Annotated in this window: 44 protein-coding genes (2 of these 44 cut by a window edge); 11 read left to right on the forward strand and 33 right to left on the reverse strand. The window is 64.5% G+C overall.

Going from position 1 to position 57,671, the window contains the following annotated elements:
• Both HNP98_RS16365 and uxuA read right to left on the reverse strand, forming a co-directional pair.
• Positions 1–365, reverse strand: the 5' portion of a protein-coding gene (locus tag HNP98_RS16365; protein WP_173811245.1) for a xylulokinase. Its footprint begins 1,108 nt before the window's first position; 365 of the gene's 1,473 nt are visible here — the first part of the coding sequence; it begins with the start codon at positions 363–365; its stop codon lies beyond the left edge, outside the window.
• 88 nt (positions 366–453) lie between these two features.
• Positions 454–1,668, reverse strand: a complete 1,215-nt coding sequence (uxuA, locus tag HNP98_RS16370; protein WP_173811246.1) for a mannonate dehydratase — start codon at positions 1,666–1,668, stop codon at positions 454–456.
• A 358-nt stretch (positions 1,669–2,026) separates the two neighbouring features.
• Between uxuA and HNP98_RS16375 the strand changes: the two genes are divergently transcribed.
• The gene (locus HNP98_RS16375) at positions 2,027–2,878 is read left to right on the forward strand and encodes a hypothetical protein (protein ID WP_173811247.1); all 852 of its coding nucleotides are present in this window, start codon (positions 2,027–2,029) and stop codon (positions 2,876–2,878) included.
• A gap of 170 nt (positions 2,879–3,048) precedes the next feature.
• Here the strand turns inward: HNP98_RS16375 and HNP98_RS16380 are convergent, their stop codons facing one another.
• Positions 3,049–3,279 carry a hypothetical protein gene (locus HNP98_RS16380; RefSeq protein WP_173811248.1) on the reverse strand — a complete coding sequence of 77 codons (231 nt, stop codon included), beginning with the start codon at positions 3,277–3,279 and terminating at the stop codon, positions 3,049–3,051.
• Positions 3,280–3,458: 179 nt separating this feature from the next.
• On the opposite strand from HNP98_RS16380, the gene HNP98_RS16385 reads away from it, so the two are divergent.
• A complete protein-coding gene (locus tag HNP98_RS16385) occupies positions 3,459–6,203 on the forward strand; it encodes an alpha-L-rhamnosidase-related protein (protein WP_173811249.1) in 2,745 nt (914 codons plus the stop codon).
• 637 nt (positions 6,204–6,840) lie between these two features.
• Here HNP98_RS16385 and HNP98_RS22380 read toward each other — a convergent pair.
• The 7 genes from HNP98_RS22380 to HNP98_RS16420 form a co-directional block, all read right to left on the reverse strand.
• Positions 6,841–8,469 (reverse strand): OmpA family protein, encoded by a 1,629-nt coding sequence (locus HNP98_RS22380; protein WP_173811250.1) that lies wholly within the window; start codon positions 8,467–8,469, stop codon positions 6,841–6,843.
• Positions 8,470–8,825: 356 nt separating this feature from the next.
• On the reverse strand, positions 8,826–10,784 hold the full coding sequence (locus tag HNP98_RS16395; RefSeq protein ID WP_173811251.1) for a CocE/NonD family hydrolase: 1,959 nt from the start codon (positions 10,782–10,784) through the stop codon (positions 8,826–8,828).
• Positions 10,785–11,029: 245 nt separating this feature from the next.
• On the reverse strand, positions 11,030–11,731 hold the full coding sequence (locus HNP98_RS16400) for a hypothetical protein (protein WP_173811252.1): 702 nt from the start codon (positions 11,729–11,731) through the stop codon (positions 11,030–11,032).
• Between the two features lie 97 nt (positions 11,732–11,828).
• Entirely contained in the window at positions 11,829–15,125 is a 3,297-nt protein-coding gene (locus HNP98_RS16405; protein ID WP_173811253.1) for an AsmA-like C-terminal region-containing protein, read from the reverse strand.
• 165 nt (positions 15,126–15,290) lie between these two features.
• A complete protein-coding gene (locus HNP98_RS16410) occupies positions 15,291–16,160 on the reverse strand; it encodes a hypothetical protein (RefSeq protein WP_173811254.1) in 870 nt (289 codons plus the stop codon).
• A gap of 198 nt (positions 16,161–16,358) precedes the next feature.
• Positions 16,359–17,042: a 4'-phosphopantetheinyl transferase family protein gene (locus tag HNP98_RS16415; RefSeq protein ID WP_173811255.1), complete on the reverse strand. Its 684-nt coding sequence runs from the start codon at positions 17,040–17,042 to the stop codon at positions 16,359–16,361.
• A gap of 242 nt (positions 17,043–17,284) precedes the next feature.
• Positions 17,285–17,716: a hypothetical protein gene (locus HNP98_RS16420; RefSeq protein ID WP_173811256.1), complete on the reverse strand. Its 432-nt coding sequence runs from the start codon at positions 17,714–17,716 to the stop codon at positions 17,285–17,287.
• A gap of 674 nt (positions 17,717–18,390) precedes the next feature.
• On the opposite strand from HNP98_RS16420, the gene HNP98_RS16425 reads away from it, so the two are divergent.
• Positions 18,391–18,969, forward strand: coding sequence for a hypothetical protein (locus HNP98_RS16425; RefSeq protein WP_173811257.1), 579 nt, complete (start codon positions 18,391–18,393; stop codon positions 18,967–18,969).
• On the opposite strand, the gene HNP98_RS16430 is transcribed toward HNP98_RS16425, so the two are convergent.
• Positions 18,966–19,550, reverse strand: coding sequence for a hypothetical protein (locus HNP98_RS16430; RefSeq protein WP_173811258.1), 585 nt, complete (start codon positions 19,548–19,550; stop codon positions 18,966–18,968). The genes HNP98_RS16425 and HNP98_RS16430 overlap by 4 nt on opposite strands.
• Positions 19,551–19,950: 400 nt before the next feature.
• Complete coding sequence (locus HNP98_RS16435; RefSeq protein WP_173811259.1) at positions 19,951–24,465, reverse strand: Pls/PosA family non-ribosomal peptide synthetase; 4,515 nt, start codon at positions 24,463–24,465, stop codon at positions 19,951–19,953.
• Between the two features lie 633 nt (positions 24,466–25,098).
• Between HNP98_RS16435 and HNP98_RS16440 the strand changes: the two genes are divergently transcribed.
• The 5 genes from HNP98_RS16440 to HNP98_RS16460 all read left to right on the forward strand — a co-directional run bounded on the left by HNP98_RS16440 (position 25,099) and on the right by HNP98_RS16460 (position 30,255).
• Positions 25,099–26,265, forward strand: a complete 1,167-nt coding sequence (locus HNP98_RS16440) for a sensor histidine kinase (RefSeq protein WP_173811260.1) — start codon at positions 25,099–25,101, stop codon at positions 26,263–26,265.
• Positions 26,266–26,425: 160 nt separating this feature from the next.
• Positions 26,426–27,166: a LytR/AlgR family response regulator transcription factor gene (locus tag HNP98_RS16445; RefSeq protein ID WP_173811261.1), complete on the forward strand. Its 741-nt coding sequence runs from the start codon at positions 26,426–26,428 to the stop codon at positions 27,164–27,166.
• A gap of 152 nt (positions 27,167–27,318) precedes the next feature.
• Positions 27,319–27,753, forward strand: a complete 435-nt coding sequence (locus HNP98_RS16450) for a hypothetical protein (RefSeq protein ID WP_173811262.1) — start codon at positions 27,319–27,321, stop codon at positions 27,751–27,753.
• A 116-nt stretch (positions 27,754–27,869) separates the two neighbouring features.
• A complete protein-coding gene (locus tag HNP98_RS16455; RefSeq protein ID WP_173811263.1) occupies positions 27,870–28,904 on the forward strand; it encodes a Kelch repeat-containing protein in 1,035 nt (344 codons plus the stop codon).
• Positions 28,888–30,255 carry a DUF4270 family protein gene (locus tag HNP98_RS16460; RefSeq protein ID WP_173811264.1) on the forward strand — a complete coding sequence of 456 codons (1,368 nt, stop codon included), beginning with the start codon at positions 28,888–28,890 and terminating at the stop codon, positions 30,253–30,255. The genes HNP98_RS16455 and HNP98_RS16460 overlap by 17 nt, the downstream gene beginning before the upstream one ends.
• A gap of 278 nt (positions 30,256–30,533) precedes the next feature.
• Here HNP98_RS16460 and HNP98_RS16465 read toward each other — a convergent pair whose 3' ends face one another.
• The 5 genes from HNP98_RS16465 to HNP98_RS16485 all read right to left on the reverse strand — a co-directional run bounded on the left by HNP98_RS16465 (position 30,534) and on the right by HNP98_RS16485 (position 38,014).
• Positions 30,534–31,994 carry a sensor histidine kinase gene (locus tag HNP98_RS16465; RefSeq protein ID WP_173811265.1) on the reverse strand — a complete coding sequence of 487 codons (1,461 nt, stop codon included), beginning with the start codon at positions 31,992–31,994 and terminating at the stop codon, positions 30,534–30,536.
• Positions 31,995–32,213: 219 nt separating this feature from the next.
• A complete protein-coding gene (locus HNP98_RS16470; protein WP_173811266.1) occupies positions 32,214–33,566 on the reverse strand; it encodes a sigma-54-dependent transcriptional regulator in 1,353 nt (450 codons plus the stop codon).
• A gap of 26 nt (positions 33,567–33,592) precedes the next feature.
• On the reverse strand, positions 33,593–34,735 hold the full coding sequence (locus HNP98_RS16475; RefSeq protein ID WP_173811267.1) for a hypothetical protein: 1,143 nt from the start codon (positions 34,733–34,735) through the stop codon (positions 33,593–33,595).
• A 343-nt stretch (positions 34,736–35,078) separates the two neighbouring features.
• Complete coding sequence (locus HNP98_RS16480) at positions 35,079–36,857, reverse strand: OmpA family protein (protein WP_173811268.1); 1,779 nt, start codon at positions 36,855–36,857, stop codon at positions 35,079–35,081.
• A gap of 164 nt (positions 36,858–37,021) precedes the next feature.
• The gene (locus HNP98_RS16485) at positions 37,022–38,014 is read right to left on the reverse strand and encodes a PspA/IM30 family protein (RefSeq protein WP_173811269.1); all 993 of its coding nucleotides are present in this window, start codon (positions 38,012–38,014) and stop codon (positions 37,022–37,024) included.
• A 418-nt stretch (positions 38,015–38,432) separates the two neighbouring features.
• Between HNP98_RS16485 and HNP98_RS16490 the strand changes: the two genes are divergently transcribed.
• Positions 38,433–39,290, forward strand: coding sequence for an urease accessory protein UreD (locus tag HNP98_RS16490; RefSeq protein WP_173811270.1), 858 nt, complete (start codon positions 38,433–38,435; stop codon positions 39,288–39,290).
• A 33-nt stretch (positions 39,291–39,323) separates the two neighbouring features.
• Here the strand turns inward: HNP98_RS16490 and ureG are convergent, their stop codons facing one another.
• The 10 genes from ureG to HNP98_RS22045 form a co-directional block, all read right to left on the reverse strand.
• Positions 39,324–40,073 (reverse strand): urease accessory protein UreG, encoded by a 750-nt coding sequence (gene ureG, locus HNP98_RS16495; RefSeq protein WP_173811271.1) that lies wholly within the window; start codon positions 40,071–40,073, stop codon positions 39,324–39,326.
• A gap of 194 nt (positions 40,074–40,267) precedes the next feature.
• A complete protein-coding gene (locus tag HNP98_RS16500) occupies positions 40,268–40,942 on the reverse strand; it encodes an urease accessory protein UreF (protein ID WP_173811272.1) in 675 nt (224 codons plus the stop codon).
• Positions 40,943–41,129: 187 nt separating this feature from the next.
• On the reverse strand, positions 41,130–42,845 hold the full coding sequence (gene ureC / locus HNP98_RS16505) for an urease subunit alpha (protein ID WP_173811273.1): 1,716 nt from the start codon (positions 42,843–42,845) through the stop codon (positions 41,130–41,132).
• A 17-nt stretch (positions 42,846–42,862) separates the two neighbouring features.
• Positions 42,863–43,948, reverse strand: a complete 1,086-nt coding sequence (locus HNP98_RS16510; protein WP_173811274.1) for a RelA/SpoT domain-containing protein — start codon at positions 43,946–43,948, stop codon at positions 42,863–42,865.
• A 28-nt stretch (positions 43,949–43,976) separates the two neighbouring features.
• On the reverse strand, positions 43,977–44,129 hold the full coding sequence (locus HNP98_RS16515) for an urease subunit beta (RefSeq protein ID WP_217425807.1): 153 nt from the start codon (positions 44,127–44,129) through the stop codon (positions 43,977–43,979).
• A complete protein-coding gene (locus tag HNP98_RS16520) occupies positions 44,119–44,499 on the reverse strand; it encodes a helix-turn-helix domain-containing protein (RefSeq protein ID WP_173811275.1) in 381 nt (126 codons plus the stop codon). The genes HNP98_RS16515 and HNP98_RS16520 overlap by 11 nt, the downstream gene beginning before the upstream one ends.
• A gap of 96 nt (positions 44,500–44,595) precedes the next feature.
• Positions 44,596–44,931, reverse strand: coding sequence for a hypothetical protein (locus HNP98_RS16525; RefSeq protein ID WP_173811276.1), 336 nt, complete (start codon positions 44,929–44,931; stop codon positions 44,596–44,598).
• Between the two features lie 91 nt (positions 44,932–45,022).
• Positions 45,023–45,760: an urease subunit beta gene (locus HNP98_RS16530; RefSeq protein WP_173811277.1), complete on the reverse strand. Its 738-nt coding sequence runs from the start codon at positions 45,758–45,760 to the stop codon at positions 45,023–45,025.
• A gap of 228 nt (positions 45,761–45,988) precedes the next feature.
• Positions 45,989–46,588, reverse strand: a complete 600-nt coding sequence (locus HNP98_RS16535) for an urease accessory protein (RefSeq protein WP_173811278.1) — start codon at positions 46,586–46,588, stop codon at positions 45,989–45,991.
• 162 nt (positions 46,589–46,750) lie between these two features.
• Complete coding sequence (locus HNP98_RS22045; protein ID WP_246275173.1) at positions 46,751–47,230, reverse strand: DUF983 domain-containing protein; 480 nt, start codon at positions 47,228–47,230, stop codon at positions 46,751–46,753.
• Between HNP98_RS22045 and HNP98_RS16545 the strand changes: the two genes are divergently transcribed.
• Together HNP98_RS16545 and HNP98_RS16550 are read left to right on the forward strand one after the other, a co-directional pair.
• Positions 47,229–48,266 carry a Gfo/Idh/MocA family oxidoreductase gene (locus HNP98_RS16545; RefSeq protein ID WP_246275174.1) on the forward strand — a complete coding sequence of 346 codons (1,038 nt, stop codon included), beginning with the start codon at positions 47,229–47,231 and terminating at the stop codon, positions 48,264–48,266. The genes HNP98_RS22045 and HNP98_RS16545 overlap by 2 nt on opposite strands.
• A gap of 368 nt (positions 48,267–48,634) precedes the next feature.
• Positions 48,635–49,888, forward strand: coding sequence for a tetratricopeptide repeat protein (locus tag HNP98_RS16550; RefSeq protein ID WP_173811279.1), 1,254 nt, complete (start codon positions 48,635–48,637; stop codon positions 49,886–49,888).
• Between the two features lie 36 nt (positions 49,889–49,924).
• Here the strand turns inward: HNP98_RS16550 and HNP98_RS16555 are convergent, their stop codons facing one another.
• From HNP98_RS16555 to HNP98_RS16580, 6 genes are all read right to left on the reverse strand, one after another.
• Positions 49,925–51,295 carry an MFS transporter gene (locus HNP98_RS16555; RefSeq protein ID WP_173811280.1) on the reverse strand — a complete coding sequence of 457 codons (1,371 nt, stop codon included), beginning with the start codon at positions 51,293–51,295 and terminating at the stop codon, positions 49,925–49,927.
• A gap of 257 nt (positions 51,296–51,552) precedes the next feature.
• Positions 51,553–52,206: a beta/alpha barrel domain-containing protein gene (locus tag HNP98_RS16560; RefSeq protein ID WP_173811281.1), complete on the reverse strand. Its 654-nt coding sequence runs from the start codon at positions 52,204–52,206 to the stop codon at positions 51,553–51,555.
• Between the two features lie 127 nt (positions 52,207–52,333).
• The gene (locus HNP98_RS16565) at positions 52,334–53,350 is read right to left on the reverse strand and encodes a sugar kinase (protein WP_217425808.1); all 1,017 of its coding nucleotides are present in this window, start codon (positions 53,348–53,350) and stop codon (positions 52,334–52,336) included.
• A 196-nt stretch (positions 53,351–53,546) separates the two neighbouring features.
• Positions 53,547–54,995, reverse strand: a complete 1,449-nt coding sequence (gene uxaC / locus HNP98_RS16570; RefSeq protein WP_173811282.1) for a glucuronate isomerase — start codon at positions 54,993–54,995, stop codon at positions 53,547–53,549.
• Positions 54,996–55,196: 201 nt separating this feature from the next.
• On the reverse strand, positions 55,197–56,849 hold the full coding sequence (locus HNP98_RS16575) for a UxaA family hydrolase (protein ID WP_173811283.1): 1,653 nt from the start codon (positions 56,847–56,849) through the stop codon (positions 55,197–55,199).
• Between the two features lie 36 nt (positions 56,850–56,885).
• On the reverse strand, positions 56,886–57,671 hold the 3' portion of the coding sequence (locus HNP98_RS16580) for a tagaturonate reductase (protein WP_173811284.1). The gene runs 762 nt beyond the window's last position; the window shows 786 of its 1,548 coding nt (coding positions 763–1,548); the start codon falls outside the window, past its right edge; the stop codon is at positions 56,886–56,888.

Consider the following 57,671-nt stretch of genomic DNA (forward strand, 5'->3'; position numbering starts at 1 on the left):
TCGCCCAGCCCTTCAAACGCCTGGTTGCCAATATCGACGGCCCGGCTGTCGCACCAGATGATGGCCGGGCGCAGCACGCGCCCTTCTTTGTCCAGCAGCACCAGCCCGTGCATCTGGTAGGCGATGCCGATGCCGGCCAGCAGCGCGGCGTCGAACGGGTAGGCGGCCCGGAGCTGGGCGGTGGCGTTCACCACTTCCTGCCACCAGCGCCCGGGGTCCTGCTCGGCCCAGCCGGGGTGGGGCACGGCGATTTCCATCTCCTGCGCGGGCGAGGTGGCGGCCGCTACGCAGCGGCCGGTGGCCACGTCGAGCAGCGCGGCTTTGATGGACGAGCTGCCGAGGTCGTAGCCAAGGAGGTATTTCATGGGAATCGATGGGCGAATAGTACGTTGGCGAGGGGCGCTGGGGCCAACAGCTGCGCTGGGTGTAGGGGGCGTCCGCCGCGCCCCGGCGCTAACTGGGCGGGCCCTCGGCCAGGGCCCGGCGGATGCCGTATTCCAGGCCGCGCAGCTCGGCCAGGCCGCGCAGCCGGCCGATGGCCGAGTAGCCGGGGTTGGCCCCCGGCTGGTGCAGGTCGTTGAGCATCTGGTGGCCGTGGTCGGGGCGCATGGGCAGGGCGGGGGCGGCCGCACTGGTGGCCCGGCGGCGCTCTTCCTCGCGCACCAGGGCCCCCACCACGGCGTACATGTCCACGTCGCCGGCCAGGTGGTCGGCCTCGTGGAAGGTGCGCGGGTCGGCCTCGCGCCGGGTGGCCCGCAGGTGCACGAAGTGGATGCGGGGCCCGAAGCGCCGGGCCATGCCGGCGAGGTCGTTGTCGGGGCGCACGCCCAGCGAGCCGGTGCAGAAGGTGAGGCCGTTGGCCGGCACGTCGCAGGCGGCCAGCAGGCCGGCCAGGTCGGCCTCGGTGCTCACCACGCGCGGCAGGCCCAGCAGCGGGAAGGGCGGGTCGTCGGGGTGGATGGCCAGGCCCATGCCCAGCGCCTGCGCCACCGGGGCCACGGCCCGCAGGAAGTAGTGCAGGTGCTCGCGCAGCGCGGCCGCGTCCACGGCCGCGTATTCGTCGAGCAGGGCCTGGAAGCCGGTCAGCGCGAAGCTTTCTTCCGCGCCGGGCAGGCCCCGCAGCACGGTGCGGGCCAGCTGGGCGGCCGCGTCGGCGCTCATGCCGGCAAACTGCCGGCGGGCGGCGGCGGCCACGGCGGGGGTGTAGTCGGCCGCCGCGCCGGGGCGCTGGAGCAGGCAAAGGTCGAACATTGCCAGGTCCTGCCACACGAAGCGCAGGGCCCGCGAGCCGTCGGGCAGCGCGTAGGCCAGGTCCGTGCGCGACCAGTCGAGCATGGGCATGAAGTTGTAGCACACCGTGCGCACGCCGCAGGCCGCCAGGTGGCGCAGCGACTGCTGGTAGGCCTCAATATAGGCGTCGCGAGCGGGCAGGCCTTTTTTGATGGCCTCGTGCACGGGCAGGCTTTCTACCACGGCCCAGTGCAGGGGCGCGTGGGTGGCGTTGTCGGCCTCGATGAGCCGCTGCCGGGCCCGGATGTCGGCTTCGGGCCACACCGCGCCCACCGGCAGCTGGTGCAGGGCCGTCACCACGCCGGCGCAGCCCGCCTGGCGGAGGTCGAACAACGAAACGGGGTCCTGGGGACCAAACCAACGCATGGTGTGCAGCATGGGGGCGGGGGCGGGGCAAAACGGGCCGGGGCGGCCGCCCAAATGTAGCGGGCCCGGCCGGCCCGCCCGCCCCTCCACCGCCGGCCCCGCGGCCCCGAAACCGGCCCGGCGCCGCGCGGCCGGCGCGGCACCTCACGCCGCCTAGTGGCAGGCGGAAGCCCACGCCCAGCGCGATTTGCGAAGCTTGGTAAATAATAATATTCGGTGTTATTAAGCTAAAATAGCCGGAAAAAATAAAATTTTTGCCAGAATCTGGCTTCCGGATGAACTTTTAAAAAAAGTTGGTTAAACTTAGCTGTGCCAGCGTACTCCAACCGCCAAATTACTTCACCCCATCCCCTTATTATTACCGATAGCCATGCACCTTTTTTCCTTCCGCTCCCTTGCGCTGGCCGGCCTGGCCAGCGGCCTGCTCCTGGCCACCGGCTGCAAGCGCCAAGCCGATATGGTGACGCCCGACCAGGACGTGACCACCGCCGAAGACAGCAGCGACGCCGAGCGCGAAACCGCGCTGAGCACCGACGTGCTGGTGGCCGCCGCGCCCCAGGACGAAACCCAGAACGGCTCGCCCGCCCTGGCCGGCCTCGCCGATTTAATCCGCGTGTACGGCACCTGCGCCACCCGTACTTACGTGGCCGCTACCCGCACGCTCACCATCGATTTCGGGGCCACCAACTGCCTGTGCCCCGACGGGCGCTACCGCCGCGGCCAGATTGTGGTGCGCTTCACCGGCCTCGATCTTAAGCGCCACTCGGGGGCCGTGGTCACGCGCGAGAACTACTTCGTGAACGACAACCAGCACACGGCTACCCGCACCTTCACCGACCTGGGCAACGGCTCGTATTCGGTGGACGTGACCAACGGCAGCGTAATTTTTGCCAACAACGGCGGCACCCACTCCTGGACGGCCCACCGCGACTACGCCCGCACCGCCGGCTTCGGCACGCCCCAGGTATCGGACGATGTGTACAGCGTAACCGGCCAGTCGGCGGGCACCAACCGCAAGGGCGTCAACTACACGGCCACCATCACCAAGCCGCTCATCAAGCGCGGCGACTGCTACAAGTACTACGTGGCCGGCGTGGTGACCCTGGCCAACGACAAGGGCAATACCCTGGTGCTCGACTACGACCCCAGCGGCTCGCAGGCCTGCGACAACACCGCCAGCGTAACGGCCAACGGCTGGACGAAAATAATTACCCTCCGCTAGCGACCAGCCACAAACGCCTGCCTCGTCGTTCGCTTGTTATCCACGGTGTGGAAGCGCAAGGAGGCGTTTCTACACCGTGCGCAGGCCAATAACTGCCAACGGGCAACTTCCTGCCTTGGTTTACACCGCATAAAAAAAGCCCGGCCACATCGGCCGGGCTTTTTTGTGGGCTAGCGGGTGCCGCGGCTGTGGTGCGGGGCGGTTTTGGTGCCGCCTTTGTGCCGCCGGAACAGGTCGAGGAGGCTGCGCTTGTGGTGGGTGCGGCTCGAGCCGTGGTAGTAGGTGTACACCGGGCGGTGGTTGCCGGGGGCGGGGAAGCGGCGGGCGGGCGCGGCCGAGGCCGGCGCGGTGGCCAGCCAGGCGCCCGAAATGCAGACCAGCAGCAGAAGAAAATGACGCATGGGGGAGCAGAAAAAAGGTTGGAAGATGAGAGGCAGCGGGCCGGAAGCACGGGCCGCCAGCCAGCCCGTAAACCGCGCACCGGGAGAAAATATTGCCTATCGTAGGTAAACCGGTTAAAATACCGTGCCAAAACCAGCTTCTGCGGGCCGGCAGGTCGGTTTTGGCTTTCTTTGCGGGCATGAGATACCAAGTGCTTTCGGCCGCCGTGGCCGGTAACCTACTGGTGATGGCCTGCCAAACGCAAAAACCCGTGACTTCTGCCACCCCCGCGCCGGCCCCCGCCCCCGGTGCCGTGTGGCATTCTGACGCCTACACCGTGCTGCGCGACGGCGTGGTGCAGGGCCCCTACCGGGCCACGGCCGCGTCGGCCACCGCGCTGGCCTCGAACTACCACCCCCCGGCCCGGGCCCTGAGCCCAAGCATCGCCTTCAAGTTCAGCCTCAACGGCAAGGACAACGAGCTGGCCCCCGGCCAGAACCACAGCTTCGTGGCCCTGCGGGGGGCCGGCGCGGGGGCGGGGCCCCTCGAAACGCCCGCCATCCCCTTTGGCCAGCCGCCGGCCGTGGCCGTGCCGGGGCCCGACGGGGCCGCGCTGGCCCCGGGCACGGCCGTGAAGTTCCGGCTCGACCTGCGGCCCGTGCTGGCGGCGTTTGCGAAGGACGGGTTTTACACCACGTTCCGAGGGGAGAAAATTTACCGGGCCGACTTCAAGCACGTGTACGTGGCCGGCGACGTGGCCCCGCTGAGCTGGGACTTCGACAACCTCGGGCACAAGCCCGAGCTGGAGCTGAAGGACGGCGACGGCGACGGCATCTACGAAACCACGCTGGTGCTGGCGCCGCAGGACGCCAAAACCACCGCCCAGGAGTGGCACCAAACCCTTAACACCGACGATTTCCCGCAGTACAAGTCCGGCTACCCGCTGGCCGACGCCCTCTACAACCTGGCCCTGGAGGAGGCCCGCCGCGCCGTGGAGCCCGACAGCACCTTCCGCACCGGCAAGGAGTGGGCGGGCGTGTGGACGCGCGACGTCAGCTACTCCATCCTCCTGGCCCAGGCCACGCTGCAGCCCCAATCGGCCATGAAAAGCCTGCTGCGCAAGGTGGGCCCCACGGGCCGCATCGTGCAGGATACGGGCACCGGCGGGGCCTACCCGTGCTCGACGGACCGGATGATTTGGGCGGTGGCGGCCTGGGAAATTTACCTCGTAACCGGCGACGAGGCCTGGCTGCGCCGGGTGTACCCCATTGTGAAGCAGTCGATTGACGACGACCTCCAGAACGCTTATGACCCCGTGACGGGCCTGGTGCGCGGCGAGTCGTCGTTTCTGGACTGGCGCGAGCAAACCTACCCGCGCTGGATGCAGCCGGCCGACATTTACCAGAGCGAGGCCCTGGGCACCAACGCCGTGCACTGCCAGGCCAACCGCGTGCTGGCCCAAATGGCCCGCCAGCTGGGCCACGCCGATGTGGCCGCCGACCACGAGCGGCTCGTCAACCAGATCAGCCACGGCGTGAACCAGTACCTGTGGCTCGACAAGGCTGGCTACTACGGCCAGTACCGCTACGGGCGCGGGTTTGGCAGCGTGTCGCCGCGCGCGGAGGCCCTGGGCGAGGCCCTGAGCGTGTGTTTCGGCCTGGCCGACGACGCGCGGGCCAAAACGGTGGTGGCGCGCACGCCCACCGTGCTCTTCGGCATCCCCTGCATCTACCCCCAGATTCCGGGCATCCCGCCCTACCACAACGACGCCGTGTGGCCCTTCGTGCAGAGCTTCTGGGCCCTGGCCGCCGCCAAAACCGGCAACGAGGCCTCGCTCACCGAGAGCATGGCGGCCATCTACCGCCCGGCCGCGCTGTTCCTGACCAACAAGGAAAACTTCGTGGCCGGCACCGGCGACTTCGCGGGCACCCAAATCAACTCCAGCAACATGCTCTGGAGCCTTTCGGGCAGCCTGGGCCTGGTGTACAAGGTGCTGTTTGGGCTGACGTACCAGGTGGACCGGCTGGATTTCCGGCCCTTCGTGCCGCAGGCCTTCGCGGGGCCCCGCACGCTCACCAACTTCAAGTACCGCCGGGCGGTGCTCGACATTGAGCTGAACGGCTTCGGCAACGAAATTGCCGCCATCACCCTCGACGGCCAGCCGCTGCCCGGGGCGGCGGTGCCGGCCGCCCTCACCGGCCGCCACGCCCTGCGCATCGAGCTGAAAAACCAGGCCCCGGCCCCCGCGCCGGTCAACCGCGTGGCCAACGCGTTTTCGCCCGAAACCCCGCAGGTCGCCTACGCCAAAAACCACCTTAGCTGGGCCCCGGTGGCCGGCGCAAAGGCCTACAAAGTGCTGAAAAACGCGCAGCTGCTCACCGCCAACGCCAGCGCTGCCACCGGCTGGCCGGTGCCCACCGCCGCCTACGCCGAGTACCAGGTAATTGCCGTGGACGGCCAGGGCCTGGAGTCGTTCGCCAGCGAGCCCATCGCCGTAACAGGCGAGGGCACGGCGGCCCAGCAGGTGCAGCTCGAAACGCTGGCCCCCAAAGCCAAGCTGCCGTACCAGGGCTTCACGGGCGGGGGCTTCGTGGAAACCAGCCTTGCCAAAAACCCGGTCCTCGCCATCCCCGTCACGGTGCCGGAGGCCGGCCTTTACGCCCTCGATTTCCGCTACGCCAACGGCAACGGCCCCGTGAACACCGAAAACAAGTGCGCCCTCCGCACGCTGCGCACCGGCGCGGGGGCCCTGCTGGGCACCGTGGTGCTGCCGCAGCGCGGCGCGGCCGAATGGTCGAACTGGGGCTTCTCCAACCCGCTGCTCGTGCGCCTCGAAAAAGGCAAAAACGAGCTGCGCCTGGCCCTGGAGCCCGCCAACGCCAACATGAACGGCCCGGTGAACCAGGCCATGCTGGACTACCTGCGGGTGCAGCGGGTGCAGTGATGAGCCAGTGATTCTAAGCTCACGAAGCGGTTAAACCTGTTCCTGAACAAGAAAATAGCAAAACGTCCTGCCGAGCGTAGCTCAGCGGGACGTTTTGCTATTTTAGACGATTATTGTTTGGAAACAACGCTGTTCAACAATTCAATTTTGGCCGTCCTGCCGAGCGCAGCCGGGGCAGTCCGCGGGCAGCCGTAAACAGCACCCTGCAAGGAGGCCCGCGAGCTGCCTCGACGCTGTTCGGCACGATGCGCAGATGGAACGGCCTTCGGTACCCCACGGCCGTTTTGGCGTCGGCAACCAGTAGCGCGAAATTAGAGCGGTTTTCAAATCAGTGTACCGGGCCCTGTAAAACGGAGTGGTACTCCGTTGCCGTGCGAACGTCAAACGGAGTGCCACTCCGTTCTACAACCACGCGAGAAGCAGCTGTACATTGACTTGGAAACCGCTCTAGGTGACAGGAACGGTCCCTGACCGGGTGGGTTCATAGGTTGGTTGAACGCGCAGGGGCCCGCTCCGCAGCGGGCCGGTGGCATGAACCCTGGCGCGACCGTTGCCCTGGCTGCTCCAAAAAAGGCCAACAAAAAAGGCCCGCTGTGCAGCGGGCCTTTCTTGTCGTCAGCGCCTGAGCGCGTTGCGCTTACTTGCGCGTGGCCGCTTTTTTAGCGGGAGCCTTCTTGGCCGGGGCCTTCTTACGGGCCGGAGCGGCGCCTTTGGGGGCGGTTTTGCCCTTGGCCTTCAGCTCGGCTACCGTGGGGGCGGGGCCGTACTTGGCCTCCGCCGGGTTGGCTTCGCCCGTCAGGTAGGGGTCCATCTCCACGCGGCGGTTCAGGGCCTGGCCGGCCTTGGTCTTGTTGGAGGCAATGGGCTTGAGCTTGCCGTAGCCGCGGGCCTCGATGCGGGTGGCGACGATGCCCTTGGCGATGAGGTAGGCCCGGACGGCCTCGGCGCGGTCATAAGAGAGGCGCAGGTTGAAGGCTTCGTTGCCCACGTCGTCGGTGTGGCCCGACATGCCCAGGCTGTAGTCCGGGTAGTTGTTGAGCACGCTTACGATTTGGTCGAGGCGCTTGTAGGACACCGGCAGCAAGGTCGCCTTGTTGTAGGCGAACTGGATGTACTTGGTGGCCTCGTTGAGCACCTTCTTGTCCTCGGCCTTCATTTCGGGGCAGCCCTGGTTGCTGGCGGGGCCGGCGCGGTCGGGGCACTTGTCCTGGTAGTCGGGCACGCCGTCGCCGTCGGTATCCACGGGGCAGCCCGTGGCGTCCACTTTCACGCCAGCCGGCGTGTTGGGGCACTTGTCGAGGTAATCCGGCACTTTGTCGCCGTCCGTGTCCACGGGGCAGCCCGTGGCGTCCACTTTCACGCCGGCCGGCGTATTGGGGCACTTGTCGTCGGCGTCGGCCACGCCGTCGCCGTCGGCGTCGGGGCAGCCCTGCAGGGCGGCCAGGCCCTTCACGTCGGGGCACTTGTCCTGGTAGTCGGCCACGCCGTCGCCGTCCGTGTCGAGCGGGCAGCCGGTGGCGTCCACTTTCACGCCCGCGGGCGTGTCGGGGCACTTGTCTTTGCGGTCGGCCACGCCGTCGCCGTCTGTGTCCTTGGCCTTGCCAAGGTTAAACGTGAGGCCGGCCGAAAACTGGAGGTAGCGGTCGTACTTGTTCAGGATGGTGACGCTGTTGCTGCTCACCCCGTCGAGGCGGGCATCATCGGGGGTGATGATGAAGTGCTGGCCGGCCTGTAGGAACAGGCTGGCCCCCGGCGACAGGCGGAAGTCCAGGCCCAGCGCACCTTGGGCGTCAAACGCGCCATAGGTGTGATTGCTGATGACCGTGGGCCGGGCCCCGTTCACGTAGTCCGAGTTCACCCAGGTGAAGCCCGGCTGCACCAGGATGTAGGGGTGCACAAAGAACTCATCCTTGATGGGGAGCTTAAACTTAAAGCCCAGGCCGTACGACAACAGCTTCGCGTCGAAGCGCGTGCCACTGTTGTTGCCGCCCGTGTAGCCCGTGCCCGTGGGGTAGCGCAGCTTGGTGTAGTTGGCCGACAGGTTGAGGTCGAACCCCTTGCTAATGTAGCGGCTCAGGGTGATGCCCCCGCCAAACGGCGAATCCTGGGTGTTCCAGAACTGCGTGCCCAGGTCGCCCCGGTACTGCAGCGTGGTGCCGTAGAGGCTAATTGCCGTCTTGTGGTCGGCGTTCTGGGCCTGGCTGCGCGGGGCCGCCGCTAGCACGGTTAGCCCCAGCAGGGCCGCCCTATAGAAATGGTGTGCCATATGCTAAAAAATGAATTGTTATGCGCCTATTACGGTTCCGTGTCGAGAAGCGTTGAATTTATATTCAACAATGGTGTTTTGTTGCGTGGCCAGGCGTTCCGGAGCGGGCCAAAAAAGCGCTGCGGGGCAGTAAGTACGGGGGGCTTCCGGTTGGAATCGGCAACGCATTTTAGGCCTTTAATGAGAAGCAGAGGCCTTTTTGGGCGTTAAAAACTACGGTTGTACTGCTCGGGCATCCGTGCCCGGGAAGCGCGACTGTTGTTTGAAATTTCCTGCACTTTTTTTCCGGCGTCCCAGGCCGGGGGCCTGTTTCGGGCTGTTTGCCGCCGCGCAAGCCCGCCCCCGCACGCCGCCGGCTAGGGCGCTAGCACGGGCAGCGTCAGCCCCGACGGGTGCGCCGCGTCGTGGTAGAGGCGGATGGTGGCCTTCTGGAAATCCTCTGCTTTGGCGTTGGGGATGCTGAGGAACTGCTGCGGGTTGCGGTCCACGAGCGGGAACCAGGTGCTTTGCACCTGCACCAGCAGCCGGTGGCCTTTGCGGAAGGTGTGGAGCACGTCGGGCAGCTCGTATTTCACCTCGGTGGGCTGGTTGGGCACGAAGGCGCTGGGGTGCTCGAAGCTCTGGCGGAAGCGGCCCCGCATCACCTCGGCCCGCACCAGGCGCTGGGTGCCGCCCCGGGGCGGGCCCTCGGGGTCGGGCGCAGCCCCCGCCGCGTCGGCCGGCAGCACGTCGATGAGCTTCACGATGAAGTCGGCGTCGGTGCCGGAGGTGCTCACCCACAGGTCGGCGGCCAGGGGCCCGGCCACGGTGAGGTCTTCGGCCAGCGGCGCGGTCTGGAACACCAGCACGTCGGGGCGCTGGGCGGCGAAGCGCTGGTCTTCCACCACATACTCGTTGTTGCGCCCGGTGCCAACGCCGGCGGTGTAGGGCACGGGCCGGGCCGGGTCGCTCACGTATTCGTCGGCTTTTTCACCGGCGGCAGGGGCCGCGAAGGCCAGGCGGCCGGTCGCGCCGAAGTAGGCTATGCGGCCCGTGGCGGCGGCCGGGGGCCAGGCGGCGTAGCTTTTCCACTCGTTGGTGCCGGTGTCGAACACCGTGGCCTCGGCGGCGTTGAAGCCGCCCTTGTCCTTGAGGTAGTGGTTGAAAAACGGCGTTTCCAGCGTCTGGCGGTAGTACTGGGCGGTGTTGGCCCCGAAGCTCAGGGGCCCGAAGGTGCTCCAGTCGGGGCGGGCCCAGGCCCCGTGGGTCCAGGGGCCCATCACGAGGCGGTTGGTGGTGCCGGGGTTTTGCTTTTCGATGGCTTTGTACGTGTGCAGGGCCCCGAACAGGTCTTCGGCGTCGAACCAGCCGCCCACCACCAGCACGGCGGGCCGCACGCCGGTGAGGCGCGGGCGGATGTTGCGGGCCTGCCAGTAGGCGTCGTAGGTGTCGTGCTGCAAGTACTCGTTCCAGATGCGGGCCCGGCCGTTGAAGTACTGCGGGCCGTTGGCGTTTTTAATGGGCCCCAGGTCCAGGAAAAACTGGTAGGCGTCGGCCGGCTCGGCCTTGAACAAGGCCTCGTATTTCGCCAGCGGCTGGGGCCGGGGCACGTCGAAAAAGTTGGTGAACTCGAAGTTGTCGAGCAGGAAAAACGCCCCGTTGTGCCGGGCGTCGTCGCCCATGAACTCGTCCGTGACCGGGGCCTGGGGCGACACGGCTTTCAGGGCCGGGTGGGCGGTGGGCAGGCTGGCCGTGGCGTAGAAGCCGGGGTACGAGATGCCCATGATGCCCACGCGCCCGTTGTTGTCCGGCACGTGCTTCAGCAGCCACTCGATGGTGTCGTAGGCGTCGGTGCTCTCGTCGTGGGGCAGGGGCTGGCCTTTGGGGCCCCGGCGGCGGGCTTTATCGGTGGCGGCGGTGGGCAGGGCGGGCGTCATCTCCTCAAACTGCCCCTCGCTCTGGTAGCGCCCCCGCACGTCCTGGTACACGAAGATGTACCCTTCCTCCGACAGCTCGCGGCTGGGCCCGGGGCCCCGCAGGCGGTAGCTGCTTTCGCCGTAGGGCCCCGCCGAGTAGGGCGTGCGCGTCATCAGAAACGGGTAGCGGCGGCCGGGCGCGGCGTCGAGCGGCACGTAGAGCACCGTGTACAGCTTCACGCCGTCGCGCATCACGATTTGGCGGTCGAGCTTGCGGTAGTGCTGGCGCACGAAGGCCGAATCCTGGGCGCGGGAAGGGGCCGGTCGGGCCGGACCGGGTGCGGGCACCGGCGTCTGGGCCCGGGCCGAACCAGCCGCGGCCGCCAGCAAGAGGGCCGCCGCGAAAGCAAAACGAGTCATGCGGAGAAGTAAAAAGCGAATGAGCCCCCAAGTACGGCCCTGGCGGCTGTTGGCCCCATGAAACGCGCACGCCGCCGCGCGTGTTAGGCCAGCATGTGTGACCACCAAAAGCCCGCCGCCAACCTCAAGCGCTTCCTCGTGTACCTCGCCATCGGCGTAGTGGTGCTGCTGCTCGGCTATGGGCAAGCCGCGGCTGGGGCCTAGCGGGTGCTTTCGAGGCAGATAAAGTTACCTAACGGCCCGCGCTATTCCGCCGCCTCAGCCGTGGCCGCGTCGACGTGCGTGGGGGCCTCGTAGGTGTCGGCATACTTGAAGTCTTCGAGCCAATAGTCGGAGCTGATGACGTCGAACACCACGCTGGTGGCAGTTTTGTCGCTGGGCGTGATTTGCCAGAGGATGGCCGGGGCCTCGGCGAAGGTGGTGCCGGCCAGCTGGTCGCCGAAGAGGCGGTGCAGCAGGGCGCTGTCGGACAGGCCGGGGGCCAGCAGGCGCAGCAGCGGGGCCGCCGGGCTGTCGTCGAACACGGCCAGGTCGGCCGCGTCGGCGGCGGTCACTTTCACCTTGAACTCGACCGCCTGCGGGTGCGGGAATTTGCCGTTGTAGGCTTCGTAGAGCAGCTGCGTGGCGTTGAAAAAGCCTTCGTGCAACTCCAGGCGCGGGTTTTCTTCCCACAGCTTTTCGGTTTGGAGCTGGTGAGCCAGCTGGTCAATCTGGCCTTCCTTCAACTCGTCGGCAAACAGGTAGTCGAGCACGAGCTTGGCGGCGTCGGCGGGCTCCAGGTCGGTGAGCGACATCTGGCACATGGCCTTCAGCTCGGCGGGGGCGATTTCTTCGGGGTTGTCGTAGTCCATCTTGGCCAGCAGGGCCTTGTAGTCGGCGTTGTCCCAGGCGGTGGGCAGCGCGGCCAGGTGCTGGAAGGAAAGGCGTTCGACGGTGAAATTTGGCATCGGAAAATAAGAAAAGTGAAGAGAGCCGCCCGGGCCGTTTACGGGCAAAGCCGGGCAACAACCGAAACTGTGCGCTTTTTGCCGCCCTCACCGGCCTTCAGCGCAGCAGGTGCAGGGTGGTGTCGAGGCGCTGGGTGACGAGGAACTGGCGGGCCTGGAGGCGCAGCTGGGTTTGCTGCTGGCGCTGCTCGTCCTTCTTGAACAGGCGCACCTGGTACTTGGCGTCGGCGCTGGCGCGGCGCAGGTTCATGTAGGCGAGGCCGGGGTGGGGGCGCGGGGCCAGGGGCACGCCGGTCTGGATGCGCTCGATGCGCTTGCGGTTGTCGCCGAAAAGGGCCTGGATGGGGTTGGCCCCGATGTAGAGGTTGGCGCGGCCGTCGAGGCCGTAGGTGCCGCTCACGGCCAGGTTGGCGAGGTTGCTGTTGAGCACCAGGTCGGGAATCAGCACCTCGCCCCGGTCCAGCACCAGCTGCGTGCGCACGGGCTCGAAGTACAGGTGGCCGCTGCGCTCCTTGCGAATCATTTTCAGGCCCTCCGTCAGGGCTTCCACGCCAATCAGCTCCAGGTTGCGGATATCGGCCTGGAGGTAGGCCCGCGTCTGGGCGAAGCTGGGCAGAAAGGTGGCGTCGAGGTCGGTGTGCAGGTCACCGGCCAGGCGCACCGTGCCCCGGATGTTTTCGCCGCCCAGCACCCGCAGGTGCATGGCCCGGGCCACGTCGAAGAACTCCGACAGCTGGATGTTGTCGAGCCGCGTTTGCACGTGCAGGGCGTGGTGCTCGCGGCCCTCGTTGGTTTGCAGCACGCCGCGCAGCCGCACCTGGCCCCCGAAGGCATCGGCCGCTACGCTGTCGAGGTGGGCCGCGCCGTCGCGCAGGTGGGCCGCCAGCTGGAACTGGCGGCCGCGCACCGCCGCGTAGCGCACCTGGTCGGCCCGCACGGTGAGGGTGGCGGCCAGCACGCCGTTGGCCAGCATCGAGGCCCGGGGCGGGCCCACCAGGCGGGCGCGGCGGGCGGTGCGGCGCGTGCGGGCCACCTGCCGGGCCACGCGCCGGGCGGGCGTCACGAGGCTATCGGGCGGGTTCAGCACGGCCAGCAGCTTCAGCAGCTGCTGCACGTCGAGGGTGGCGTAGCGCAGGCTCACGTCGGCGGCGGCGGCCGTCAGGCGCAGGCCGTCCACGATGGCCGAGGCCGTGGCGCGGCCCTGCCCGCCCTGGGGCATGGTGGCGGTGAGGTAGGGCATATCAAGCAGCGAGTCTTCCTTCACTAGGCGCAGGCGCAGGGCCCGCAGCAGCTCGCCGTTGGGCAGGCGCACGGTGTCGATGGCGCAGTCGAGCTGGCCGTCGGAGGCCAGCAGCAGCTCGCGCAGGGCGGGCAGCGCCGCGCGTTTACGGAAGCCCGGGCTGCCCGGCGCGGCACGGGGCACGGGGGCCAGCCGGGCCAGCAGCTGGCGGTAGGGCAGCGTGCCGAAATGCACGGCCAGCTGAAAGCTGACGGGGGCCACGTCGGTGGCCGCCGCGTCGGTGGGCCAGGCCAGGTTGCCCTGCACCTCGCCGCCGTAGAGGCGGCCCGTGAGGCCCCGCAGCTGCACCCGGTGGCCGTCGTGGTACACCCGCACGAACAGGTTGGTGAGCGTGTCGGCGGGCAGCAGCAGCCGCCGGCAGTGCAGGGCCACGCTCAGGCGCAGGCCCGGCGGAATGAGGCCGGTGCCCAGCGTGGCCGTGAGGGCGGCGCGGGCCTGGGCGCGGCGGGCGGTGCGGGCCGCGCTGGGCCGCGCGGGGCCCCCGGCCGGGGGCCGCAGCAGCTCCCGCAGGCGGGCCACGTTCAGCTCGTCCACCGCAAAATCGCCCTGGATGGTGGTGGTGGCCGCCTGCCCCGTGAGGTAGCCCAGCAGGTGGGTGGTGGTGGCCGAGGCCCGGAAGCGCATCCCGTCGAGCACGCCCGACGCGTCCGACAGCCGCCAGCTGCTGTCTTCGATGCCGATGCGCACGTTCAGGCCCGTGAGGCGGGCGTGGCGGGCGGGCAGCAGCAGCTCGGCGTCGCGCAGCACCACTAGGCCGCGCACGTCGAGGTTGCGCTGCAAGGCGGCCAGCCGGGTGCGGTTGGGCGGCGGCCGCAGCAGCCCCCGAAAGCGCACGTCGAGGGCGGCCGTGCCGCGGCGGGCCTGCCACAGGCCCCGGGGCGTGAGCAGGGCGGCCAGCTCGGGCAGCTCGGTGCGCCCGCTCAGGCGGCCGCTCACGTAGGGCTGGCGGAAGTTGCGCAGCACCAGGGCGATGTCGAGCTGCCCGGCCGGCGTGTAGATGCGCGAACGCTCTAAGGTGAGGGTGGTGGTTTCGGGCCGGTGCCCGGGGCCGTTGTCGTAGGTGGCGGCCAGGTCCCAGTGGCTGATGCGGCGCGACGAGTCGGGCCAGGCCAGGTTGGCGTCGCGCAGGGCGAAGGCGAGCAGCGTGCGCGGCCGCACGGTGGGCCCGCTCGCCCCCACGATGCGGTAGGTGATGTGCGCCTTGCTCGGGCTCACGGCCCCGGCCAGGTAGGGGCGCAGGCGCGGCGGCAGGGCCGTGCCCAGCACCGCCAGCAGGGGCTGGTTGCCCTCAAAGCGCAAATCGAGCTGGGTGCCGGTGGGCCGGGAGGGGTCCACGGTGTGGGTGCCGCGCAGGCGCACGGTGTCGCCGCGCAGCGTGAAGCGGGCGTCGTCGAAGGTGCCCTGGCGGGCGGCGAAGGCGTAGTGGTAGCGCACCCGGGCCTGCACCGGCTCGTGCAAAAACAGCGTGCCGATGGGGTTGCGCACGGAGTCCAGCTCGCCCGCCAGCGTGCCCTGCACCCGCAGCACGCCGCCCGCCAGCCGCGCCGCCAGCCGCGCCGTGCGCACCCGGGCCCCGATGGCGCTGTGGGCGAAGCCGTTGGTGGAAACGATGCTGAAGTTGTTGATAATCAGCGAATCCAGGTCCAGGGCCAGGGCCGGGGCCTTGCCGGGGCCGGGGCGGCGCTTGCCCCGCAGCCCCCAGCTGTGGCCCAGCGAATCGACCTGCTCGCGCAGGGCCACGTCGCTCAGCACCACGCGGCTCACCTCCACGCGGCCGTGCAGCAGGGGCCACAGCTCGAGGCGGGCGTCGGCGCGGCCCAGGCGCAGCACCGGCACGGCGCGGCCGTGGGCGGTGTCGGTCAGGGCCAGGTGGCGCAGCGAGGCCGTGAGGTGCGGGAAGTCGCGCCAGGGCGAAAACTCCACCTCGAACGGCCCCAGCACCAGCTCCGAGCCCCGGGCCAATTCCTGGCGCACGCGGGCCGCGATTTTCTGGCGGCCGTAGCTACTGCCCAGCAGCCACGCCCCCCCGGCCGCTGCCAGCAGCACCAGCAGCACGCCGGCCAGCAACACGTGGCGCAGGGGGAATTTTTTCATGAGCACGGGCACGGGCCGGTAGGGCCCACATACGAAAATCAGCCGGCCACCGGCTTACAGTCAGCCAGTAGCTTTTAGCGGCTAGCTATTGGCTTTCGTTCGATAAATCAATTACTTACACAATTTTCACCGGCTAATTAAATTTAAACGACTACTTGCGCGGCACTACCTAAACGTAAAGTCTACCCGAAAGCTTGCGTAGGCGGCCGGGCGCAGCACCTCGGCGGCGGCATCGGTGCCGGTGCGCACGGGCAGCACGTAGTGGCCCGTCACGGCGTAGGCCCACGGGTAGCGCGTGTAGGCGAGGGGCAGCGTCAGCTCGTAGCCCATCAGGCGGGGGCGGGCCGTTTCGTCGGGCACGGTGCTGGCGTTGTTTGCGCGGCGGCGGCGCGTCGGGGCCGCCGCCACGGCCCCCGGGGCCACGTAGGTGCCGCCGTAGCGCAGCAGGGCCAGCGGCGAGCCGTAGTACACCTCGGCCCCGGGCGTCAGGCGCACGTCGTCGGCCCCCAGCCAGTGAGCCTTTTTCACGGTGCCGCTCAGCAGCACCGACACGGTTTGGGCCTTTTGCTGCTGGAAGAAGAAGTTGTAGTCCACGGCCAGGCTCAGCGGGCCCAGGGCGTAGGCGGTGTTGGCCTCGAAGCCGTTATTGATGCGGGGCTCGTCGCTGCCCAGTTTCTGGGTGTAGAACACCCGGTCGAGCGACACGGAGTACGTCCAGGCCGGCATGAATTCGTTGGCAAAGCCCACCTCCACGTCCGTAAACGAGTAGCGCGGCGGGGCGCTCTGCCGGAAATAATAGCCGGCTATCTGCCCGTAAAACCCGCTCGGGTGGCTGTACATCACGCTCGGCGTCAGGGCCAGGGCGTGGTCGCCGTACTCGCGGCCCAGGTAGTAGGTACGCTGGTCGGCGTCGAGGGCCACGGTCCACTCGGCGGTGTCGGGGGCGGCCATCGGGCTGGGAGAGCCCTTGCTCTGGGCCCGCAGCTGGTGGGGAAGGGATAGCAAGGGAATAATTAACAGAAGCAGGTATTTCATGCGGGCAAATAATTAGCAGATAATAGCTGTATTTAGGTTGTTTTCACCGCAGAAGACGCAGAAGGCTTCGCGGAGGAATCGCAGAAAAACAACTTCTGCGATTCCTCCGCGAAGCCTTCTGCGTCTTCTGCGGTGAAAACACCTGTGCTGAAATCCGCCGCAAGCTCAGCACAACTTTCAATTTTGCGTGGAATCAATTCATAGGTCTGCCGGATAATTAAAATGCGCGGGCTCCAACCCCGCCGGGGCCCCCAGCGCGGCCAGCGCCCCTTGGTGGCCGGGCCCAGCCGCGAAGCTGGCTAAATACGCGCCCGCCGGGGCCACCAGCCGCCCGGCCTCCGCTTCCAGCACCGAAAACCCTGCGAACGGCAGCGATAACCCCATGCCCAGCGCCTTGGCATAAGCCTCCTTGCGCGTCCAGATGGTGTAGAACAGAGCCTCCCAGGCCGCCCCGGACGCGGTGGCCCGCAGGGCGGCTTGCTCGGGCCCCGAAAACAGGTCCTGTACCAGGGCCAGCGCGTCGGTCATGGGCAGCAGGGTTTCCACGTCGGCCCCCACGGCGCAGCAGTTGGCCACGGCCAGCAGGGCCCGCCCGGCCCGGTACGACAGGTTAAAGTCGAGCCCGGCAGACAGCGGCAGCGCGGGCTTGCTGCGCGGGGCCCCCGCCGCGAAGGCCACCGCGGCCGCGGCCGTATCTAAATATCGCCCCAACACCGCCCGCAAAAAGCCGTGGGCCCGCCCGTAGGTCTGACGCAGCGCCCCGGTGCGGAACCGCGCCTGCCGCGCCCGCTCGGCTTCGGATAGGGATGCTTCGGCCGGGCCCCAGGCGGGGTATTCGGCGGCCAGGTCGGCGTGCCAGCAATGCAAGAACGGGGCGGGCATGTAGCGGGTGACGGGGATACGGATGGACTACTAGCGCAGGGTTTAAGCAATAGGATCTTTTAGATTTGCTCACTCCTCATAAATCAAGTGAAGCAGCTTGCGAGCATTCGACATCTGCTTTTGACCGGCTCAATCATAGGGGAAGCATACACTACCATCTCTAGCATAAAGAAACATGATACATTGAAAAAAAATTTAAAATTGTGAAGCATAAATGATCGAGTAAATCCTATAATTATTAATTATTTTTTCCGCTTCCTGATTTCGGTTCTGCGTAAAATAATTTCAAAATCATCTGAATTAATTATCTTTTCGACATTAGTGCCTCTGTTGATGCAATGTAAAGACATTCTATATTTGGAAAAACCGTCAGTGTAATACCTGGGTAAAATTTTGGTATTATATGAAATAGAAGTTTTCTCACCAGGTTTTAAGGTTTGTATCTTATAAGTAGCTACCATTTCTCTAGTTGGGTTCATTATGTCTGTATCTGCCGCTCCCCAAAAACCATCAACAAAAACATCTAAATCTATGTAGTAATTTATTGCGTCTAATGTATTATTATCAAAGATAATATTAACCGTGTCTCCATAATTAACACGAGATTTATCCAATTTAATAATTAGGCTATCTTGCGCGAACATCATGATAAAAATAATGGATAAGTATTTCATTGTATTAGTTTAAATAAAATAAATAAATTTGAATAAGATGCCGTAATTAACTAAAAAACTTTTAATATTTGTCCAAGCGGTAGATATTTCATCCTTCCATTGGTTTGGAGGCGCGTAGAATTGCTATTCTCTTTGTATAAACCTCCCCGAATTAAGAGATAGTAAAAAATAGAGTCAAGTTGATTATTATTGAACCATGAATTTTAGTGAGCGTCCAATCCTAGTTCTTGCCAACTTAATTTAAGCGGATTAATTTAAGCGGAAAACTGACGCGCTAACCAAAACGCACCACTATCACCCAACATCCCTCATCACCCCCCGGGAATAAACGCGCACGGGATGCCCTGCCAGCGGGTGTTGGCTGGCAGGGTTTCGCCCTTCATCAGCAGCGAGAGGCTTTTGAGGACGGCTCCGGGCCCGATTACCGAGTCGTAGAGCGGAAACAGGTAGATTTATGAATAGCAATAAGTAAAACAACCTGTTCATAGCTCGATATTATTTAGGTTATGAGGTTGCTAGCATGAATTGCCTTCTTTTGCAATCAATTGTAGCATCATTTAAAATAATGCATAGAATAGCAATATTGTCAACGAAATTTCACTGTAATAAATTACTACAATGAAAATATAAAATTCAATTAATAAATCCTTTATCAATAACTTAAAAGTAAAAAAATGGTGTTTGATATCTCATATAATAGCTTCAGCGGAGATACTACCATTAGCAGCAACGGATCGATTATCTTTGCTGGCAGCAGTAAGAAACATTGGTTTGCAGAAAAATGGATGTTTTATGAAAAAGATAAACTTAAAGACAAGCTAGTTGCTGTAGTTCGATTATATAGTAAATGGTTTTCACAATCAGCCATGTTAAAAGTTGCAGTGGATTACCATGACCTTAATGATTTAATCGATATATATTATCGTAGCCATTTCTTATTTTCTTATTCGATTGATACTTTTTGGGGTAATAAGAAATACATTGTTTACCCGCACAATGACGACAAATTTTCTATTTTTGTTGATGAAATTCAAATAGCTTCATTGAGAAAATTGAACCTCAATAAATTTTTCACGAGTGATTGGCAATTAAAAATCACTGACAAAGCTGATTTTCGCGCGGTTATTTTATTAGCTTACGCGTCATTTATATTAGGAGACAAGCGCTTTGATAGATTTGGAGATTATTCCGATGTTAATTGGGTTAAAGAATCAAAAAAATTCGACAATAACTGGGACCCTAATAACTCTTAATTTTCCACGATCAACGTTTCATACATTTTTTGAAAGACATTCCTGTTGGAGGCATATTCCCCTTCTGGTTCATTCAAGGCAATATAATCCAGAGATATGACTTCGTCATTGTGTATGAGAAGCATGATACTCGTACCCAAATTTGTTGAGTGTGTGTAAACTATGCAATCAAGTATTGCAACAGAGTCCCCTGAGATTGTGCCGGTCGATCGAGAAATTATTCGTGCTTTGAGGTAATCTCGTTCTACAGAAGCTAAAACAGATTCCGAAATTTGCTTAAGTGAGTATTTATTGCGTGCTGTAAATTTTAAAACTGCATTACTGCGAAACTTTGAACTTGAATCGCCATTTTCCTTGAAAGAGGTGGCGTCTTTGGATAAGACACTGGTAGTCCAGTTAGTTGGTATTTCCATACGCATTTTTGTGCCTTCGTGCTCGATGCGAGCTGTTTTATATTCTTTTGTGCGAATAACTTTGCCATGATCACGGCTAACAACTTCATTCGCGTCTTTGCGGTCGCTCTGACAACTAATTGTCCACATTGCGACCAGCGCACAGACAAGATTGACTTCCAATTTCATATGATTTCTCTTATAAACGATTTATCTTGAATAGCCAATTTTAACTTGTATGTCTGCACCTAAAACTAATTACCCACCGCCCCCCAATGTTACTACATAAAAGGGTTTTTCACTAAGAGGTGTTCCATTCAATTTCCCCAAAATCACTGGAAGCCTCCCTGGGAAAAATGTCGGACCTTCCGCTTTTTTAGAATTCTTCATGCCTATTATTAAATCCCAATGGTGTAAACTTACCCGAATTAAGAGCCAGTCAAGAGTAGATTCAAGCTGATTGCTATTGAATCTTGAATCTTAATATGCACCTACTTAATATGTACCTAACCCTAATTATCACCAACTCATTTGAGCGAAAAACTGACGTGCTTCCTAAGCTATACCACATCCACCCCAACCCCACCCATCACCCTCCGGGAATGAAGGCGCACGGGATGCCCTGCCAGCGGGTGTTGGCGGGCAGGGTCTCGCCCTTCATCAGCAGCGAGAGGCTTTTGAGGACGGCCCCGGGCCCAATCACGGAGTCGTAGAGTACCACCGACGAGGTGCCCACCGTGGCGTAGCGCCCAATGCGCAGGGTGGACATCTTCATCACGCGGTCCTCGAACAGGTGGGTTTGGATGGTGCAGCCGTTGTTGAGCACGGCGTGGTCGGCCACCCAGGCCAGGTCGAACTCGGTGATTTCCGTCGTGTCGAGGTACACCGAGTGGCCGATGCGGCTGCCCATGAGCTGGAAGAACGAGGTGGCAAACGGCGTGCCCAGCAGCGGGGCCACCCAGTACAGGAACACGTAGCTCTCGCACAGGGAGTTAATCAGCTCGTCGCGCCACACGTAGCTCGACCACAGCGGCTTCTCCGCCGGCCGGTAGCGGCCGATGAGGGCCCACTTGAGGGCGGCCGTGAGCAGCGAAAACCCCAGGATGGTGCCGAACAGCACCGCCGTGCCCAGCAACGCGCTGATCCAGAACGGGTAGCCGTTGCGCAGGTGCCAGGAGCAGTAGTGGTACACCACGGCGAACGTGGCCGAGACGAACGCAAATGGCAGCGTGATTTTGAAGAACTCCATCGCGCCCCGCGCCCAGACCAGCCGCGTGGGCGGGTCGAAGGTCAGCCCAGCGTCGAACGACTGCGACACTGGCCGGTTGGGCAGCAGGAACGCGGGCGAGCCCACCCACGAGGTGTTGGCTGGGGCCCCGGCGGGCGGGGCCGTTGACAGGGCCCCCACCAGCTGGCCGGGGCCCAGCACGGTTCCCCCGGCCAGCACGGCGCTGTTGCCGATGAAGGTGCGGGCCCCCACCACGGTGGCCGCCACCGCCACCACGCCCCGCTGCACGCGCGGGGCCCCCACGCTCACCGAATCGGCCAGGAAGGCCCCGGCTTCCACCGTGAGGTGGTCGGCCGAGATGTGGTTGAGAGTAGATATTTCGGCCCGGCGGCCTACCCGGGCCCCCAGCAGCCGCAGCCACAGCGGCGCGTAGATGGTGGCGTACAGGGGCTTGAGGACGCTCAGGCTCTGGGCCAGCACGGCATCGGCCAGCCAGTGGCGCACGTAGGCCGGGCTGTAGAGCGGCAGGGTGCCCGCCCGCTGCCGGCCCGCCACAAAGCGCTTGGTGCCGGCCAGCAGGGCCCCCAGCACCAGCACGTAGCCCGCCGAGAGCGGCACCAGCGTGAGAAAAGCCGGCACCAACCCCCAGCGCTCCACGGCGTCGTAAAAAAACCGGAACACCGGCAGCGAGGCCGCCGTGGGCAGCAGCAGGGTCAGGGCAATGGCCAGGGTCTGGATGGCCATATACCCGGCCCCGGCCCGCACCGGCGCGGCCGGCTGGCCGTCCAGCCCGCGCACGCGCTGCGCGGGCGAGCCCTGCCAGGCCTCGCGGGCCGCGATGCGCTGGCCGGCGGCCACCACCGAGAGGTCGTCCAGCTCCGATTCGTCGCCCAGCGCGGTGTCGGTTTCGAGGATGGCGCGCAGGCCCACGTAGGCGTCGCGCCCCACCCGGATGGGCCCCAGGATGAGGCGGTCGCGCTCGACGCGGTAGCCCAGCAGGCCGGCCTCGCGGGCAATGCTGGCCCCGTCGGCGAGCGTGAGCAGGTCGAAGGTCATCAGGCGCGTCGAGCCGATGTACACGCCGTGGCCGATGCGGGCCCCCAGCAGGCGGTAGAACACGTTGAGGTAGGGCGTGGCCGAGAGCAGCTGCAACGGGGCCGCCTCCACCAGCTTTTTCACCAGCCAGAACCGGAAGTAGTAGAAGCCCCACAGCGGGTACTCGCCGGCCCGAAACTTGCCGATAACCAGCCACTTGAGGATGATGACCAGCCCGCAGGCCAGCGGCACGTAGGCCAGCACCGCCGCCGCCACCAGGGCCACGATGGCCGCGTCGGGCTGCCGCTCCAGCCAGGGCCGCACCAGGATGGAGCCGTTGAGGGTGAGCACCGGCACCAGGTAGAACAGGAACACCGACGCCGCCTGGAGCGCCGCCGTGCCCACGCGCACGGCGTGCGAGGCCAGTCGGGGCGGAGCCAGGGGCGCGGCGGCCGCCGCGGGGCCCGCCCCGGCCGCCGCCGCGTCCACGGCCTGGGCCAGGGCTTCCACGGTGCGGCGGGTGTACATCTCCTTCACCGAGAGGCCCACGAACTGGGGCTGCTGGCGCAGCTCGGAAATGATGAGCGAGGCCAGCAGCGAGTTGCCGCCCATCTCGAAAAAGTCGTCGGTGACGGACAGGTCGGCCGTGTCGAAGCGCTTCTGCCAGGCGGCGTAGATGGCGGCTTCGGTGGGCGTGCGGGGCAGGGCCAGCTCGCGGCTCGGGGAGGCGTCGCCGCTCGTCGGCACCGGGTAGGGCAGGGCCTTGCGGTCGACCTTGCCGCTGGTGAGCAGCGGGAACGTGGCCAGCGGCACCAGCGCGGCGGGCAGCATGTAGGGGGCCAGCCGCTCGCGCAGGTAGGCCCGCACGGCCTTGGTGTCGAGCAGCGGGTGGTCGGGGTCGAGGATGAGGTAGGCGATGAGCGACTGCACGCCGTCGCCGCTTTCCTTCAGGGCCACGGCGGCGTTGCGGACGCCGGGCCACTGCAACAGCAGCGACTCAATCTCGGCCAGCTCCACCCGGAAGCCCCGGATTTTCACCTGCGTGTCGATGCGGCCCAGAAAGTCGATGTTGCCGTCGGGCTCGAAGCGGGCCAAATCGCCGGTGCGGTACAGGCGGCCGCTGAAGCCGGTGGCCAGCCCGGCCACGGTGTTGAACTTGGCGGCCGTCAGCTCGGGGCGGTTGAGGTAGCCGGCGGCCAGCGCGGGGCCCCCGATGCACAGCTCGCCGGCCCCGCCCAGCGGCACGAGCTGCCCCAGCTGGTCGAGCAGCAGGGCCTCGTAGCCGGCAATGGGCCGGCCGATGGTGAGCTTCTGGCCGGGCACGAAGTCGGCGGCGGTGGCCACCACGGTGGCTTCGGTGGGCCCGTAGGTGTTCACGACGCGGCACTGGCGGGTGGCCCACTTGGCCAGCAGCTCGGGCGGGCACACCTCGCCGCCGAGGATGAGCAGGCGCAGGCTGGGCACGGCGGCGGCCAGCAGCGAGAGCAGCGTGGGCACCGTGGAAAACACCGTTACCTGGTTGTCCGACAGGAAAGCGGGCAGCGCGTCGGGGGCTTTCATGGTGTCTTCGGGCACGGGCACCAGGGCGGCCCCGGCGGCCCAGGCCAGCCACAGCTCCTCCAGCGAGGCATCGAAGGCCACCGAAAAACCCTGCACCACCCGGTCCTGCGGCGTGGCCTGGAACAGCACCTGCTCGGCCCGCACCAGGTGGCAGATGCTGCGGTGCGGGATGAGTACGCCCTTGGGCAGCCCCGTGGTGCCGGACGTGTAAATGATGTAGGCAATCGACTCGGGCCCGATGGCCACGGGGCCCAGCGGCGCGGGGGCCCCGGCCGGTGCGGCGGCCAGGTTCAGCACCTGGCCGGGCCAGGCGGCGAGGTAGGCGGGGGGCGCGTCGTTCACGAGCAGGGCCCGGGCCCCGCAGTCGTTGAGGATGAACGTGACCCGGTCGGCGGGGTACGACAGGTCCAGGGGCACGTAAGCGGCCCCGGCCTTGAGCACGGCCAGCATGCCGGCGTACAACTCCACCGATTTGTGCATGAGCAGGCCCACGAAGTCGCCGGCCTGCACGCCGGCCGCTTGCAGGCGGCCGGCCAGCGCGTCGGCCAGCGCGTTCAACTCGTGGTAAGGCACGGCGCGGCCCTCCCACAGCACGGCGGGGTGGTTGGGGTAGGTGCGGGCGGTGTCCTCGAAGAGGTGGTGCAGCTGCTGGGCCCCGCCCTTGCCCACGCGCTGCGGGCTGGCGGCGAACTGCCGCAGCTGGGCCACCTCCTCGGGGGCCAGGAAAAACACGTGGCCCACGGTGGCCCCGGGCCCGGTGGCCAGCTGCCCGAACACGCTCTGCACGTGGGCGGGCAAGTAGGGCTCGACGCGCAAGCCATCGGCGGCCTCGGTGCAGCTGAAGCTAATGGCCACGGCCTCGGGCGGCCCGAAGGCCAGCGTCACGCACCAGGTCTGGTCGGGGCTGCGGGCCTCGGGGGCGGGGAAGGAGATGCGGCCGCGCACGATGCCCGCGCCCAGCTCCTCGGCCACGCCGGCCAGGGCCAGGGCCAGCTGGGCGGCGGCCTCGGCCTCGGCTTCGGCCAGCGTGAGGCCGTCGTGCAGGCCCAGCGTGACGGTGGCGGCGGGGAAGGCCAGCGACTCGTTTTCGATGTGCAGCGTGGCCTGGAGCTGGGCGGGGGCCCGCTCGGCCTGGTGGCGGTAGTACACCACGGCGAAGGCGGCGAGGTAGCCGGCCAGCAGCCGCTCCTTTTGCTGGAAAAGCAGCTCGAATTCGGGGGCGTTGCTGGTCGGCTCGGCCGGCGGCAGCGGCGAAACCAGCGGTTCGTTGAGGTCAAGCATGGGGCACGGGGCCGGGGGTGGGCCGGGGCGGCCGGGCCCCGCGGCCGGAAGGGAAAGCGCGGTAAAGTACGCCGCCAGGCCCCGGCAGCGGAACCAAAGCTAACGTGCGTAAGGGTGGTTTTCTATGAAGCAGCCCGCCCGCCAGCGGGGCCGGCCGCGGGCCCGTTCCGTTGCAAGGATTGCGCCAAAGCCCCGGGGCGGGGCCGTTTCCTACGGCGGGCGCGGCGGCGGGTTGTGGGCCCGGCGCGGGCCCCGCGGCCCGGCCCGCCGACGAAAGCCGGGGCGCGGTCGGCACATTCGGCCTCCTGGTCGGGGCGGGGGCCGGGCGGGCGGGCGGGCGGGGTAGCTTTGGGCATTCGCCCAACAGTTGGTTGCTGGTTGCTAGTTGTCCGTTGCTAGTTATTGGGTGCTGTTACGCAGTAGGCAGTAGCGCGAACTTTGTAGTTCGCGCTACTGCCTACTGCGGCGCTTCAATGAAGGTACCGCGTAACAAGATTTATTAAATGCCCGCTTCTATTGTTAAAATAATTCTGAGCAGGTATTTAGTGCGCTGATTGATAGCGGACGCAACGGATTATCAGCTTAACTACCAACTATAGAGCAACTAACAACTAACAACTAACAACAACTCTCATGGCCGCTTTTTCCTCCCGCGGGGCCCTCACGCCGCTGATTCACGTGCTGGTGTGGGGGCTGTTCGGGCTCACGTTCCTGCTGTTTCACCCGCTCACGGGCCGCATCGCCATGCCGCCGCAGTTCTGGGTGAAGCAGGGCGTGATGCTGGCCGTGTGGGTGGGGGCCTTCTACCTCACGGCCCAGGTGAGCGTGCCGGGGCTGCTGCTGCGCGGGCACGCGGGCTGGTTTGCGGGGGCCCTGGCGGCCACGGCGGCCGCGCTGCTGCTCGTCAACTACGGCCTGGAGAAGCAGCTGCACCTGCGCGAGCTGATGGACCACGCCTTCCACGCCGCCATGCAGCCCGAGGGGCCCCCGCAGCCGGCCGCGGCCGAGCCCCTGGCCAGCCGCCTGGGCCCGCGCAACCCCTTCCGCTTCGACGCCATGGGGGCCCTCATCACGCTGCTCGTGCTGGGCATCAGCACCAGCGTGGCGGTGGTGCAGCGCTGGCAGCAGGAGGCCCAGGGCCGCGCCGCGCTCGAGCAGCAGCGCATCAGCTCGGAGCTGGCTTCGCTCAAGGCCCAAATCAACCCGCACTTCTTCTTTAATACGCTCAACAACATCTACGCCCTCACGCTGCTCGACGGCGAAGAGGCCCGCGCGGCCATCCACCGGCTCTCGCGCATGATGCGCTACGTGCTCTACGAAACCGCCGCCGGGCCCACGCTGCTCAGCCAGGAAGTAGCTTTCCTCCAGGACTACATCACCCTGATGCAGCTGCGCCTCACCGACAAGGTGCGCGTGGATTTTGACGTGCCCGCGCCGCTGCACGACGTGCCCCTGGCCCCCATGCTGCTGCTGCCCTTCGTCGAAAACGCCTTTAAGCACGGCGCGGCGGCCTCGCACACCAGCCGCATCGCCGTGGCCCTGCGCCAGCCCACGCCCCGGCAGCTGGTGCTGGAGGTGCGCAACACGCGCCTGCCCACGCCCACCACCGACCTCGCCGGCAGCAACGGCATCGGCATGGCCAACACCCGCCGCCGCCTCGAGCTCCTCTACCCCGGCCGCTACACCCTGCACGTAACCGAGCGCACCCCCGACGACGAATTCCTGGTGGTGCTGAGCTTGTCGATTGACAACGAGCAGGTAACGGTTAACAAGGAGCAATTGACGATGAGCAATGCGTAGGCGGGTTTTTCCTTTTGCACTTGCTGAGCTTGTTCCACCCTCCAAAAAAACGCCTCGAAAAGGCCGTCAGCCCGAACGCAGCCGAGGCATGACGGTCGGGGGGCCAGGGTTCACAACCCAGAATTCATAACTCATAATTCAGAACTCATAATTAAAAAAGATGTCCCTCGTCCTCAAGTGCATTGCCGTGGATGACGAGCCGCTGGCCTTGGGGCTGGTGTGCGCGTTCATCGAGAAAACGCCGTTTCTGGAGCTGGTGGGCCGCTACAACAGCGGCGTGGACGCCCTCAAGGGGCTGCACGCGCTGCCCCCAGGCGGGGTCGACGTGGCGTTTCTCGACATCCAGATGCAGGAGCTGAACGGCCTGGAGCTGGCCCGCGTGCTGGCGCAGGCCGGGGGCCCCCGGGTCGTGTTCACCACCGCCTTCAGCCAGTACGCCGTGGAGGGCTACCGCGTCGATGCCCTCGATTACCTAATGAAACCCTTCAACTACGAAGAGTTTTTGCGGGCCGCCGGCAAGGCCCGCGCCTACGCCGAGCGGGCCCAGGCCCTGGCCGCGCCGCACGCCCCGCCGGCCGAGGAAGATTGCATTTTTCTAAAGGTGGAGTACCAGCTCGTGCGCGTGCTGCTGAACGACATCCTGTACGTGGAAGGGCTGAAAGACTACGTGAAGGTGCACCTCAAAAGCGCCCCCCGGGCCCTGCTCTCGCTGATGAGCCTGCGGGCGATGGAGGAGAAGCTGCCCGCCCGGCGCTTCCTGCGCATTCACCGCTCGTTCATCGTGGCCCTGGACAAAATCGAGGCCGTACGCCGCCTCACCGTGCAGATTGGCGACGCCACGCTGCCCGTGGGCGACCAGTACAAGGAGGCGTTCGGGCAGTTTCTGAGCCGCTGGGTGTGAGGCCCGCCCCGGCCCCGGCGATGGAACCGCCCGGTTGGTCTGGAAAGCGCGGCCGCCGGGCGAAGCCGTGCGGGCCCCGGCCCGGCCCCGGCCACCTTTGCGGGGCGAACGGGCGCGCCGACACCTGTTCGCGTCGCCTTACCGCCTTGGCCATGAACCCCAACCCCGCTGCCCGGCCCCAACCGGCCGCCGACGATTTCCTGCACCTGGCTTACCGGCCCGACCTGCACCTGCTGGTGGGCCGCTGGCGGCGGCCGGTGTCGGGGGCCGAGCTGCGGCGCGGCTACCGCGCCCTGCTGGCCGCCGCCGAAGCCGCCGCCTGCCCCCGCTGGCTGGTGGACGTGCGCGGCCGCGGGCCCCTCGACGCGGACGCGGCCCGCTGGCTGCTGGGCGAGTTCCTGCCGCGGCTGCCCGCGTGCCTGCCGGGCCCCGTGTGCCTGGGCTATCTGGTATCGCCGCGCCAACGGGCCCCGGCGGGGCCGGTCGGGCCCGCGCCGGCGGGCACCCAAGTAGAATTTTTTGAAGATGAAGGGGCCCTGAACCACTGGCTGGCGCCGCGCCGCGCCGCGCCCGGCGGAGCCGCCTGATGCGGCGCAACGCGGCGAAAACCCGAAACTAGTTGCGGGGGCAAGCAACCATCGGATTGGTTTCAGGTATCTTTGCGGCATAAAACATAAATCTTGCTTACCCTATTTTTCTTTTCATGAAGAAGATTTTTTCAGTCGTTTTGCTCGCGCTGGCGACGTTGGGCCTCGGCTCTTGCAAAAAAAGTGATGACACCGCCGCGGTGACCGGCGTGTGGACCCGGCAGGCGTATTTCAGCGGCCTGGCGCGGAGCGGCGCGGTGGCTTTCACCATCAACGGCAAGGCCTACGCGGGCCTGGGCCAGAACGGCATCGACACCCTGGGCGCGTTCAAAGACTTCTACACCTTCAACCCGGCCGTGAACAGCTGGACGCCAGTGGCCCGCTTCCCCGGCAAGGGGCGCTACTTCGCCACCGCTTTTTCCGACAGCCAGTACGGCTACGTGGGCACGGGCTACGACGGGCTGAACTACCTGGCCGACTTCTGGCGCTACGACCCCGCCGCGAACAAATGGACCCGTATTGCCGACTTCCCCGCGGCGCGGTACGGGGCCGTGGCCTTCACCGCTAAAAACACCGGCTACGTGGGCACGGGCTACAACGGCAGCGCCCAGAACGACTTCTACCAGTACAACGCCACCGCCAACACCTGGACGTCGATTGGCTACCCTGGGGCCAAGCGCCAGGGTGCTTCGGCGTTCACCATCAACGACATCGGGTACGTGATGCTGGGCACCGCGAATGCTGCTTACCCGGTGGATGTGTATTCGTACGACCCCGCGGCCAACAAGTGGACGCAGCACCGCGACCTCATCCTGCATTCGGCCAGCTCGACCGACGGCCTCGACTACGACTACCACTTGGTGCCGCGTACCAACGCATCTACTTTCACGGTGGGCGCGATGGGCTACATTGCCCTGGGCAGCAACGGCGCGGTGGAAACCGATTGCTGGGCCTACGACCCCTCGGTGGATACCTGGACGGTGAAAACGGCGTTCACGGCGGCCACCACCTCGGGCGGCTCGGGCGGTGCGGCCCGCACCAACGGCATCGGCTTCGGCATCGGCAGCCTCGGCTACGTGGGCCTGGGCACCAACGGTACCACCCGCATCGACGATTTGTACCAGTTCGACCCCAATGCGGTTATTCAATAAGGCTGCCTGGTGGGGGGGCTGGTTCCGTCCCAGGACCGGCCTGCTGGGGCTGCTGGCCGCGGCGCTGCTGCTGGCGGCGTGCAGCAAAACCACCAGCAACCTGAACGACGACCTGCCCACGCCGGCCATCGTCAACCGGCTGGCCTTCTACACCGACACCGTGACCGTGCGCACCAGCACGGTGCTGCTCGACTCCGTCAACTCGTCGTCGAACTCGTACCTGCTCGTGGGGCGCTACGTGGACCCCCAGCTGGGCACCGTGCTGGCCCGGAGCTACGCCGAGCAGACCCTCGACGCGCCCCTGGTGCCCGACGCCACCCAGGTGTACGACTCGTTGGTGCTGGTGCTTACGCCCACCGCCGGGGCGTTTAATGCCATGACGGGCGCGGGTGCCTACAGCTACGGCGACACCACCCGCGTGCAGCAGGTGGAGGTGCACCAACTGACCAACGCGCTGCGCATTGACAAGCCCTACTACACCAAGGACGACGTGCCCTACGGTAGTACTGTGCTGGGGCAGCGCTCGTACCGGGCCACCCGCACCGCGAAAACCATCCGGGTGAAGCTGAGCAACGCGCTGGGCAACACCCTGTGGGCGGCCGGCCAGGCCGGCCTGATTACCGACCAGGACCAGTTCCACAACTACCTGCACGGGCTGGTGCTGACGCCGGGGGCCGCCAACGATGCCGCCGTCCTGCGCCTGACCGCCGCCCCGGCGCTCATGCTCTACCACCACGCGGCCAACGACCCGGCCACGCCGCTGGCGTATTCGTTCACGACGGGCTCGGCCAACCCGCGCTTCTTCCACCTCGAAGCCGACCGGTCGCGCACCGCCCTGGCGGCCCTGAAAACGCCGGGCCAGGTCCTCAGCAGCACGGCCACCGGCAACCGCAGCTTCGTGGAGGCCGGCCTGGGCATTTGCACCAAGCTCCAGTTTCCCTACCTGCGCTCCTTCAGCCAGTACGGCACCACGCTAGTGCTCAATTCGGCGCTGTTGCAGGTGTCGGTGCCCACCAGCACCGAAAACGCGTTGCTGCCGCTGCCCACGCTCACGCCCCAGCTCGTGGACCGGGCCAATCACCCTTCCACAACCGTGGCTGCTAACAGCGCCGCCGCCCGCGCCGTGAACACCCGCACTAACCTGGAGCAGTACACCTACACGGTGGATTTGCTGACCTACGTGCAAGGCATACTGGCCAATACCATCAGCTACGACAACGACGGCATCCTGCTGAACCCGGGCCTCTCGGCCGCGTCCCCGGGCACTATCAACCGCGCCGTGCTGGGCAGCATGGCCAGCCCCGACGCCCAGCTACAGCTCCGGGTTTACTACACCCGCGTGGTGCAGTAAGCGTTGCCGGCCATTGAAAAAGAGCCGCCGGTTCGCAGCAGTCGCTGCGGGCCGGCGGCTCTGGCGTTTGTCACCAGTCAATGCGCAGCCAGCCGCCGTAGAGACGCGACACTTCGCGTCTCAATCGCTGCCCGGTTGCGGTGCAGCCGCTGTTCGGTTGCGGCCTCAATCGCTGCCCGGTTGCGGCTCAGCACTCCTCGTTTAGCACTCATCGTTCAACGGCCGAGACGCGAAGTGTCGCGTCTCTACGGTGGCCGGCACTGCCCCGGTCGCTTTCTTCAGCCCGCTACGGGCAGCGTGAAGAGGAAGCAGCTGCCGGCTGGCGGCTGGCTTTCCACCCACAGCTGCCCGCCCTGCGCGGCGATGAACTCGCGCGAGATGCTGAGCCCCAGGCCCGAGCTGCCCGCGTGGCCGGGCCCCGGGGCCCCCGGTCCGCCCGCGAAGCGCTGGAAGATGCGCTTGTGGTGCGCGCGGGCGATGCCGGGGCCCTGGTCCGTCACGCTCAGCTGCACCATCTCGCCCCACGGCACCGCCCTGATGACGAGCGGGGCCCCGGCCGGCGAGTAGCGGATGGCGTTGGCCAGCAGGTTGGTGAGCACCCAGGAGGTTTTTTCCACGTCGCCGCGCACGGCGGGCAGGCCGGCGGGCAGCTGCACGTCGAGCCGCAGCTGCTTGTCTTCGAGCTGGGGCCGCACGATGCCCGTGGCGTAGGCCACCACGTCGGCCAGGGCCAGGGGCTGCACGTTCAGCTTGATGCCGGCCCCGGCGTCGAGGCGCGACACGTCGATGAGCTGGCCCACCATGCCCAGCAGGCGCTGCGTCTCGTCGCGGATGCCGGCCGCGATGCGCTGGCGCTCAGCCGTGTCGGTGCGCTCGTCCTGGAGCAAAAACAGGCTCAGGTTGATGCTGGCCAGCGGTGTTTTCAGCTCGTGCGACACCGTGGCCAGGAAGTCGGACTTGAGTTGGTCGAGCTTTTTGAAGTCCGACACGTTGCGCAGGCACAGCACGTGCCCGGCCAGCGCGGGCGGGCCCCCGTCGGCGGGCGGGGCCAGCACGTGGCCGATGGTGAGGCGGTAGTGCGGCTCGGGCACCTTGTGGGCGATGGTGAACACGGGGCCCTGCACCACGGCATCGGAGGGGTGGGGCACGGCCAGCGCGGCCAGCAAATCGGCCAGCAGCGGGTTGGTGCGGGCCAGCTCGGCGGCGGGGCGGCCGAGCAGCGTGGCGGCGGTTTCGCCCAGCAGGTTGCAGGCCGCCGGGTTGGCCAGCACCAGGTAGCCGTGCTGGTCGAGCAGCAGCAGGCCCTCGTCGAGGCTCCGCACGAGGCTGTCCATGCGGTTGCGCTGCACGAGCAGCTCGGCCAGCGTGGCCCGGCGCTCGTCCTGGGCCTGGCCCAGCACCCGGTTCACGGCGGCGGCCACGGTGCCCACCTCGTCGTTTTTGCGCACCGCCACCCGCGTGGCCGGCCCGGGGCCCGCTACTTGCTCCATGTCGGCCCGCAGGCGGTGCAGGGGTCGTACCACGGCCCGGGGCAGGCGCACCACCAGCGCCACGCCCAGCGCCAGGCCCGCCGCCACAAAGGCCACCACCGTGCGCCGCGCCGCGTCAAAATCGGCCTGCTCGATGCCGTGGGCCCCCTTTTCTAAATAGGCAATGGTGGCGAAGGCGTAGCCGCCCAGCCCCAGCAGCAGCAGCAGCAGCAGCCCCACGCCAAGACGGATTTTGAGTTTGAGGGACACGGAGTTTTTGAGTTATAAGCATTCACTGACTGCGAAGCCATTCAGAAAGTCGTCAGAACGTCATGTCGAGCGCAGCCGAGACATCTCGCCCGCTCACTAATCATGGATTACTGCCGCCCGCGAGATGTCTCGGCTGCGCTCGACATGACGTTCAGTTTTGAGTTCTCAGACAACTTAAACAGCTTCTGCCTCACTGTTTTGGTAGCGGTTAACCCATAACTAATTTTCAAGGCCATACTCCTGCAATTTGCGGTACAGCGTGGTTAGCCCAATTCCGAGGCGCTTGGCCACGTCGGGCTTGTCGCCGGCCCGCTCGCGCATGAGGCGGCCGATGTGCTGGGCTTCGAGGGCCCGGAGGCTCTCGCCGCCGGCCGCCGGGGCCCCCCGCCCGGCGTGGAACTCGTCGGGCAGGTAGTCGGCGGCCAGGGGCTGGCCGGCGGGGGCCAGGATGGCGGCGCGCTCCAACACGTTCTTCAGCTCGCGCACGTTGCCGGGCCAGGCGTAGGCTTGCAGCAGGCGCAGGGCCTCGGGCTCGAAGCCGGGCAGGCGCTTGGCGAGGCGGGCGGCGAAGTGCTGCAAGAAGTACGCGGCCAGCAAGGGCACGTCGGCGGTGCGGGCGCTGAGCGGCGGCACGGTGATGGTGAACACCGAGAGCCGGTAGTACAAATCGAGCCGGAACCGCCCTTCGGCCGCTTCCTGCTTGAGGTTGCGGTTGGTGGCGGCCACTAGGCGCACGTTCACCTGGGTGGGCTTGGTGTCGCCGAGCTTGGTGAACTGCTGCAGCTCCAGCACCCGCAGGAACTTGGCCTGCACGTTCAGCTCCAGCTCGCCAATCTCGTCCAGAAACAAGGTGCCGCCGTTGGCCGCTTCCAGCAGGCCTTTTTTGTCGCCCAGGGCCCCGGTGAAGGCCCCTTTCTTGTAGCCAAACAGCTCCGACTCGAGCAAGTCGCGCGGGAAGGCGCTGCAATTGACGGCCACGAAGGCCTTCTGCCGCCGCCCGCTGGCCTCGTGCAGGGCCTGGGCAAACAGCTCCTTGCCCGCGCCGGTGGGGCCCTCCAGCAGCACGGTGCTGTCGGTGGGCGCTACCTGGCGGGCGAGGTCCTGGGCCCGGCGCAGGGCGGGCGAAGTGCCAATCATGGCGTCGAAATCGGCCCGCTGGCCCACGCGGCGCTCCAGGGCCGAGAGGCGCTGGCGCAGGCGGGCCTTGTCGGCGGCCCGCTCCACCACCACCACCAGCTGCTGCTCAAAATCGCCCTTGGTGAGGTAGTCGAACGCGCCCTGCTTCATGGCCCGCACGCCGTCGGCGATGGTGCCGAAGGCGGTGAGCAGCACCACCTCGGCGTCGGGCGCGGCGGCCCGGAAGCGGGGCAGCAGGTCCACGCCGTGGCCGTCGGGCAGCTTCACGTCGGAGAGGACGACGAGCACCTCGGCCGCGTGGTCGCGCAGCAGCTCGAAGCCGCGGGCCGCGTCGGGGGCCTGGAGCACGGTGTAGCCTTCCAGCTCCAGCACCCGCGCCAGCAGCTGCCGCAAGCGGGCCTCGTCGTCGATGATTAGGAGCGTACCGGTAGGCATTTTGTGCTGGTTGACTTACGCTGTAATTATTTCAAAATGTCTGCAATGCCTTGGCCTGGAACTGGCTGCCAGTGAGAACCATCAAATTCCTGATGACTTAGTTTGAGTGCAGTAAAATCTAATTCCATTTTTCCACAGGGGTGTTTCGCTAGCCAATGACGCGCAACGTCAACATTAGAAGGAAAGACGCTGGTTACAAAGATGCCACTAACACGCGTCTTGGTTAGACCCGACTCCGAATAGAATACTCCATTCTTGGCACGTTCCCTTTGAAAATGAAGGCTACCAGGATTGCTCGGCCATGAATCAGTTAGAGAACCTAGAAGAGCACTTTCTACTCCAGTATCAGTGATACCGAGGCGGCTAAATACATTGATACATATCAAGTAAGGCTTATCCAGTTCACCATAGCGGGATGCCTTCTTATGTACTGCGCTTTTTATTAATTCTTCTTCAGGGTACCCCCAGCCACCTCCTCCTGGTAATCCGCCGATAGTTGGTGTTGATTCTTTTTGGCTGTGTTTTGCTGATTTTGGGAAAAGTCTTACAACTAGTTTAACATCGGCCCTGTCAACTACGAGTGGCATCACACGACTCCAATCTGATAACTCGATGTCTGCTGCAACGATTTTTGCAATGTAATCAGGTAATTGTCTCTCAAGATACTTAATTATCTTTTCGCTACTGGGTTGCTGAGTGCTCTTGATTTGTAGTTTCTCGATAATGAGCCAATAATTAGGAATAGTAAGCTTTGATAAAGTATCGTAAATAGCATTAACCTGCTTATTGATGGCTGCTTCATTAGTAGATATATCCGTTGCTTCTTTCGCTTCAATATAAAAACTTAGGTCGCCTTTTTCAGCGAGAAAATCAGGTGCTTTATTAGTTCCTTGTATTTGAGGATGAGGAGTAAGTGTAAACCCTTGTTTTGTAAATAGTTGATAAATAAATAGCTCAAAGAATGCAGGTGAAAAGGTCTTTCTAAATCTGGTTTTGAGTTCACCCTTTTCACCTTGAGGGTAATCGATGAACCACTCATTGATGATGTTTCTAACTTTAGTAAACTCCGGTTTCGCACTTCTATCATAAAAGTTAAATAGGTCATCTAGATGATTGGCAAAATTGAAATCTATACGCTCCTTGTCTTCAAAAATTTTGTCAGCTTCCATAGATTGATTGGTAATAGTTTATAGGCGTTTAGAGCAAATGTCTGCAAGAAGAAATACTGATTCTAATTCCCGCGAATCTTCTGCTTGATGTGCCCGACGAACTGGGCGAATTCGGGTTCGGCTTCCACGTTGGGGTGCCAAGCTAGGCCCATTTCGGCTAGGTTGTGCTGGTGGCGGAGGCCAGTGGTAACCCTAGGCAGCAATTGACCGATGGCGACGTTGCGTTTGTAGTTCCGCGGCCAGCCCCGCAAACCCAAAATCCAAGCATCGCCAAGCGCCCGCCGCAACCGCCGTTGCCGCTGACACTTGACGAAACCTGTTTTAACCTGGCGAAACGTTGCGCTTAGTTGCCCAGCACGATTTCCACGCGGCGGTTCTGGGCGCGGCCGGCCTCGGTGGCGTTGGAGGCCACCGGCTCGGCGGCCCCGTGGGCGTACACCTGCACGCGGCCCTGGGGGAAGGCGCTGGCGCTTTTGGTGGCCAGCCACTGCGCCACGGCCTGGGCCCGGGTTTCGGAGAGCTGCTGGTTGGCCTGGGGCTGGCCGGTGTTGTCGGTGTAACCGTGCACGGCCACTTTGAGGCGGCCGGCCACCACGAGGTCGTCGAAGAGCTGGCTCAGCTCGCGCTGGGCGGCGGGGGTGAAGGTGCTCTGGCCGGTGTTGAACTCGATGTTCCAGGCGCGTTTGCTCACGCTGCGGCGGATTTCGTCGCCGGCGGTAAACTGCGGGGCCTCGGCCGGGGCCAGGGGCTTGCCCTTGTACCGGGCTTGCAGCTTGCGCAGCAGCGTCAGGTCCAGCATTTCATCCAACGGCACGTAGCTGGGCATTTCCTTGGGGTAGAGGCGCTTCTGCACGTCGCCGAAGGTTTTGTACACTGCCGCGTAGATGTTGGTGCCGCCCTCGTTGAGGCCGAACAGGTTCAGGTTGTCGCTGAAGTTGAAGGCCTTGCTGCCGCCCAGCTCCACCACGTCGCCGGTGCGGTCGGCCTCGCTCACGCCCTTGTAGTACTTCAGCCAGTAGGCCCCCGGCTTGTCCTGGTCGCCGTACACCTGGGCCGAGATGTCGGCGGCGCGGGCCAGGGCCTCGGGGTAGCTTTTCACCTGGTCGCCGGCCGTGGCGAAGGCCGTCATCAGGCCCTGCACTTCGGGCTGGTGCGCGTCGTACCAGCGCTTGGTGGTCACCATGATGTTGGGCATTTGGTTGGAGTAGTCTTTGGTGGAGACGATGCTCACTAGGCCGCCTTTTTGCTTGGCGATGTTCACGTCGCCGGGCGTCCAGGTGGCCACGGCGTCGGCGGCCACGTCCACTTTCACGCCGGTGTTTTTGCCGTTCACCACCTTGGTCCGGCTCTCGGGCTTGCCGAGGATGTACTTCTCGGCGGCCGCCAGGAAGTCGCTGGCGGCCATGAAGTTCACGGCCTGCGGGTCGTAGGTGGTTTCGTCGGGGTTCACCTTGAGGCCGTTGTCGGAGCACCACTTCAGGGCGATGTTCTGGTCGCCGTCGCGCAGGTAGCAGGCAATGGTTTTGCCGAGCGCCGCCTTGGGGTTGTCGAGCCAGGCCTTGGGGCCCATCAGCTTGTCTTCGCCGAAGGATTTGCCCACCGAGTAGGGGATGAGCTGCAGGCTGGTGCCGGCCTTTTGCAGCTGGGCCTGCACGGCCGAGAAGGCCGGCAGCCCGTCGCCCATGATGCTCACCACCAAGCCCGGGGTGGCGGGGTTGCTTTGCAGGTCGAGGGCGTTTTTCACCAGGTCGGCCTGCATCTTGCTCGTGTCGTCCTGGCGCACAATCTGCACATCCAGGCCGTTGGCGGCCACGCTGGAGCCCATCGTGGAGCGGGGCCCGCCATTGGCCAGCATCCCGGCCATCTGGGCGTTCCAGGCCATCACTTCCCAGACCACGGGGGTGCCCTTGTCGGCCGGGGCCGTGCCGGGCAGCGGGGCCAGCGGGGCCACGACGGTCACGCCGTTGCCACCCGTGGCCGCCGGCAGCTCGATGGAGCTGAGCAGCACCGACGGCGTTTCGGCCTTTTTAAACACGGCCCCGCTGCCAATCAGCTTGTTGATGCCAAAATACAGGAGTGCCACCAGGAGCACGCCCACCAGAAATTTACCGCGCGTTGTCATTGACGTAAAGAATGTAGGGTGAAGAGGAAAGCGCGGCAGCCGGCTTTTTCGCCGCAGGCCCGCCGGGCGCTATTTGATGAGAAGCCGTGGGCCGGGCCACCGGGCCCCCCGCGGGGGCGGGGCCGTCCAGCAGCAGCCCCGCCAGCAGCAGGCCGCAGCCGCCGCTAATCAAGCAGGCTAGAATAGGCATCATTGGAGGCGTTTTTAGCGGTGAGGGCGGGGGTGGCGGCGGTCGGATTTTCGTTGGTCAGCAGGGCGTTGAAGTCGCCTTTCTGGTATTTCTCCAGCAGGCGCTGGCCCTTTTCACTCATCACGCCGTTCTGGATGTCCATCTCCTTGACGAACTCCTGCGAGTAGCGCATGGCCTGCTTGATTTGGCCCAATTGCTGGGCCATGTCCTGGGCCACGCGGTCGGTGGCCAAATCGAAGAAGTACTTCTTGTCGGGGTCGCCGCGCAGGATGTTCATCGCCGCCCGCATGCCCGAGCTGGTGCGCTTCACCAGCGCGTACTCGTCCTTCAAAAGATTAACCTTGAACTTACTAGAGTCAATCTGACGCAGGGCGGCCTTGAGAATCTGGCGCATCACCAGGCTCACGTTGGCCGTGGTGGCGGCCATCGGTTGCAGGCGCTGGCTGTAGTCCTGGAGCTGGGCGGCGCGCGAGGCGTAAGACTCGGCGGCGTCCTTCTCACCCTGCCGGGTGGCGGAGTCGGCCAGGGCCAGGTATTCCTGGGTTTGGGCGGCGTTGGCGGCCAGCTTGCGCTGCACCAGCTCGCGGGCCCCCTCGATGTGGCCCACTTCCTCGTCCATCTTACGGGCTTCCTTCTCGGTGTTCGAGATGTAGTCCTCCATGATGCCGATGGGGTCGGTGTTGACGAACAGCCCCGCCGCGGTGCGCAGAATCCGCTGCCCGGCGTACCAGAGCCCGGCCTGGATGCGCTTGTTGGTGGCCAGCAAAAACACCACGAACAGGGCCCCCAGGCCGATGCCCAGCTTCACGGTGTCGAACACCATGTCGACGAGGAAGGGCACGATTTGGCCCCAGAAATAGACGGCCGTCCCGGCCAGGCCGGCCAGCACGAGCCAGCCGGCGGTTTTTTCGGGCTGCTGCCACTTGGGCAGGTCCGCGGTTGATTCGGGGGAGAGCAGGGTCTTCATGGTAGTGGGTGCAGGTTGGTGACTGCTACCCATTGCCAATCCAGATGCCGGGCGGGATTAGAATCTGAAGTAATTATTCAAATGATTGAAAAACAGATGAATAATTAGCTGGATGATTTGCTAGCCAATTATTAGCAGAGCGGATTTTTTCAAAATGAAAACCGTGATTTTTCATTACAATAATTGGCGGTGGTCCAAAACGGGGTGGTCCGGCGAATTTTTCGGTCGTCGGGCCACGCTGACAGTGCCCCGAAGCCGCTGTTCAACCGTCGGAGTGGCCCGACGAAACCCTTCGGGCAATTCGCCGGACCACCCGGTTTTAGACCACCGCCCAATAATTAATTGGCCCCGACGAAAAGCCCCAATGGGCAGTTGCTTTGAGGCCCCGGCCCGTACTTTTCGGGAAATACCGCCTCACATGCCCGACCCCGCCGAGTGGAGCGAGCTGGAAGTGGCCCTGGTGCAGGGCCGCTCGCGCCTCGTGGCCAGCAAAAGCCTCCAGCCGCTCAAAATCCTCAACCCCCGCGCCGGCGGGACCGGCTGCCACGCGGTGCTCTCCAGCTACGGCGGCGGCCTGGTAGCCGGCGACCGGCTCCGGCTGAACGTGCGCTGCCAGCCCGGGGCCCGGCTCTTCCTCAGCACCCAGGCCAACACCAAGGTGTTCAAGTCCATCGACGGGCGCGTAGCCGAGCAGCACGTGAGCGGGCACCTGGCCGCCGGGGCCCTGGCCGCCGTGCTGCCCGACCCGGTGGTGCCCCAGGCCGGCAGCCGCTACCGCCAGCGCCAGCACTGGGACCTGGCCCCCGAGGCCCTGCTGCTGCTGGCCGACTGGTGGGCCGCCGGCCGCACCGAGCTGGGCGAACGGTTTGCCTTCCAGGAATTTGCCTCCGAAACGCGCATCAGCGTAGCCAGCCAGCCCCTGGTGCTCGACCGTTTCGCCTTCGACCCCGCCGAGCACATCGCCACCGCCCCGGCCAACTTCGACCGCTACGAATCAATGCTAACGGTGTACCTCGTGGGGGCTCCCGGCGACCCCCGCTTCGCCGCGCTGGCCGGGGCTCTGCACGCCCTCAAAATGCCGGTTGCCGGCAACCCGCACTTCCGCCTGGCCGGCCGCGCCTGCGTGGTGGCCGTGGCCCAGGCCCGGCCCGGCGTGCTGCTGCTGCGGGCCCTGGCCGCCAGCCGGGCCGATGTAGAGTTTATCTATCAGCACCTGCTGGGGGTGCTGGCGGGGGCGGCGTTTTTTGGGGCAGATATGCTGGCGCGGAAGTATTGACGGCGCAGCGGCCGGCGCGGGGGGAACCTCACGCTACCTCCGCTCCGGGCTTACCGCCGCCAGGGCCCGCGCCTTGGCCGCGTGGATGTGGCCGATAATTTCCTCTAATCCAAACCCGTCCAGGGCCCTGGCAAATAAAAACGGCCCCTCGCCGCGCATGCGTTTGGAGTCGCGCTCCATCACGCCGAGGTCGGCGCGGATGAGGTCTTTGAGGTCGATTTTATTAATTATTAATAAATCGGACTGGGTGATGCCGGGGCCCCCTTTGCGCGGAATTTTGTCGCCGCCCGATACGTCGATGACGTAGATGGAATAATCGACTAATTCGCGGCTGAAGTGGGCGGCCAGGTTATCGCCGCCGCTTTCCACGAACAGGAAATCCAGGGCTGGGAATTTGGCCATCAGGCCCTCCAGCGCGTCCATGTTCACCGAAATGTCCTCGCGGATGGCGGCGTGGGGGCAGCCGCCGGTTTCGACGCCCACGATGCGCTCGGCCGTGAGAGCGCTGTGGCGGATGAGAAACTCGGCGTCTTCGCGGGTGAAAATGTCGTTCGTGACCACGCCCAATTCGAATTCGCTGCGCAGCCGTTCGCACAGCGCCTTGAGCAGCGCCGTTTTGCCCGTACCTACGGGGCCCCCAATGCCCACCGTGAAGGCCCGCTTGCGGAAGTCGCGGTAGCTGGGCAGCCGCCGCGTCTCGCGCGCTTGGAAGTCGCCGGGCGAGTCGTAGGCTTCGTGGCTGTGGCCGTGGAGCAGCAGGGCGAGTTTATCAACGAAAGCCATTTGTTGAGTTATAAATTATGAGTTATGAATTATGAGTTGGCGGGGTGGGCCCGGGCTGCCGGCTTTTCGCCGGCTGCCCGGTAATCGTTGAACGGTAGTTATTACCTGTTAATAATTAGGGCCCCGGGCAGCAAGTTCGCCCAACGATTAGCGGGCAGCCGGCGAAAAAGCCGGCAGCCCGCAACGGGCACAAATTAATTCTGGAAAAGCCGGGAATAAATATCTTCGTGCAGCACCTGCACGGTGTCGAGCATGAAGGCGGAGCGGGTGGCCCGGGTGTAGTCGCGCCCGGCGTGGGCGGCCAGCAAATGCTCGAATACCGCGTAGAAATCGTGTTGCAGGCGGTGGCCTTCCATGGGGCCCAGAAAGCCCAGGCGCACGGCGGCGCTGAGCTGGTCGCGCAGGGCCATGTGCAGGAATACGGCTTGCAAATCGGCTTGCGCGAAGCCGGCCCGACGCAGCGTGAGGGCGAAGCTGAGGGTGAAATGCAACGGCAGATTTTGGGCCCCGAACCAATTAATTAATTCTTCCAACTTGGCTTCGGGGTAAAACGTGGCTAATAGTTTCAACCAGTTTTTGCCCTGCACGATGCTGGCTCGGTGCAGCGTGGGCACCAGTAGCAGGGCGTCGTAGTCGGCGGCCATGTCGCGCATCTCGGCGGTGCCTTCGGGTAGGGCGAAGCAGGAATTAATAAAGGGGATTTCCAGGCTGGCTACTTGCTGCAAATAGGCGTAGAGGTAGTTGCGAAGCTTAAACGGCGTATCAATCAGCCCGAACGTGAGGCTGCTTTCCAGGCCGTAGGAATAGGCGAACGAGCCGGTGGGCAAGGCCGAATCGACGAGGTGCAACAGGCGGACAAATTGGGACATTTGGGGTTGTAGTTCAACGAAGCGCCTCACCCCCCGGCCCCCTCTCCGAAAAGGAGAGGGGGTGCGTTCAAGAAGCAGTTGATAGGAGGCAGTTGATTGGTGACCGTCAGCGTATCGTTCGTCTCCCCCTCTCCAACGGAGAGGGGGCCGGGGGGTGAGGCGTGCTCCAGGCCGATAAGCAGCCTCCTTAGAACAGATTATACAGTTGCGCCAGCGGCAGCGTCTCCGCCGGCTCGCAGGTCAAGTGCACGCCGTCCACCGTCACGCGGTAGGTTTCGGGATCTACTTCGATGTTGGGCAGGTAGTCGTTCAGGGCCATGTCTTTCTTGCCGATGTTGCGGCAGTTTTTCACGGCTACTACTTGCTTGGTGAGGCCGTAGGTGGCCTGCACGTGCGCCACCGACGCTTTCGATACAAAGACCATCGACGTGGGGCCCACCGCCGCGCCGTAGGAGCCGAACATGGGGCGCGAAAACGAGGGCTGCGGCGTGGGGATGGAGGCGTTGGCGTCGCCCATCTGCGACTGCACGATGACGCCGCCCTTGATAATCATTTCGGCCCGCGAGCCGAAAAAGGCCGGTTTCCAGAGCACCAGGTCGGCCCATTTGCCTACTTCTACGGAGCCGATTTCGTCGGCGAAGCCGTGGGCGCGGGCGGGGTTGATGGTGTACTTGGCCACGTAGCGGCGGGCGCGGAAGTTGTCGTGGCGGCCGGGGGCGTCTTCGGGCAGGGGGCCCCGCTGCTGGCGCATCTTGTGGGCCGTTTGCCAGGTGCGGGTGATGACCTCGCCCACCCGGCCCATGGCCTGCGAGTCGCTGCTGATGATGCTCAGGGCCCCCAGGTCGTGCAGAATGTCTTCGGCGGCGATGGTTTCGCCGCGGATGCGGCTCTCGGCGAAGGCCACGTCTTCGGGGATGTTGCGGTCGAGGTGGTGGCACACCATGAGCATGTCGAGGTGCTCATCTAACGTGTTGACCGTGAAGGGCCGCGTGGGGTTGGTAGAGGAGGGCAGCACGTTGGGCTCGCCGCAGATTTTGATGATGTCGGGGGCGTGGCCGCCCCCCGCGCCCTCGGTGTGGTAGGCGTGGATGGTGCGGCCCTTGAAGGCGGCCGTGGAGTTTTCCACGAAGCCGCTCTCGTTCAGCGTGTCGGTGTGGATGCACACCTGCACGTCGTACTCGTCGGCAATGGCCAGGCACTGGTTGATGGCGGCGGGCGTGGTGCCCCAGTCCTCGTGCAGCTTGAAGCCCAGGGCCCCCGCCTCGGCTTGCTCGCGCAGGCCCTCGGGCTTGGAGGTGTTGCCCTTGCCCAGGAAGCCGAAGTTGAGCGGGTAGGCCTCGGTGGCCTTCAGCATCATTTCGAGGTAGAACGCGCCCGGCGTGCAGGTGGTGGCCGTGGTGCCGGCCGCGGGCCCCGTGCCGCCGCCCACCATGGTGGTGATGCCGGCGGCCAGCGCCTCGGGTATCTGCTGGGGGCTGATGAAGTGGATGTGGCAGTCGATGGCCCCGGCGGTGAGAATCAGGCCCTCGCCGGCAATTACCTCGGTGGTCACGCCCACGGTCATGCCCGCCGTCACGCCGGGCATGATGTGCGGGTTGCCGGCCTTGCCGATGCCCGCGATGCGCCCGGCCTTCACCCCCACGTCGGCCTTGTAGATGCCGGTGTAGTCGAGCACCAGCGCGTTGGTAATGAGCAGGTCCAGGGCCCCGGCCTGCGGGATGCCGGCGGCCTGGCCCATGCCGTCGCGCAGCACCTTGCCGCCGCCAAACTTGCATTCCTCGCCGTACTGGCAGTAATCTTTTTCGACCTCAATCAGCAGGTCGGTGTCGCCGAGCCGCACTCGGTCGCCCGTGGTGGGGCCGTACATTTCAGCGTAAGCGCGGCGGGAGAGGGGGAGGGACATGGGAAGTTGTCTAAAGTCTAGAATTCAGATTCTCCTTCAAAAAACTTTGGCTGCTTAAGCACGAACTTGGTATTGATAATATTTTGTAATTGAACTAGAAATTCTTGAGTATCTAAAAAGTAAGCAGGATAAGCTTTCTTAAGGAGTTCAATAGAGTCCGATGAAACCAAAACTACTTGTTTTCTATTTTCAGGCGTAATTGTCGCTTCTTCCTTTGTGTAATCATCCGAGGCAGAATCCATAGCAAATTTTGAATAGGTTTTAATTGTAACTTGAGCGTCTGCAATATCAAGTATAACCAAGTGAATCGAACCTTGTCGCTTGTCAGTAGTAACATTTTTAATTACCTGACTAAATGCTTTCAGTTTATTTATTACATCTAAGCGTTTTGCCTCTGTTTTCACTTTTTTGAAAATATCCTCTTTAGAATCACCTGAAAAAACAGCTAGACCATTAGTTTTTTCAACATATGAAAAGGCGTGACTGACAAGAGCAAAGAAGTCAAGCCATTCCTGCGGCCCTTGGCTTGATTTCAAAGAATGGTCTAGAAAAGTGCCAACTGTTTCGACAGCTGTTGCCCAAGCATGTTGCAGCTTTGTTCTTACTTGAAGTTCTAACATCAACCCATTGTAATTTGAATTAACTGGGTTTTGATATTCATATACCATATGGTAACACCGATAGCCAGAATCTTTTGGATTACTTATGTAATCTTTCTCATTCTTCAGCCTGTGTGGGAATCCAGGATGCTTATATTTTTCTATTAAAGCATATACTTCATCAATATTAGGGAGGACTACACGCATCCCACCGATATCCTGCATTCTAGACAACTTCATTTGAGGGTAACGGTCCAACTTGTCTAGAATAGATGGAGTTCTTTTAAGGCGTTGTGAAATAATCGCATCGAACTTTAAGATGCGAAGCTTTTTTCTCAGAGTAGCTTGAAATGTATTAATTGGGTAAGCATGACAAGACCTGTGATTATTAAGAATAGCAGTTGCCTCAGTATCAGTAAACTTTTTCGAATTATTTATCAATACTTGCCCTGCCTCGTCTAACTGACGTTTTGAAAATTGCGGAATACGGTCCTTTAATGCCATTACAATTATCTTATTAAGTTTAAAAATATTACTTCACTTTCTCCAGCGCCTGCTGCTTCTTTCCAGCATCATCCAGCGGGCCATCAATCCAGCCGTTGCCGCCGTGCACGATTCGCTCGCCGGCGAGGGCTACCAGCGTGACGCGCTTGCGTTCGCCGGGCTCGAAAGCCCTAAAATGCAAAGTCCATCTCGGCCAGCCCGCGCCCCACGGCGCGCACGCCTTCCAGAATCCGCCGCGTCTGGGTGGGGCTGGGTTTCTTATTGCCGGAAACGTACTGGCTGATTAGGCTTTGCGTCATGCCCAGGCGCTTGGCGAGTGCTGCGGCGTTGATGACTTTGTAGGCATCGAAAAACGATTTCAAATCATAGGTGATTTTCACGTCCCCGGTGCCCACGGTGCGGCCCGTGTCGCTCAGGGCCAGGTTCAGCACCTCCACCATGTTGGCTTTTAGCTCCTCAAAGTTGGTTCCCACCGTGTAGGCCCCTTCGCCTTCGTTGTAGGCGCTGTACCCGGTGGCGGTACGCTCGACTATCATTTCGTGCTTTTTCATGATACGTTTCGGCGTAAGCGTGGCGGGGAAAGGATATGGAAGATATTTAAATAATGAGCAACTGAACTAACTTTATATAATTCAGAAAACCATAATCTATTCATTCTGATTATATGGACGTTGATAAACTCTTCTAGCGATTATGAAACTTCCATCTGGGTCTTCAGGAAGAAATTTAATCAAAATTGAATCCCCTTTATTAGGAAGTATTTTAGTGTCAGGACCATAATTTGTGTAGGTCTTCCCATTATACTTGTAACTAAAAGTTATGTTATCTGAACCGTGGCTATATTCCTTATCAATTACAAGAGCTTTGCAATAAACTCCGTTAGTTATAATTGTGCTAGCTATTTTATGGTCCTGTATTTGTTGATATATTACTATAACAATAGCTGAAATAATTATAATGATAATAAAAAATCTTTGTGTCATAAGAATTTATTTTTTAAATTAAATATTGCATTTGCATTCGTTTGCTTGAAAATATTGACCAAAATATTCTTTATACTAGGTAAGTAGACCGTTACCTCAGTTTCCCCAGCGCCGCTTCCTTCTTCCCTTCCTCGTCCAGCTGCCCGTCAATCCAGCCGTTGCCGCCGTGCACGATTCGCTCGCCGGCGAGGGCTACCAGCGTGACGCACTTGCGTTCGCCGGGCTCGAAGCGGACGGCCGTGCCGGCTGGGATGTTGAGGCGGAAGCCGTAGGCGGCGGCGCGGTCGAAGCGCAGGGCGGCGTTGGTTTCGAAGAAGGGGTAGTGCGAGCCGACTTGCACCGGCCGGTCGCCCATGTTTATCACTTCGATGGCCACCGTGGGGCGGTTTTCGTTGAGGATGATGTCGCCGTCGGCCAGCAGGTATTCGCCGGGCTGGGCATGGCTGCGCGCATCGGGGGCCCCCACGGCGGCGGGTGTGCGCGCCAGGCCCGAGCCGTAGAGGGCCAGGGCCGGGTCGCCGTGGTCGCGGCAGATGGGGTGGTGCACGGTCACGAGCTTGGTGCCGTCGGGGAAGGTGCCCTCGATTTGCACTTCGGCCACGAGGTCGGCCACGCCGGGCAGCACGTCGGCCAGGCCCAGCAGCTGCTTGCCCTTGTCCATGAGCACGGCCACCCGCTCGCCGTCGCGGATGAATTCGAGCAGCTGGGTGGCGATGAGGGCCACGGCTTCGGGGTAGTTGAGGCGCAGGCCGCGGGCGTAGCGCTTCTGGGCCACGAAGCCCGCCTGGTGCAGCACCAGCTTGTCGAGGTCTTTGGGGGCGAGGTGCATTTGGGTTAATTGTTTAATTGTTGGGCGTTGAATTGTTGGCGCTGGGGTTGGTGGGGTTCCATGTCTCCAGGCCGTCATGCTGAGCGGAACGAAGCGGAGCCGAAGCATCTCTACTGCGCAAGTAACTCAATCGGCGCAACGAAGCGGGAGAGATGCTTCGGCTCCACTTCGTTGCGCTCAGCATGACGGCCTAATGGCACAACAATTAAACAATGCAACCCCTAACAATCAAACATTCGAATAAACCATCCACCCCCCGTACAGAATGCACACCACCGACGAGAGCCAGACCGAGGTGCGGCGCAGGCGGCGGCTCAGGCGCATGCGCTGGGTGAAAGGGATGCTGAGCAGGCCCGCGACCCCGAACATGCCCGCCACCGAGCCCAGGCCGAACACCACAATGTAGCCCAGGCCCAGCCAGGGGCTGCGGATTTCGCTGAGCACCAGCACCACCAGGGCCCCGCTGCCGGCCAGCCCGTGCACCAGCCCCACGGCAAAGGCCCAGCCGTGGGCCGTGCGGTTGAAGCGCGGGGGCCGGGCGGCGTGCTCGGCGAAGAGGCGGTTGAGGCCCATGCCCACCAGCACTAGGCCCACCAGCGCCTCGAAGTAGCCCCAGTGGTGGAACGTGACGCGCCCCAGCAGCAGCACGGCCCCGATGATGGCCAGCATGAGCGTGTGGCCCAGGCCCCAAAACAGGCCGTCGCGCAGGGCGGGGGTGAGGGCGTCGCGCCGCGACACCATGTTGCTCACGGCCAGCACGTGGTCGGGCTCCAGGGCGTGGCCCAGGCCGGCCACCGAGGCAAATACAACGGGCAAGAGGCTTTCCATGCCGGAGTGCCGAAGAGGGTGAGGCGGCAAGATAGGGGCCCCGGGCCGGGCGGCCAGCTTTGCACCGGTGGCCCAGCCCGGGGCCCGGGCGCTTGCCGCGGCGGTTGGGCCATGACCCCAGGACGGCCGGGCTGCCGCCGCAAGGCCGGCCCGCCGGGGCAGCTACTCCCGCCGCACCCGCCGCGCCCACTCCGGGTCGTAGCCGGTGCCACCGAACAGGTACAGCATCAGGGCCCGCGAGTAGCGGAACACCAGGGGCGTGCACACGAGCGTGACCAGGGACACCCCGACCACGTAAACCCACGTGTCGGGGTCGCCGGCCAGGAAGTAGAGGGCGACGCCCACGGCGAAGAAAACGCCCACCGCGAAACCAAAGCTGATGTACATGGCCCCGAAGTAGAACCCCGGCTCGGGCTCGAAGCTCTGCCCGCACACGGGGCAGTAGGCGGGCATGTCGGTGAAGCCGGTCAGGTTGGTGGCGGGGTGCAGAAACAGGTGGCCCTCGTGGCAGCGCGGGCAGCGCAGTGCCAGCAGGGCCAGCGAGGAGGAAGTGGGGGCGGGTTCGTCCATGACGGGTAAAAGTAAGCGGCCGCCCGCCGCCGGGCCCCGGGCGGGCGGCGCGGCGGCGGTAAGTTTGGGCATGATGACGCCTTTCCCCCCGCCCATCCGCACCGGCCTGATGGCTTACGGCATGTCGGGCAAGCTGTTTCACGCGCCCTTCCTCGCCGCCCACCCCGGCTTCGCCCTGCACGCCGGGGTGGAGCGCCACACGCCCCGCCTGGCCGCCGACTACCCCGGCGTGCGCAGCTACCCCAGCGTGGCCGAATTCCTGGCCGACCCCGCCCTGGAGCTGGTGGTGGTGAACGCGCCCAGCGGCCTGCACGTGGCACTGGCCCGCGCGGCCCTGCAAGCCGGCAAGCACGTGCTGGTGGAAAAGCCCGTGGCCGCCGCCGCCGCCGAGTGGCAGGCCCTGCTGGCCCTGGCCCGCACGCAAAACCGCCACCTGCTGGCCTACCAAAACCGCCGCTGGGACACCGACTTCGGGGCCGTGCGCCGCGTGGTGGAAAGCGGCCGGCTCGGGCCGCTCAGCGAAGCCCACTTCCGCTACGACCGCTACCGGGCGGCCCTCAGCCCCAAGGCCTTCAAGGAAGCGCCGGGCCCCGCCGTGGGCCTGGCCTACGACCTGGGGCCCCACCTCCTCGACCAGGCCATTAGCCTGTTTGGCCGGCCGCTGGCGGTGCACAAAGTGCAGGGCTATTTCCGGCCCGGCACGCGGGTCGACGATTTCTTCAGCTTCCACCTGCGCTACCCCGCCGGCCTCAACGTGTGGCTGACGGCCGGCCTGTTGGTGGCCGACCCCGGCCCGGCCTACGTGCTGCACGGCACCCAGGGCAGCTACCGCAAAGGCCGCACCGACCCCCAGGAGGCCCAGCTCCTGGCCGGCCTGCGCCCCACCGACCCCGCCTACGGCCACGAGCCGCCCGGCAGCGACGGCCGCCTCACCCTGGCCGGGCCCGCGGGGGCCCTGCAAACCTGGCCCGACCCCGCCGCCCCGGGCAACTACCTGGGCCTCTTCGACGCGGTGTTCCAAACCGTTCGCCACGGGGCCGCTTACCCCATTCGCGCCGAGCAGGTGGCGTGGCAGCTGGAAGCACTGGAGCAGCCCGCCGCGTGGTAGCCCTGGCCACCGGGGCCCTGGAAGGAGTATTTTTGAGGGATTGATTTTGAGCGGAATTAATAGGTTTCGCAGAACGTCATGCGGGGGCTGTACGGCAGCTTTCTGGCCGGAGTCGTGCAGCGGAGCGCCTCACCCCCCGGCCCCCTCTCCGAAAAGGAGAGGGGGAGCCAGACGACTGGTAAAAGCAGGCGAGTTGAATCGTTGAACGCACCCCCTCTCCAACGGAGAGGGGGCCGGGGGGTGAGGCGCACCCCAGAACGGCCTCCCATACCTCAAATTCAATTCATCCGGCGTCCGCGCAGCGAAATACTATTCTCCTAATTGTTACCCAATAATTAACCGCTATTTTATTTAGTAGCTTGATAAAATTGTTGATATACCGTTGCTGCTTCATCGGGCTGCTGCTGCTGGCCCCTGTGCTGGGGGCCCGGGCCCAGGCCCCGGCCGACACCCTGCGCCGCCCGCGGGTGGTGGCCCTCGACACCGTGGCCGTGGCCCCGCTGGCCGTCGATACCCAAGGCTGGCTGCTGCTCGACGCCGACATCCGCCAGGAGCTGGGCGGGGCGGTGGCCAACATGTACAACTTCAAGTTCGACCGGGCCGAGCGGCAGTTCCGCTCCCTGCGCCGGCGCTACCCGCAGCACCCCATGCCCTACTTCCTGCTGGGCCTGAACACCTGGTGGAAGATGATGCCCAGCAACCTCACCGACGAGAAGTACGACCGGCTGTTCCTGGCCTACATGGACACGGCCGTGGCCCAGGCCAAGCACCGCTACGACGCCGACAAAAACAACTACGAGGCCTGCTTTTTCCTGGCCGCCGCCTACGGGTTCGAGGCCCGCCTCTACGGCCAGCGCAACGCCCTGGCCAAGGCCACCCTGTGCAGCAAGCGGGCCCTGGGCTACATCGAGCGCAGCCGCGACGCCAACGGCCTCAGCCCCGAGTTCCTGCTCGGCCAGGGCCTGTTCAACTACTACGCCGACCTCGTGGGCGAGCAGCACCCCTGGCTGAAGCCCGTGCTGCTGTTTTTCCCGCGGGGCGACCGGGTGCTGGGCCTCCAGCAGGTGCGCACCGTGGCCGCCGAGGGCTTCTACACCCGCACCGAGGCCCGCATCCAGCTCATCGACATCCTGGAGGGGCCCCGCGAAAAGAACCCCGCGGCGGCCGTGGCCGTGTGCCGGCAGCTGCTGGCCGAGTTCCCCGACAACGCCTACGTGCAGCGCGAATACGCCAAGCTGTGCTTCGTGAGCGGCGACGTGCCCCAGTGCATCCAAACCAGCCAGCAGCTGCTCGACAAAATCAACCTGGGCTTGCCGGGCTACGAGGCCACCAGCGGGCGCTACGCGGCCTACTACCTGGGCTACTACAACCAGTTCTACCACCGCAACCTGGCCGCGGCCAAAGACAACTACCTGCGTTGCATCGTGTTTGCCGAAACCAGTGGCCAGACCCAGCAGCGCTACTACGTATTCGCCAACGGCAACCTGGCCAAAATCGCCCTCGAAGAGCACGACGAGGCCGCCGCCCGCCGCTACTACCAGGCCGTGGTCGAGCACGCCGACCGCAGCCTGCCCATCCGCGCCGAAGCCGAGAAATACCTGCGCCCCAAAAAAGGCCGCTGAGGCCGGGGGCGGGTACCGGCTTGCTGGCGCTCCGGGCTACGGGGCCACGAAATCGTCGGGGTCGAGGCGGATGGGCTCCATGCGCGGCACCAGCGCGAACATCAGCACCCAGGCCAGCAGGTAGGCCCCGCCGCAAATCAGGAACATGATGAAGTAGGCGTGGTCGAGCTGGCCCAGCGCTTCGTAGTGCACAAACAGGCGCTTCTGCACCAGCGCCGTGAGGGCGATGCCGCCCAGGCCCCCGGCCAGGCCCCCGATGCCCGTGACCGAGGCCACCGCCCGCTTGGGAAACATGTCCGACACGGTGGTGAAGATGTTGGCGCTCCAGGCCTGGTGCGCGGCCGCCGCGATGCCGATGACCAGCACCGCCCACCACATGTTGAGCCGCCCCAGGTACTGCGCCAACCCAATCGGCAGCACGCAAAACGCAATGAGCAGCATCGCCGTTTTGCGGGCTCGGAAGGCGGGCATGCCGCGCTTGATAAAGCCCAGCGGCAGGTAGCCGCCGCCCACGCTCCCCACGCTCGACAGCAGGTACACCGCCACTACCGGCAGCGCCGTGGCCGTGCCCTTGAGGTGGTACTGCTTGCCCAGAAAGTCGGGCAGCCAAAACAGGTAAAACCACCAAATAGGGTCGGTGAGGAACTTGCCCGCCACGAAGGCCCAGGTTTGGCGGAAGCCCAGCAGGCGGCTCCAGGAGGCTTTAGGCTTTTCCTCCGCCACGCCCTCGTCCGGCAGGCCCGCGGGCAGGTCGGCGTTGATGTAGTCGAACTCGGCCCGGCCGAGGCGGGCCTGGCGGGCCGGGGTTTCGTAGAGCCAGTACCAGAGCACCAGCCAGATAAAGCCCAGCGCCCCCGTGGCCACAAACGCCCAGCGCCAGCCGTTGGGCCCCGTGGCGGCGATGAACAGCACCGACGGCGCGATGATGGCCCCCACGTTCGCCCCCGAGTTGAAAACGCCGGTGGCCAGTGCCCGCTCGCGCTGCGGAAACCACTCGGCCACGGTTTTGATGGCCGCCGGGAAATTGCCCGCTTCGGTCAGCCCCAAAAAACCCCGGGCCACGCCGAAGCCCAGCGTGCCGCTCACCAGCGCGTGCGCCACGGCCGCCAGGCTCCACAAGCCGGTGGCCAGCGCGTAGCCCAGCTTGGTACCCAGCTTGTCGATGACGCGGCCCACGCCCGCCATCCCCAGCGCATAGGCCAGCTTGAAGGTGATTTCAATATTGGCGTAGTCGCCCGAATTCCAATGAAAAACGGTTTCCAAATTGGGCTTCAGCAGCGAAATCACCGCCCGGTCGAGGTAATTAATGGTCGTGGCAAAAAACACCAGCGAGCAAATAGTCCAGCGGTACCTGCCCACCACGGACGAATCGGCGACGGGCGGCGAGCGGCGAAGGGCAGGGTTCATGGGTTTATTTATCAGTGAGTGGTGTTTAGAGCGGTTTTCAAGTCCGCGTACCGGGCCCTGTAAAACGGAGTGGTACTCCGTTGCCGTGCGAACGTTAAACGGAGTACCACTCCGTTTTACAACCACGCGAGAAGCAGCTGTACACTGACGTGGAAACTGCTCTGGGAAGTACAATTGAACGTCATGCTCATCTATTTCCTAAACAGCTTTAGTATATTTCTCCTGCTACTCCATAATTAATTTAAAACGGCTCGCTGCTAATTATTAAATGAGGAAAGAAACTGCATGAGCGGGGCCACCCGGCCGCTGATGGTGGCCGCGTCGGCGGCTCCTTTAAATAATTGCGACCCGATGCCCACGGCGTTCACGCCGGCCCCGAACCACTCGCCGAGGCTTGCGGCGGTGGGCTCCACGCCGCCGGTCACCAGCAGCGGCACGTCGGGCATGGGGCCCCGCAGGGCCCGGATGTAGTCGGGCCCCACCAGGTTGCCGGGAAAAATCTTGACCAACCCCGCGCCCAGCTGCCGGGCGGCGTGGATTTCGTTGGGCGTGAGGGCCCCCGGCACCCAGGCCACGCCGTGGGCCCGGCAGGCCGCTCCCACGTCGGCCGTCGTCACGGGCTGCACCACGAAGTCGGCCCCGGCGGCAATAAATTTCTCCGCGTCGGCGGCGGTGTAAATCGTGCCGATGCCGAGGAGCAGCCCGGGCAGTTCGTTGGTGAGCTTGGCTAATTCCTGGAACACGTCGAAGGCCCGGGGCCCGCGGTTGGTGAACTCGAACACCCGCCCGCCGCCCGCGTAGCAGGCCCGCACCACGTCGCGGGCGTGGGCCGCGTCGGCGTGGTAAAACACGGGCACCAACGGCGCTTGCAGCGTGCGGGCCACCACATCGGCGGCAGAAAATCGGGGCATGGAGTGGGGAAAAAGTCGGGTAAAGGCGACGCAAGTTGGGCCGTTGCGGGGGCCCTTCCCAACGAAATGTACGGAAACACCCGCGCTGCTTCGGGGATTAGCAAGCGCCGCGCGGCCGGGCGGCTCCTCAGCGCAGCAGCCGCCCGGTGGTGTTGCCCGCCACGAGGTGCTCCACCTCGGCGGCCGTCACCAGGTTGACGTCGCCGGGAATGGTATGCTTCAGCGCCGCGGCGGCCGTGGCAAACGCTAGGGCCCGCGCCGGGTCGTCGGCGTACGCGGTGGCCCCGTAGATAAACCCGGCCAGGAAGGCGTCGCCCCCGCCGATGCGGTCCACCACCGGGGCAATGTCGTAGGGCACGGTTTCGTAATACTGGCCGTCCTGAAAGAGCAGCCCGCAAATGCGCTCGTGCGAGGCGCTTTGGGTGTCGCGCCGCGTGGCGATGACCTGCTTGATTTGTGGGAAGCGGGCGATGAGCTGCCCGGCCACCGACGCGAAACCATTGGGGGCCCCGGCCGCCGGGCGGATGCCAAACAGGTCCTCGGCGTCGCCCTCGGTGCAGACCACCAGGTCGCAGCCGGCCACCAGCGGCGGCATCACGTCCTGCGCTTTCTGGCCGTACTGCCACAGGTTGCGGCGGTAGTTCACGTCGGCCGACACGGTGAGGCCGCGGCGGCGGGCCTCGGCGATGGCCGCGGCGCAGGCCCGGGCGGCGGCGGCCGAAATGGCCGGCGTAATGCCCGTCCAGTGCAGCCAGCGGGCCCCGTCCAGGATGGTGGGCCAGTCGAACGCCGCCGGGTCGAGGCGCGCGAAGGCCGATTCGGCGCGGTCGTACACGATGCGGCTGGGGCGCAGCGAGGCCCCCACTTCCAAAAAGTACAGCCCCAGCCGGCCCGTTTCGCTGAACACGCAGGGACGCATGTCCACGCCGTAGCGCCGGAAGTGCCCGGCCGCCGCGCGGCCCAGCGGGTTGTCGGGGAAGCAGCCGGCGTGGGCGGCGGGCAGGCCCAGCTGCGCCAGGGCGGCCCCCACGTTGGCCTCGCCGCCGCCGTAGGTCACGGCCAGGGCGGGGGCCTGGGCCAGGCGCTCGTGGTTCGGCGGCGCCAGCCGCATCATGATTTCGCCGAACGTGACGAGGTGGGGCATAATTAATTGCTGAATTGTTGGGAGTTGAATTGTTGCTCTGTTTAAAACTTAAAAAACGGTCATGCTGAGCTTGCCGAAGCATCTCTACCGCGGCAGTAATCGTGATTAGTTACGCATGATTAGTTACGCAGTAGAGATGCTTCGGCAAGCTCAGCATGACGGTCTAATTGCCAATAGAATTATTGGCAACTATGCTTTAAGCGTGCGCCTGCTCTGCTACCGGCTGCGCGGCCGGGGCCCCTTGCGCGAACCCAAAATAGGCTTTGGCGTTGCGGTAGCAGATGTTTTCCACCACTTCGCCCAGCCAGGGCAGCAGCTCGGCGGGCAGCTCGCCGTTTTCCACGTCGCGGCCCAGCAGGTTGCACAGCACGCGGCGGAAGTACTCGTGGCGCGGGTAGCTCAGGAAGCTGCGCGAATCGGTGAGCATGCCCACGAAGCGGCTGAGCAGGCCCATGTTGCTCAGCGCGTTGAGCTGCTTCTCCATGCCGTCTTTCTGGTCCAGAAACCACCAGCCGGAGCCGAACTGCACCTTGCCGGCCACCGAGCCGTCGTTGAAGTTGCCGGCCATGGTGGCCATCAGCTCGTTATCGGCGGGGTTGAGGTTGTAGAGGATGGTTTGGGCCAGCCGGTCGCGGCCGTCGAGCCGGTCGAGAAACCGCGCCAGGGCCCGGCCTTGGGCAAAGTCGCCCACCGAGTCCCAGCCCGTGTCGGGGCCCTGCTGGCGCAGGGCGCGGGCGTTGTTGTTGCGCAGGGCCCCCAGGTGGAACTGCTGGGTCCAGCCCTTCTCCCAGTCCAGCTCGGCCAGAAACACCAGCAGGGCCGACTTCAGCTGGTGGTTTTCGCGCGGGTCGAGCCCGAAGCCGGCGCGGGCCCGGGCGAAGGCGGCGGCCACCTCGCCCGCGGTGTACTCGGCGGCGTAGAGGTGCTCCAGGCCGTGGTCGGACAGCCGGCAGCCCTGGGCGGCGAAGTAGTCGTGGCGCTGGCGCAGGGCCCCCAGCAGGTCGGCGTAAGCCACGATGTCGACGCCCGCCGCCGCGCCCAGCCGGTCGAGGTAGGCGTTGTAGTCGGGGGCCTCGGGCGTCATGGCCTTGTCGGGGCGGAAGGTGGGCAGCACGCGCGTGCCGAAGGCCTGGCCGGCCAGGGCCCGGTGGTGGGCCAGGTCGTCGGCGGGGTCGTCGGTGGTGCACACCGTTTCCACCCCCATGCGGGCCAGCAGGCCCTGCACCGCGTATTCGGGCGTTTGGAGCAGGGCGTTGCACTGCTCGTAGATGCGGCGGGCGCTGCCGGGGCCAAGCAATTCGGTGATGCCGAAGTAGCGCCGCAGCTCCAGGTGCGTCCAGTGGTAGAGCGGGTTGCGCACGGTGTAGGGCACGGTTTCGGCCCACTTCTCGAACTTCTCCCAGTCGGAAGCGTCGCCGGTAATAAACCGCTCATTTACGCCGTTGGCCCGCATGGCCCGCCACTTGTAATGGTCGCCGTAGAGCCAAATCTGCGTCAGGTTCTCGAACTGCCGGTTCTGGGCAATCTGGTCGGGCGGCAGGTGGCAGTGGTAGTCGATGATGGGCTGCGGCGCGGCGTGCCGGTGGTAGAGCCGCCGGGCCGTGTCGGATTCCAGCAGAAAGTCGTCGGAAAGGAAAGGCTTCATAGGGTTGGTTTGCAGTGAACGGTTACCATTTAACAGTCAGTAGTGAACCGGGCCCCCAAGCCGTCATGCTGAGCGCAGCGCAGCGGAGTCGAAGCATCTCTACCGCGCAAGTAATTCAATCGATTCAAAGAAGCGGGAGAGATGCTTCGGCAAGCGGACGCCAGATGAGCATGACGGCCTGGGGGCCCGATTTAATACTGACTACAAGGAAACACCCCGCTTCCACGGGATGAAATCTTCCTGGCCGTGGCGCACGGCGCTTACTTCGGTTTCGCCGCTGGCCACGCGCACCAGGTAGTCAAGAATCCGCTCGCCGGCCTGCTCGATGGTTTCCTCGCCGTCGATGACGGTGCCGGTGTTCAGGTCGATGATGTCGGGCATGCGCAGGGCCAGCTTGGTGTTGGAGCTGACCTTGACGACGGGGGCCACGGGGTTGCCGGTGGGCGTGCCCAGGCCGGTGGTGAACACCACGATGTTGGCCCCCGAGCCCACCTCGGCGGTGGTGCTTTCCACGTCGTTGCCGGGCGTGCAGAGCAGGTTCAGGCCGGGCTGCGTCACCAGTTCAGGGTAGTCGAGCACGGCCACTACCGGCGACGAGCCCCCCTTGCGGGCCGCCCCGGCCGACTTCATGGCGTCGGTAATCAGGCCGTCGCGGATGTTGCCCGGCGAGGGGTTCATGTCGAAGCCCGAGCCCGCGGCCACGGCCGCGTCGCCGTAGGCTTTCATGAGCGAGGTGAAGCGGCGGGCCGTCTCGGGCGTCACCGAGCGGTTCACGAGTTCCTGCTCCACGCCGCACAGCTCCGGGAATTCAGCCAGGATAACCGTGCCGCCCAGGGCCACCAGCAGGTCGGAGGCGTGGCCCAGGGCGGGGTTGGCCGAAATGCCCGAGAAGCCGTCGGAGCCGCCGCATTCCAGGCCCAGCGTGAGCTTGCTGAGGGGCGCGGGCCGGCGGCGCTGGTCGTTGGCCAGCATCAGGCCCGCGAAGGTTTGGCGCAGGGCCTGGCTTATCAGGGCCTCCTCGGTGCCGATTTTCTGCTGCTCCAGAATAAGCAAAGGCTTGCTAAAGTGCGGGTCGCGCTTGGCAATCTCGTCTTTGAGCATGCTCACCTGCGCGTTCTGGCAGCCCAGGCTGAGCACGGTGGCCCCGGCCACGTTGGGGTGGGTGACGTAGCCGGCCAGCAGGCCGCACAGCGCCTGCGCGTCCTGCCGGGTGCCGCCGCAGCCGCCCTCGTGGGTCAGAAAATGCACGCCGTCCACGTGCTCAAACAGGCGCGGCTGGGCGCGGCCGTCCGGGGCCCCGGCCAGGTCGGCCTGCAAGATTTCCTCCACCGACTTCCCGGCCTGCATCAGCTCGATGAGGGCCTGGGTTTGGGGCCGGTAGCTGTTGCGGCGGCCGTAGCCGAGGTCGTCCACCAGGGCCTCTTGCAGCACCTGGATGTTGCGGTTCTCGCAAAATACCAGCGGCACCACCAGCCAGTGGTTGGCGGTGCCCACGCGCCCGTCGGCCCGGTGGTAGCCCTGGAACGTGCGCCCCTGCCAGGGCACCACGTCGGGGGCCGTCCAGGGGGCCCGGGCCTGGCTTTCGGTGTAGCCATCGGTGGCGTGCTGGATGTTGGCCGTCGTGAGCAGGCCGCCGGCGGGCACGGGCTGGCGCATGCGGCCCACCAGCACCCCGTACATGGTCACGGCGTCGCCCACGGCCAGCGCGTGCAGCGTCAGCTTGTGCTTGGCCGGGATGGCGGCCGTGGTGGTCACGGTGCGGCCGCCGGCCGCCACGGGCGTGCCGATGGGCAGGTCCGTCAGGGCCACCAGCACGTTGTCGGCGGGATGGATTTTTGCAACCAGGTGCTTCATAATAACCTGTTCTACGGAAAGTAAGGGGCCCCGGGCCTAACCAATCGGCGCGGCCCCAACCTGGTCCAGCAGGGTTTCCACGGCGGCCCCGGCCCCGCGAGCCAGCAGGGTAGCCAGGTGTTGGGTTACGCTGGCCGCGAAGCCGGGCAGTGCCGTGAGGTCCTGGCCCCAAAGGTCGGAGTTTTGCAAAGCGCCCGCCACAACGGCCCCGGCCCCGGCCGATGCCCGCCACAAACCGGCGAAGTAGCCGGCTTGCTCGTCGTTGATGGGGTAAGGGGTGCCGTCGGGCAGGCGGCCATGCCAGGTGCCCTTTTCGTCCTGCGTTTCGCCGCGCATAAACAATAGGTACGCCGCCCAGCCCAGGGCCACGTACTGCGGCACGGCCCCAAACTGCCGGCAGTAATGCACCAGCGTGGGCACTACGCGCAGCCGCAGCTTAGCGCTGTAGTTCAGTGTGATGGCCAGCCAGCGGTGCTCCACGGCGGGGTTGCGGAACCGGTCGAGCACCTGCTGGCCGAAGCGCTGGCCCACTGATTCGTCGATGGGGTAGGGGATGCCGGGCAGCAGGTCGGCCAGCATCAGGCGCTGCACGTAGGCGGCAAAAGGGGCGTCGTCCATCGCCGCGCGCACCGTGGGCAGCCCGGCCAGCACGGCCAGCCCGCAGCTCAGCGAGTGGGTGCCGTTGAGCAGGCGCAGCTTCAGCTCGCGGAACTCGTTGATGTCGGGCTGAATGAAAATGCCGGGGTCGGCGGGGGCGAAGCTCAGGGCCCGCCGCACCCGCTCGCCGCCCTCAATGGCCCACAGGCGGTAAGCCTCGGTCAT

This window comes from Hymenobacter caeli, assembly GCF_013294115.1.
In the GTDB taxonomy this organism is placed as follows: domain Bacteria; phylum Bacteroidota; class Bacteroidia; order Cytophagales; family Hymenobacteraceae; genus Hymenobacter; species Hymenobacter caeli.

What these genes read in the sequence shown, in the direction of transcription:
- HNP98_RS22045 (WP_246275173.1), bottom strand. Translation starts at nt 47,230, where the DNA reads ATGCCCAAACTTACCGCCGCCGCGCCGCCCGCCCGGGGCCCGGCGGCG.
- HNP98_RS16470 (WP_173811266.1), bottom strand. Translation starts at nt 33,566, where the DNA reads ATGCCTACCGGTACGCTCCTAATCATCGACGACGAGGCCCGCTTGCGG.
- HNP98_RS16485 (WP_173811269.1), bottom strand. Translation starts at nt 38,014, where the DNA reads ATGAAGACCCTGCTCTCCCCCGAATCAACCGCGGACCTGCCCAAGTGG.
- HNP98_RS16425 (WP_173811257.1), top strand. Translation starts at nt 18,391, where the DNA reads ATGGTGTTTGATATCTCATATAATAGCTTCAGCGGAGATACTACCATT.
- HNP98_RS16555 (WP_173811280.1), bottom strand. Translation starts at nt 51,295, where the DNA reads ATGAACCCTGCCCTTCGCCGCTCGCCGCCCGTCGCCGATTCGTCCGTG.
- HNP98_RS16395 (WP_173811251.1), bottom strand. Translation starts at nt 10,784, where the DNA reads ATGACTCGTTTTGCTTTCGCGGCGGCCCTCTTGCTGGCGGCCGCGGCT.
- HNP98_RS16410 (WP_173811254.1), bottom strand. Translation starts at nt 16,160, where the DNA reads ATGAAATACCTGCTTCTGTTAATTATTCCCTTGCTATCCCTTCCCCAC.
- HNP98_RS16405 (WP_173811253.1), bottom strand. Translation starts at nt 15,125, where the DNA reads ATGAAAAAATTCCCCCTGCGCCACGTGTTGCTGGCCGGCGTGCTGCTG.
- HNP98_RS16440 (WP_173811260.1), top strand. Translation starts at nt 25,099, where the DNA reads ATGGCCGCTTTTTCCTCCCGCGGGGCCCTCACGCCGCTGATTCACGTG.
- HNP98_RS16380 (WP_173811248.1), bottom strand. Translation starts at nt 3,279, where the DNA reads ATGCGTCATTTTCTTCTGCTGCTGGTCTGCATTTCGGGCGCCTGGCTG.
- ureG (WP_173811271.1), bottom strand. Translation starts at nt 40,073, where the DNA reads ATGGCTTTCGTTGATAAACTCGCCCTGCTGCTCCACGGCCACAGCCAC.
- HNP98_RS16520 (WP_173811275.1), bottom strand. Translation starts at nt 44,499, where the DNA reads ATGAAAAAGCACGAAATGATAGTCGAGCGTACCGCCACCGGGTACAGC.
- HNP98_RS16455 (WP_173811263.1), top strand. Translation starts at nt 27,870, where the DNA reads ATGAAGAAGATTTTTTCAGTCGTTTTGCTCGCGCTGGCGACGTTGGGC.
- HNP98_RS16545 (WP_246275174.1), top strand. Translation starts at nt 47,229, where the DNA reads ATGATGACGCCTTTCCCCCCGCCCATCCGCACCGGCCTGATGGCTTAC.
- HNP98_RS16560 (WP_173811281.1), bottom strand. Translation starts at nt 52,206, where the DNA reads ATGCCCCGATTTTCTGCCGCCGATGTGGTGGCCCGCACGCTGCAAGCG.
- ureC (WP_173811273.1), bottom strand. Translation starts at nt 42,845, where the DNA reads ATGTCCCTCCCCCTCTCCCGCCGCGCTTACGCTGAAATGTACGGCCCC.
- HNP98_RS16420 (WP_173811256.1), bottom strand. Translation starts at nt 17,716, where the DNA reads ATGAAATACTTATCCATTATTTTTATCATGATGTTCGCGCAAGATAGC.
- HNP98_RS16385 (WP_173811249.1), top strand. Translation starts at nt 3,459, where the DNA reads ATGAGATACCAAGTGCTTTCGGCCGCCGTGGCCGGTAACCTACTGGTG.
- HNP98_RS16475 (WP_173811267.1), bottom strand. Translation starts at nt 34,735, where the DNA reads ATGGAAGCTGACAAAATTTTTGAAGACAAGGAGCGTATAGATTTCAAT.
- HNP98_RS16500 (WP_173811272.1), bottom strand. Translation starts at nt 40,942, where the DNA reads ATGTCCCAATTTGTCCGCCTGTTGCACCTCGTCGATTCGGCCTTGCCC.
- uxuA (WP_173811246.1), bottom strand. Translation starts at nt 1,668, where the DNA reads ATGCTGCACACCATGCGTTGGTTTGGTCCCCAGGACCCCGTTTCGTTG.
- HNP98_RS16375 (WP_173811247.1), top strand. Translation starts at nt 2,027, where the DNA reads ATGCACCTTTTTTCCTTCCGCTCCCTTGCGCTGGCCGGCCTGGCCAGC.
- HNP98_RS16430 (WP_173811258.1), bottom strand. Translation starts at nt 19,550, where the DNA reads ATGAAATTGGAAGTCAATCTTGTCTGTGCGCTGGTCGCAATGTGGACA.
- HNP98_RS16445 (WP_173811261.1), top strand. Translation starts at nt 26,426, where the DNA reads ATGTCCCTCGTCCTCAAGTGCATTGCCGTGGATGACGAGCCGCTGGCC.
- HNP98_RS16480 (WP_173811268.1), bottom strand. Translation starts at nt 36,857, where the DNA reads ATGACAACGCGCGGTAAATTTCTGGTGGGCGTGCTCCTGGTGGCACTC.
- HNP98_RS16510 (WP_173811274.1), bottom strand. Translation starts at nt 43,948, where the DNA reads ATGGCATTAAAGGACCGTATTCCGCAATTTTCAAAACGTCAGTTAGAC.
- HNP98_RS16435 (WP_173811259.1), bottom strand. Translation starts at nt 24,465, where the DNA reads ATGCTTGACCTCAACGAACCGCTGGTTTCGCCGCTGCCGCCGGCCGAG.
- HNP98_RS16565 (WP_217425808.1), bottom strand. Translation starts at nt 53,350, where the DNA reads ATGCCCCACCTCGTCACGTTCGGCGAAATCATGATGCGGCTGGCGCCG.
- HNP98_RS16460 (WP_173811264.1), top strand. Translation starts at nt 28,888, where the DNA reads ATGCGGTTATTCAATAAGGCTGCCTGGTGGGGGGGCTGGTTCCGTCCC.
- HNP98_RS16490 (WP_173811270.1), top strand. Translation starts at nt 38,433, where the DNA reads ATGCCCGACCCCGCCGAGTGGAGCGAGCTGGAAGTGGCCCTGGTGCAG.
- HNP98_RS16525 (WP_173811276.1), bottom strand. Translation starts at nt 44,931, where the DNA reads ATGACACAAAGATTTTTTATTATCATTATAATTATTTCAGCTATTGTT.
- uxaC (WP_173811282.1), bottom strand. Translation starts at nt 54,995, where the DNA reads ATGAAGCCTTTCCTTTCCGACGACTTTCTGCTGGAATCCGACACGGCC.
- HNP98_RS16575 (WP_173811283.1), bottom strand. Translation starts at nt 56,849, where the DNA reads ATGAAGCACCTGGTTGCAAAAATCCATCCCGCCGACAACGTGCTGGTG.
- HNP98_RS16530 (WP_173811277.1), bottom strand. Translation starts at nt 45,760, where the DNA reads ATGCACCTCGCCCCCAAAGACCTCGACAAGCTGGTGCTGCACCAGGCG.
- HNP98_RS16535 (WP_173811278.1), bottom strand. Translation starts at nt 46,588, where the DNA reads ATGGAAAGCCTCTTGCCCGTTGTATTTGCCTCGGTGGCCGGCCTGGGC.
- HNP98_RS16450 (WP_173811262.1), top strand. Translation starts at nt 27,319, where the DNA reads ATGAACCCCAACCCCGCTGCCCGGCCCCAACCGGCCGCCGACGATTTC.
- HNP98_RS16415 (WP_173811255.1), bottom strand. Translation starts at nt 17,042, where the DNA reads ATGCCCGCCCCGTTCTTGCATTGCTGGCACGCCGACCTGGCCGCCGAA.
- HNP98_RS22380 (WP_173811250.1), bottom strand. Translation starts at nt 8,469, where the DNA reads ATGGCACACCATTTCTATAGGGCGGCCCTGCTGGGGCTAACCGTGCTA.
- HNP98_RS16400 (WP_173811252.1), bottom strand. Translation starts at nt 11,731, where the DNA reads ATGCCAAATTTCACCGTCGAACGCCTTTCCTTCCAGCACCTGGCCGCG.